Origin of the sequence: Sphingobium aquiterrae (assembly GCF_037154135.1) — a bacterium.
In the GTDB taxonomy this organism is placed as follows: domain Bacteria; phylum Pseudomonadota; class Alphaproteobacteria; order Sphingomonadales; family Sphingomonadaceae; genus Sphingobium; species Sphingobium aquiterrae.
In genome coordinates this window covers 55,821-113,491 of record NZ_JBANFL010000018.1, presented here as the reverse complement: position 1 = coordinate 113,491, position 57,671 = coordinate 55,821, and the positions used below count along the sequence as shown (strand labels likewise).

General features: G+C 64.6%; 38 protein-coding genes and 1 pseudogene (2 of these 39 cut by a window edge). 24 read left to right on the top strand and 15 right to left on the bottom strand.

What is annotated here, in order from left to right; translation table 11 throughout:
* From WFP78_RS18315 to WFP78_RS18300, 4 genes are all read right to left on the bottom strand, one after another.
* Nucleotides 1-861: the 5' portion of an Ldh family oxidoreductase gene (locus WFP78_RS18315; RefSeq protein ID WP_336965626.1), read on the bottom strand. The gene continues 153 nt to the left of window position 1, outside the view; 861 of the gene's 1,014 nt are visible here — the first part of the coding sequence; it begins with the start codon at nucleotides 859-861; the stop codon falls past the left edge of the window.
* A 43-nt stretch (nucleotides 862-904) separates the two neighbouring features.
* Nucleotides 905-3,142, bottom strand: coding sequence for a S9 family peptidase (locus WFP78_RS18310; protein WP_336965623.1), 2,238 nt, complete (start codon nucleotides 3,140-3,142; stop codon nucleotides 905-907).
* A 253-nt stretch (nucleotides 3,143-3,395) separates the two neighbouring features.
* The gene (locus WFP78_RS18305) at nucleotides 3,396-4,049 is read right to left on the bottom strand and encodes a GntR family transcriptional regulator (protein WP_336965621.1); all 654 of its coding nucleotides are present in this window, start codon (nucleotides 4,047-4,049) and stop codon (nucleotides 3,396-3,398) included.
* Nucleotides 4,050-4,134: 85 nt separating this feature from the next.
* The gene (locus WFP78_RS18300; RefSeq protein WP_336965619.1) at nucleotides 4,135-5,919 is read right to left on the bottom strand and encodes a DUF885 domain-containing protein; all 1,785 of its coding nucleotides are present in this window, start codon (nucleotides 5,917-5,919) and stop codon (nucleotides 4,135-4,137) included.
* An 85-nt stretch (nucleotides 5,920-6,004) separates the two neighbouring features.
* On the opposite strand from WFP78_RS18300, the gene WFP78_RS18295 reads away from it, so the two are divergent.
* The 7 genes from WFP78_RS18295 to WFP78_RS18265 all read left to right on the top strand — a co-directional run bounded on the left by WFP78_RS18295 (nucleotide 6,005) and on the right by WFP78_RS18265 (nucleotide 15,344).
* Nucleotides 6,005-8,107, top strand: coding sequence for a S9 family peptidase (locus tag WFP78_RS18295; RefSeq protein ID WP_336965617.1), 2,103 nt, complete (start codon nucleotides 6,005-6,007; stop codon nucleotides 8,105-8,107).
* Nucleotides 8,108-8,126: 19 nt separating this feature from the next.
* Nucleotides 8,127-8,975 carry a pyrroline-5-carboxylate reductase family protein gene (locus WFP78_RS18290; protein WP_336965614.1) on the top strand — a complete coding sequence of 283 codons (849 nt, stop codon included), beginning with the start codon at nucleotides 8,127-8,129 and terminating at the stop codon, nucleotides 8,973-8,975.
* A gap of 44 nt (nucleotides 8,976-9,019) precedes the next feature.
* Nucleotides 9,020-11,374 (top strand): beta-L-arabinofuranosidase domain-containing protein, encoded by a 2,355-nt coding sequence (locus WFP78_RS18285; RefSeq protein ID WP_336965612.1) that lies wholly within the window; start codon nucleotides 9,020-9,022, stop codon nucleotides 11,372-11,374.
* A 60-nt stretch (nucleotides 11,375-11,434) separates the two neighbouring features.
* Entirely contained in the window at nucleotides 11,435-12,082 is a 648-nt protein-coding gene (locus WFP78_RS18280) for a peptidylprolyl isomerase (protein WP_336965610.1), read from the top strand.
* 239 nt (nucleotides 12,083-12,321) lie between these two features.
* The gene (locus WFP78_RS18275; protein WP_336965636.1) at nucleotides 12,322-13,173 is read left to right on the top strand and encodes a sulfurtransferase/chromate resistance protein; all 852 of its coding nucleotides are present in this window, start codon (nucleotides 12,322-12,324) and stop codon (nucleotides 13,171-13,173) included.
* The gene (gene chrA / locus WFP78_RS18270; RefSeq protein ID WP_336965608.1) at nucleotides 13,170-14,579 is read left to right on the top strand and encodes a chromate efflux transporter; all 1,410 of its coding nucleotides are present in this window, start codon (nucleotides 13,170-13,172) and stop codon (nucleotides 14,577-14,579) included. Before WFP78_RS18275 ends, chrA begins: the two co-directional genes overlap by 4 nt.
* A 45-nt stretch (nucleotides 14,580-14,624) precedes the next feature.
* Nucleotides 14,625-15,344, top strand: a complete 720-nt coding sequence (locus WFP78_RS18265) for a superoxide dismutase (RefSeq protein ID WP_336965605.1) — start codon at nucleotides 14,625-14,627, stop codon at nucleotides 15,342-15,344.
* Nucleotides 15,345-15,604: 260 nt separating this feature from the next.
* Here WFP78_RS18265 and WFP78_RS18260 read toward each other — a convergent pair whose 3' ends face one another.
* Genes WFP78_RS18260 through WFP78_RS18245 form a run of 4 tightly spaced genes read right to left on the bottom strand, consistent with a single transcriptional unit; the run spans nucleotide 15,605 to nucleotide 19,387 of the window.
* Nucleotides 15,605-16,747, bottom strand: coding sequence for a DUF2891 family protein (locus WFP78_RS18260; RefSeq protein ID WP_336965602.1), 1,143 nt, complete (start codon nucleotides 16,745-16,747; stop codon nucleotides 15,605-15,607).
* Nucleotides 16,747-17,772, bottom strand: a complete 1,026-nt coding sequence (locus WFP78_RS18255) for a DUF2891 domain-containing protein (RefSeq protein ID WP_336965600.1) — start codon at nucleotides 17,770-17,772, stop codon at nucleotides 16,747-16,749. The genes WFP78_RS18260 and WFP78_RS18255 overlap by 1 nt, the downstream gene beginning before the upstream one ends.
* Complete coding sequence (locus tag WFP78_RS18250) at nucleotides 17,772-18,722, bottom strand: DUF979 domain-containing protein (protein WP_336965598.1); 951 nt, start codon at nucleotides 18,720-18,722, stop codon at nucleotides 17,772-17,774. Before WFP78_RS18250 ends, WFP78_RS18255 begins: the two co-directional genes overlap by 1 nt.
* Nucleotides 18,719-19,387: a 5-oxoproline transporter, DUF969 family subunit gene (locus WFP78_RS18245; protein WP_336965635.1), complete on the bottom strand. Its 669-nt coding sequence runs from the start codon at nucleotides 19,385-19,387 to the stop codon at nucleotides 18,719-18,721. The genes WFP78_RS18250 and WFP78_RS18245 overlap by 4 nt, the downstream gene beginning before the upstream one ends.
* 406 nt (nucleotides 19,388-19,793) lie before the next feature.
* Between WFP78_RS18245 and WFP78_RS18240 the strand changes: the two genes are divergently transcribed.
* On the top strand, nucleotides 19,794-22,496 hold the full coding sequence (locus tag WFP78_RS18240) for a TonB-dependent receptor plug domain-containing protein (RefSeq protein WP_336965595.1): 2,703 nt from the start codon (nucleotides 19,794-19,796) through the stop codon (nucleotides 22,494-22,496).
* A 219-nt stretch (nucleotides 22,497-22,715) separates the two neighbouring features.
* On the opposite strand, the gene WFP78_RS18235 is transcribed toward WFP78_RS18240, so the two are convergent.
* A complete protein-coding gene (locus WFP78_RS18235; protein ID WP_336965592.1) occupies nucleotides 22,716-26,321 on the bottom strand; it encodes a hydantoinase B/oxoprolinase family protein in 3,606 nt (1,201 codons plus the stop codon).
* Between the two features lie 124 nt (nucleotides 26,322-26,445).
* Between WFP78_RS18235 and WFP78_RS18230 the strand changes: the two genes are divergently transcribed.
* Nucleotides 26,446-26,940: a winged helix DNA-binding protein gene (locus tag WFP78_RS18230; protein ID WP_336965590.1), complete on the top strand. Its 495-nt coding sequence runs from the start codon at nucleotides 26,446-26,448 to the stop codon at nucleotides 26,938-26,940.
* Between the two features lie 130 nt (nucleotides 26,941-27,070).
* On the opposite strand, the gene WFP78_RS18225 is transcribed toward WFP78_RS18230, so the two are convergent.
* Nucleotides 27,071-27,526: a VOC family protein gene (locus WFP78_RS18225; protein ID WP_336965587.1), complete on the bottom strand. Its 456-nt coding sequence runs from the start codon at nucleotides 27,524-27,526 to the stop codon at nucleotides 27,071-27,073.
* A 121-nt stretch (nucleotides 27,527-27,647) separates the two neighbouring features.
* On the opposite strand from WFP78_RS18225, the gene WFP78_RS18220 reads away from it, so the two are divergent.
* From WFP78_RS18220 to WFP78_RS18205, 4 genes and pseudogenes are all read left to right on the top strand, one after another.
* Entirely contained in the window at nucleotides 27,648-27,803 is a 156-nt protein-coding gene (locus WFP78_RS18220) for a hypothetical protein (protein ID WP_336965584.1), read from the top strand.
* A gap of 577 nt (nucleotides 27,804-28,380) precedes the next feature.
* Nucleotides 28,381-28,734: a site-specific integrase gene (locus tag WFP78_RS18215; RefSeq protein ID WP_336965581.1), complete on the top strand. Its 354-nt coding sequence runs from the start codon at nucleotides 28,381-28,383 to the stop codon at nucleotides 28,732-28,734.
* A gap of 158 nt (nucleotides 28,735-28,892) precedes the next feature.
* Nucleotides 28,893-29,477 (top strand): annotated as a pseudogene (locus WFP78_RS18210) (DUF1611 domain-containing protein); the annotation flags it as partial.
* A 38-nt stretch (nucleotides 29,478-29,515) separates the two neighbouring features.
* The gene (locus tag WFP78_RS18205) at nucleotides 29,516-31,189 is read left to right on the top strand and encodes an N-acyl-D-amino-acid deacylase family protein (protein ID WP_336965579.1); all 1,674 of its coding nucleotides are present in this window, start codon (nucleotides 29,516-29,518) and stop codon (nucleotides 31,187-31,189) included.
* 92 nt (nucleotides 31,190-31,281) lie between these two features.
* Here the strand turns inward: WFP78_RS18205 and WFP78_RS18200 are convergent, their stop codons facing one another.
* The 5 genes from WFP78_RS18200 to WFP78_RS18180 form a co-directional block, all read right to left on the bottom strand.
* Nucleotides 31,282-32,895: an N-acyl-D-amino-acid deacylase family protein gene (locus WFP78_RS18200; RefSeq protein ID WP_336965576.1), complete on the bottom strand. Its 1,614-nt coding sequence runs from the start codon at nucleotides 32,893-32,895 to the stop codon at nucleotides 31,282-31,284.
* A 95-nt stretch (nucleotides 32,896-32,990) separates the two neighbouring features.
* The gene (locus WFP78_RS18195) at nucleotides 32,991-35,453 is read right to left on the bottom strand and encodes a S9 family peptidase (RefSeq protein ID WP_336965573.1); all 2,463 of its coding nucleotides are present in this window, start codon (nucleotides 35,451-35,453) and stop codon (nucleotides 32,991-32,993) included.
* 153 nt (nucleotides 35,454-35,606) lie between these two features.
* Complete coding sequence (locus WFP78_RS18190) at nucleotides 35,607-38,525, bottom strand: TonB-dependent receptor plug domain-containing protein (protein ID WP_336965571.1); 2,919 nt, start codon at nucleotides 38,523-38,525, stop codon at nucleotides 35,607-35,609.
* Between the two features lie 191 nt (nucleotides 38,526-38,716).
* Entirely contained in the window at nucleotides 38,717-41,164 is a 2,448-nt protein-coding gene (locus WFP78_RS18185) for a S9 family peptidase (RefSeq protein ID WP_336965569.1), read from the bottom strand.
* A 152-nt stretch (nucleotides 41,165-41,316) separates the two neighbouring features.
* Complete coding sequence (locus tag WFP78_RS18180; protein ID WP_336965567.1) at nucleotides 41,317-43,002, bottom strand: N-acyl-D-amino-acid deacylase family protein; 1,686 nt, start codon at nucleotides 43,000-43,002, stop codon at nucleotides 41,317-41,319.
* 270 nt (nucleotides 43,003-43,272) lie between these two features.
* On the opposite strand from WFP78_RS18180, the gene WFP78_RS18175 reads away from it, so the two are divergent.
* The 11 genes from WFP78_RS18175 to WFP78_RS18125 form a co-directional block, all read left to right on the top strand.
* Nucleotides 43,273-43,923, top strand: coding sequence for a helix-turn-helix domain-containing protein (locus WFP78_RS18175; protein ID WP_336965565.1), 651 nt, complete (start codon nucleotides 43,273-43,275; stop codon nucleotides 43,921-43,923).
* A gap of 256 nt (nucleotides 43,924-44,179) precedes the next feature.
* On the top strand, nucleotides 44,180-45,280 hold the full coding sequence (locus tag WFP78_RS18170) for a type III PLP-dependent enzyme domain-containing protein (protein WP_336965563.1): 1,101 nt from the start codon (nucleotides 44,180-44,182) through the stop codon (nucleotides 45,278-45,280).
* 153 nt (nucleotides 45,281-45,433) lie between these two features.
* Nucleotides 45,434-46,975 (top strand): N-acyl-D-amino-acid deacylase family protein, encoded by a 1,542-nt coding sequence (locus tag WFP78_RS18165; RefSeq protein ID WP_336965560.1) that lies wholly within the window; start codon nucleotides 45,434-45,436, stop codon nucleotides 46,973-46,975.
* Between the two features lie 66 nt (nucleotides 46,976-47,041).
* On the top strand, nucleotides 47,042-48,169 hold the full coding sequence (locus WFP78_RS18160; protein ID WP_336965558.1) for an NAD(P)/FAD-dependent oxidoreductase: 1,128 nt from the start codon (nucleotides 47,042-47,044) through the stop codon (nucleotides 48,167-48,169).
* Between the two features lie 41 nt (nucleotides 48,170-48,210).
* Nucleotides 48,211-50,154 (top strand): N-acyl-D-amino-acid deacylase family protein, encoded by a 1,944-nt coding sequence (locus tag WFP78_RS18155; RefSeq protein ID WP_336965556.1) that lies wholly within the window; start codon nucleotides 48,211-48,213, stop codon nucleotides 50,152-50,154.
* A 694-nt stretch (nucleotides 50,155-50,848) separates the two neighbouring features.
* Complete coding sequence (locus tag WFP78_RS18150; protein ID WP_191225135.1) at nucleotides 50,849-53,101, top strand: TonB-dependent receptor; 2,253 nt, start codon at nucleotides 50,849-50,851, stop codon at nucleotides 53,099-53,101.
* Nucleotides 53,102-53,198: 97 nt separating this feature from the next.
* On the top strand, nucleotides 53,199-54,581 hold the full coding sequence (locus WFP78_RS18145) for a nucleobase:cation symporter-2 family protein (protein WP_070932350.1): 1,383 nt from the start codon (nucleotides 53,199-53,201) through the stop codon (nucleotides 54,579-54,581).
* 16 nt (nucleotides 54,582-54,597) lie between these two features.
* A complete protein-coding gene (locus WFP78_RS18140) occupies nucleotides 54,598-55,671 on the top strand; it encodes a nucleoside hydrolase (protein WP_336965553.1) in 1,074 nt (357 codons plus the stop codon).
* Entirely contained in the window at nucleotides 55,652-56,071 is a 420-nt protein-coding gene (locus tag WFP78_RS18135; RefSeq protein WP_139181621.1) for a hypothetical protein, read from the top strand. Before WFP78_RS18140 ends, WFP78_RS18135 begins: the two co-directional genes overlap by 20 nt.
* 71 nt (nucleotides 56,072-56,142) lie before the next feature.
* A complete protein-coding gene (locus WFP78_RS18130) occupies nucleotides 56,143-57,378 on the top strand; it encodes a phosphopentomutase (protein ID WP_070932356.1) in 1,236 nt (411 codons plus the stop codon).
* 153 nt (nucleotides 57,379-57,531) lie between these two features.
* Nucleotides 57,532-57,671: the start of an XdhC family protein gene (locus WFP78_RS18125; RefSeq protein WP_139181622.1), read on the top strand. It continues 838 nt past the right edge of the window; only the first 140 of its 978 coding nucleotides appear in the window; the start codon lies at nucleotides 57,532-57,534; its stop codon lies off the right edge, out of view.

Sequence of the window (57,671 nt, the reverse complement as noted above, 5' to 3'; positions counted from 1 at the left end):
GTGCGCCAGCATGCCCGCCCCCAGAAAGCCCTGCGGGTCGATCGCGATCAGCAGCTCGCCGCCAAGCGGCGATGCCTTCGCGCCATCATCGACAGCAATGGATTCGCGGCTGGTCAGGTCTCCGATCAGCGGCCCCGCGATCAGCTCGACCATCGTCGCCAGCGCCGACCCCTTGTGCCCGCCGAAGGGCAGCATCGCCCCGGCCAGCGCCTCGGCCGCATCGGTGGTGGGGGCACCATGCGCGTCGATACCCCAGCCCGGCGGAATCGGCTTGTCCGCACGCCGATGCAGCTCGATCTCGCCGCGCGCGACGGCGCTGGTCGCGAAATCGAAGACATAAGGGTGTCCATGCGGTCGCGGCCAGCCGAACGCGATGGGGTTGGTCCCAAAAATCGGTGCGGTCCCGCCCGCCGGCGCCACCCAGGCATGGCTGGGCGTGAAGGCGAAGGCGACCAGCCCGGCCGCCGCGATGGCCTCCACTTCGGGCCACAGCGCCGCGAAATGCACGCAATCGGTGATCGCCAGCGCCGCGATCCCATAGCGGCGCGCGCGCTCTTCCAGCAGCGGCCGCCCGAGCGCGAAGGCAAGTTGCGCATAGCCGCCGCCGGCATCGACCCGCACCAGCGCGGGCGGCGCATCGCGCACCACCGGCTCGGCATCGCGCACCACCCTGCCCGCCCGCATCGTATGCGCGCAGACCAGCAGCCGATAGATGCCGTGCGAGGCGCAACCGTCGCGCTCGCCCGCCACCATCGTCTCCGCCACCGCATCCACATGGGCCGGCGCGAGACCGCAATGCGCCAGCACCGCACGCGCGAGCGCACGCACCTCGTCGAGTGACAATCGCACTGTCGCGGACATCAGTTGCGGGCCTCCCCATCCCGGATCGGCGATGGCATGGACATCATTGCCCTTCCTTCGGACCGGCCGGCAGATGCGCGTGCAGATAGTTGGTCAGCATCGTGAACAGGTGGAGCCGGGTATTGGGGCCCTCGGTGATGCCATGGGTGCGATTGGGATAGGCCATCATCGAGAATTGCTTGTTGAGGCCGATCAGCCGGTCGGTGAGCTGTTCGGTGTTCTGGTAATGGACATTGTCGTCGCCGGTGCCGTGGACGATCAGCAGATCGCCCTTCAGGTTCTGCGCAAAGGTGATCGGCGATCCGTCGCGATAGCCGGCGGCATTGTCGCTGGGCAGGCCCATATAGCGCTCCTGATAGATCGAATTATAGAGCAGCTGGTTGGCCGGCCCGGCCACCGCGATACCGGTCTTGTAGAGATCGGGATAGCGGAACATCGCGTTGAGCGTCATCGCGCCGCCGCCGCTCCAGCCCCACACACCGATGCGGCTCCCGTCGATATAGGGCCGAGTGGCGATCATCTTCCCGACCGCCGCCGCCTGATCGGCCGAGGCCTGGATGCCGACCTGGCGATAGATGCTCTTGCGCCAGTCGCGCCCGCGCGGCGCCGCCGCGCCGCGGCTGTCGACGCTCGCCACCAGATAGCCCTGCTGCGCCAGCATCATGTGCCACAGATAGCGGTCGCCGCCCCAATGGTCCGCCACGGTCTGCCCGGCGGGCTCGGAATAGACATAGACGAGCAACGGATATTTCTTCGCCGGGTCGAAATGCGGCGGCTTCATCATCCAGGCGTCGAGCACGGTGCCGCCGCCGATATCGACCTTGAAGAATTCGGTCGGCTGGTGCGGCGTCGCGGCGACGAAGGCGCGCATCCGCGCATTGTCGGCCATCACCCGCGCCACCTTGTGGTCGGGCAGGCTGACCACGTCGGTCACGGGCGGCGTGTCGACCGTGGAAAAGCTGTGGAACGCCCATCTGGCGCCCGGCGCGATGTCATAGCTGTGACTGCCGGGCTGCGTCACCGGGCTCAGCCGCTCGATCTTCGCCGCGCCGGTCAGCCGTGCGCGGTAAAGATAGCGCTGGGTGACATTGTCGGGCGAGGCGATGAAATAGGCATAGCCCGCCGCCTCGTCGATATTCTCGATGCTGACCACGTCGAACTGGCCCGGCGTGCGCAGGTCCAGCCTGCCGTCGCGGCCGACCAGATAGAGGTGGCGCCAGCCGTCGCGCTCGCTCAGCCAGGTGAACGTGCCGGCGCGGGTGAACTGCACATCGGTATTGACGTTGACCCAGGCCTTGTCGCTGTCGGTGAACACCGGCCGCACCGCGCCGTCGGCGATGTCGCCCAGCATCACGCGATTGGCGTTCTGCAGGCGGTTCTCATGCTGGATCAGCACATGGCCGGCATCGGCCCAGCCCATGCGCGACACATAATTGTTGCGCGGGTCGCCTTCGAGCGCGAACCAGGTCGTCGCCGGCGCATCGATCGCGGTCACGCCCACCTTGACTGCCGAGTTGGTGGTGCCCGGCTTGGGATATTGCTGCGGCACCGGCTTTGAATATTGCCCGTCGGTGTTGCGGATCATGTAGAAGGTGCCGACGCCGTCGGTGTCGAACTGCCAATAGGCGATGTGCCGCGAATCCGGGCTCCATTCGAACGCCTTGCCGAGGCCGAACTCCTCCTCATACACCACGTCGCTGCGGCCGTTGAGGATGCGTTCGGAACCGCCGGTGGTGAGCCGCGTCGCCGCGCCGTCGGCCACGCCCTCCACATAGAGGTCGTTGCCGCTGACATAGGCAACATGGCGGCCATCGGGCGCGAAATCGGCATAGATCAGGCTGAGCGCCGGGCAATCCGTGCCGATCTGGCGCAGCGCATGCGTCTTCAGGTCGAACAGCCAGTAGTCGCCCACCGGATTGTTCCGCCGCGCCACCGCACCGCGCACGAACAGCATCAGCTTCTGCCCGTCGGGCGACCAGGAATAATCGGAAACCGCCAGCGACGCGCCGACGCCCGCGGGCTTCAGCATCGCGGCATCGACCAGCACCGACCGCCTGCCGGTCGCGGTCTCGTAGCGGACGATGTCGATCCCGTCGGCCACCGAGCCCGATTTCTCAAGTGTGGTATAGGCATCGCCCCTGCCCAGCCACTTGCTCACCAGCGGACGGTCCAGAGATACCGCATCCGCACCGTAAATCTGCTCGACCGTCAGGTTCTGAGCGATTGCCGGTGCCGCAAGCACCTGCACACAAGCCGCAACGATCACGAAGCCAAACCGCATACCAAACCCTTTTTCGGAATAATAGTATACTTTATCCAACAGCCATGCAGTCGTGTCAACGCACTATCGTCGCGACTGCCGGCGATCGGCACCTCGGGCGCCCGAAATGTTTCCCGGGCAGATGCCCTCATCCGGCGGCTCGGCAAATGCGGACAACATAAGACAGGCCGGACATGATCCGATTCCATCCGATCCGATCATGCTCCAGCCAGAGCTTTTTTTGGGGAACCCGGCACCCGCCGGGATGACGCGGCTATTCCGCCGCCGCCGCCAATTGCTGCCGCAAGTCGTCCAGCGTCTGCTGGATATGCGCGACGACCAGTGCGCGCAGCGTGTCGAGATCCTTCGCCAGCCAGGCGTCGAGTATCCGGCGATGCTCCTCGTTCGCGCGCTCGTCGCGGCCCAGCGGCTCCAGATGCTTGCGCACATAGCGTTCCGACAAGACATGCAGCCGCTCAAGGATGTTGACGGTGATCGCCTGCCCGCTGGGTTTCAGCAGCGCCAGGTGGAAGGCCCGGTTGAAGGCGCCCACGCCCTCCCCGCCTTCGTCGGTCACTTGATAGAGCGTCGCCAGCATGTCGGTCGCCACCTGATGGTCGGCCGGGGTCGCATGCTCGGCGGCCAGCACGACCGCATCGGGCTCCAGCTTCAGGCGCAGGGCATAGACCTCCTCCGCCTCGGCCGTGCTGAGCTGGCGCACGAAGAAGCCCCGATTGGCCTGGCTCTGCACCAGCCCTTCCTCCTCCAGCCGCGCCAGCGCCTCCCGCAGCGGGATCTTGCTGATGCCAAGCTCGTTGGCCAGGGCATCCTGCCGGATCGGGCCGTTAGGCGCCACCTTGCCGGAAAGGATACGGTCGCGGACCAGATTCACCAGCTGGTCGGACAGCGTGCGGATGACAAGGCTCATGGGCGCTTCTGCTCTTTATGATTGTTCGCCGCCTGTCAGTATAAAATCTACCGGACTTATGCAATCTGCGCCGCCCCAAATCGACTCAGGGGGTTTGCCAGGGACTCCTGCCGCCTTCGGCAATAAAGCGGTCGACCCGCGCGGCCAGCACCGGCAACGGCACCGATCCCAGTTCAAGTATCATATCGTGAAAATTGCGGATGTCGAATTTCGATCCCAGCGCCTTTTCTGCCCTGGTCCGCGCATCGACTATCGCCATCTCGCCCAGATAATAGGATAATGCCTGCCCTGGCCCGGCAATGTAGCGATCGACTTCGGTCGTGATCTCCTGGTCGGTCAGCGACGTATTGTCCTTCATATACCCGATCGCCCGGTCGCGGCTCCAGCCCCCGGCGTGGATGCCGGTATCGACCACCAGCCGCACCGCGCGCCACACCTGATAGTTGAGCATGCCGAACAGGTCATAGGGCGTCTGGTATATGCCCATCTCGACACCCAGCTTCTCGCAATAAAGCCCCCAGCCCTCGCCATAGGCGGACATATAGACTTTCCGGCGGAAGTCCGGCTGATCCTCATTCTCCTCGGCCAGCGGCATCTGGAAGCCATGGCCCGGCGCGGATTCATGCAGCGTCAGCGCCGTCAGCACGTACATCGGCCGCTGCGGCAGATTATAGGTGTTGAGCAGGAAATAGCCCGGCCCGCCCAGCGCATAGGTCGAGAAGGGCGCGGTCGCCGCCGGCATCGGGGTGATGCCGAAGCGGCGGCGCGGCATGCGGCCGAACCACAGGTTCGCCTTGGCGTCGAAGCGCTTGGCGATCCACGCCGCCTCGCGCAGCAACTGCTCCTCGCTGGTCGGGTAGAAACGCGGATCGGTGCGCAGGACGTCGAAAAAGGCATGGAGATCGCCCTTGAACCCGGTCTCGCGCATCGTCGCGACCATCTCCGCCTGGATCTTGGCGACTTCCTCAAGGCCGATCCGGTGGATCATGTCCGGGTCCATGTCACGCGTCACGAACTCGCGGATCTTCGAGCGGTAATAGGCCTTGCCGTCGGGCAGCGCCTCGGCCGCCAGCGTCTCGCGCGCGCCGGGGATATAGGTGTCGCGGAAGAAGGCGAGCACCTTCTTATGCGCCGGGATCACCATGTCGCGGATCAGCGCCACCGCCTGCGCCCGCAATTCCGCCTGCCGCGCGGCGGGGATGGTCGCCGGCATGTCCCTGAACGGCGCATAGAAGGGCGTCGCCTGAGGCGAGGCCGCCTCGGCGATTGCCGCCAGCGGCTTGTCCCGGCCGACCAGGGTCGCGCGTGGCGCGGTGAAGCCGCGCGCCAGCCCCGCCTGCATGTTCGCCACCTGCTCGTCGAAATAGCGCGGCACGTCGCGCATCAGCGACAGGATGTTGAGATAATCCTGCTCGGTGCGGAACGGCCGCCGCGCGTCGCGCGCCGCGCCGTTCCAGAAACCGCCCGACGAGCCGACCGGCTTCTCCCAGTCGCGGAACCTCCAGCGCGCGACCAGCGCCTCGATCTGCGCATGATAGACGGCATAATCCACCTGCACCCTGGGCGAGAGGCCGGCGGGCCTGATCGCATCCAGCGCCGCCTGCACCTGTTCGAGATAGGCGCGCCGTTTCTCTTGGGTCGCGGCCGAGACATCGGGCAGCCGCGATCGGATCGGCAGGTTCGAATCATCCTCGTCCTCGATGCCGATCTCGCGCTGCCGCCATGCCCATTCGCGGGTGTAGAGCGCGCGGAACCGGGCATCGGCGGCCGTTTCACCTTCATGCGCCGCCGTCTGGACCGCAGCCTGTGCCAGCGCCGGAACGGGGGCACCGCAGAGCAACACCAGGGCCAGAACCACCTTCGCCTTCATGCGCACTTCCCCTCTAGGTTTCCCATTTCATATACCGTATACGTTCGAATCGAGAAGCAAAATCGATGCAGAATGGGGGTTCGTGATGATGGTAGGAACAGGGCGCAAGGCCCGATATCTCGCCACCTTTGCCATGGCGGCGTTCGCCACCGCCGCGGCAACGCCGGCACTGGCCCAGCAGAAACCCGCGATATCGCGACCGCCCGCGCAGCAAGTGCCGCCGCCCAGCAGCGCCGCCGGGCTCGCCAGCGCCGACCTGTTCCACCTGCGCTCGGTCGCCGATCCCCAGGTCGCGCCGAACGGCAAGCTGGCGCTGTTCACCGTGCAATATGCCGACCGCATCGGCGCGCCCTATACCCGCATCTGGACGCTCGACAGGGCGACCGGCGCGACCCGGCCCTGGGGCAGTGCCCAAGGGGTGGAGGGCGACGGCCCGCGCTTTTCGCCCGACGGGACCAGGGTGGTCTATCGCGGCGGCGACGGGCTGATCCTGGCCGATGCGGATGGCACGAACGCCCGCCCGCTCGCGCCCATGGACGACACCAACCATCCGCTGCCGCGCATGGGCGATCGCTATACCTGGTCGCCCGACGGCACCCGCATCGCCTTCGTCTCGGCGACGCCATCGACCGTGCCGGAGATGGAAGCCGATCCCATCGTCATCACCCGCTACTGGTATCGCCCGGCGCGCGGCTTCCCCGACCGGTTCAACGACAACAAGCATCTGCACCTGTTCGTCGCCGACGTCGCCAGCGGCAAGGTGACGCAGCTTACCGACGGCGATTATTACGAACATTCGCCCGACTGGGCGCCGGACGGCAAAACGCTGCTGTTCGTCTCCAACCATGAGGCCGATCCCGACCTCACCTATAATGCCGACATCTTCACCGTCGATGTCGCGACCAGGGCCGTGCGGCAGATCACCCGGACCAAGGGGATCGAATGGGCGCCAAGCTGGTCGCCCGACGGCAGGACGATCGCCTATTCGGGGCTCAAGCGGCAGCTCACCTCGTCCGAAAGCAACATGGAGGAGCCGCACGTCTGGACGCTGGACGTCGCGACCGGCACCGCCAGGGAGATCGGGCAGGTCGTGGATTCGACCCAGAGCCGCCCGCTCTGGTCGCCCGACGGGAAATGGCTCTATTTCACCGTGCAGGCGCACGGCAGCGTCGGCCTCTATCGCCTGCCCTATCAGGGCGGCACGCCCGAGCGGATCGGCCCTTCCCCGGCCATGCGCGCTTCGGTGAGCGCCTTCGCGGTCGCGCCGGACGGCGACGTGGTGGCGGCGATGGCGACGCCGGGCGACCTTGCCGAACTCTATGCCTTCCACGGCAATGCCGCGCCCAGGGCGCTGACCGGCCTCAACGCCGATCTGCTGGGCAAGAAGAAGATCGCCCAGGTCGAGGCTTTCACCTTCAAGACCTTCGACGATCGCGATGTCGAAGCGTTCCTGACCATGCCGATCGGCTATGATCCGGGGGCCAGGGGCAAATATCCGCTGATCGTGGTGATCCATGGCGGCCCGCACGGCCAGCAGGGCCCGGCCTTCTCGGCCAAGAACCAGGCGCTGGCGGCCAGGGGCTATGCCTCGCTGATGGTCAATTATCGCGGCTCGACCGGCTATGGCCAGAGCTTCGCCAACCTGATCGCGCGCGACCAGGACGGCGGCGAGGGCCGCGACGTGCTCGCCGGGCTCGACGCGGCAATCGCGCGATATCCCTGGATCGATGCCGACCGGCTCGGCGTCGAGGGCGCCAGCTATGGCGGCCAGCTCACCGACTGGCTGATCACCCAGACGACGCGGTTCAAGGCGGCGATCCCCTGGGCGGGCATCTCCAACCTTGTCAGCCACAATTATATGTCGGTCTATCACGACTATCTGCAGCAGGAATATTTCGGCAAGCCGCATGAAGACGGCATCAACGACATGCTGTGGGGCCGCTCGGCGATCCGCTTCGTCGACAAGGTCAAGACGCCGATCATGCTCAGCCATGGCGATGCCGACCTGCTGGTCAACCCGGCCGAGGACGAACAATATTTCACCGCGCTGCACGATGTGGGGGTCGAGGCGATCATGCTGCGCTATCCGCGCGAAGGGCATGGCATGCGCGAGACCCAGCATATCGCCGATTTCCTCGACCGCTCGATCGACTGGTACGCCCGGCATTTCGCCGCGGTGAAACCCTGAACGCGGCGGCAGAGGGACCATGGACATCGCAATGCCGTCCGTCGACAGCGACCGCATCCATGATGCCGGCGGCGACGCCGTGCTGCTGGCCGGCTGTGGCAATATGGGCGGCGCGCTGCTGACCGGCTGGCTGAGCCAGGGGCGCGGGGCGACGTCGATCACCGTTGTCGACCCCCGGCTCCCCGACGTGCCGGCCGGCGTCCGCCTGCTCGCCGCCGCGCCGGGCGGACCGGTGCCGCTCGACGCGCTGGTGCTGGCGATGAAACCGCAGATGCTGGCGCAGGCGGCGCCAGCCTATGCGCCGCTGGTCGGCCCCGGCACGCTGCTGCTGTCGATCCTCGCGGCGGTGGAGATCGACACACTGCGCCGGCATTTCCCGGCGGCCGGCGCCATCGTGCGCGCCGTGCCCAACCTGCCTTCGGCAATCGGCAAGGGCATCACCGCGCTGGCCGGCGAAGGCCCGCCCGCGATGCGCGCGCTGGCCGGGCGGCTCTGCGCCCCGCTCGGCGCCGTCGAATGGCTCGATGGCGAAGCGCAGATCGACGCCGCCACCTCCGTCTCGGGCTGCGGCCCCGCCTTCCTGTTCCGCTTCGCCGATGCCGTCGCCTCGGCCGGCGTTGCCCAGGGCCTGTCGCGCGCGCAGGCCCTGCGGCTGATCGCGCACACCATGGCGGGCGCGGGCGCGATGCTGATCGCCGACGACACCGATCCCGCCGCGCTCGCGCAGCGCGTCGCCAGTCCGGGCGGGGTCACGCTCGCGGGCCTTGAAGTGCTCGACCGCGACGACGCCCTGGCGACGCTGATGGCGGCCACGCTGGCAGCGGCGGCGGCGCGCAATGCCGAGATGGCACGCACCGCGCGCGGCTGAAAAGCCCGCGCACGAACCAGAGCATTGAACCACGGAGAGCCGCAATGACTTCACCCAGACTGCAACGGCGCCAGTTCCTCGCCACCGCGTCCGGCGCGATCGGCGGCCTCGCCCTGGCGGCCAGGGCACAGGCCGGAACGCAGGCCGGGACCGCCACGCCACCCGCAGCAAGCCCCGCCTTCCCCACGGGCCGCGACTTCCCGCTCAGCGCCAAGCCCTTCTGGGAAGTCGCGCTCAAGGACGATTTCTGGGCGCCCAAGGTCGCGCGCAACGCCGAGGTCACGCTCCCCTTCGAGATCGCCAAGCTCGGCGACGTTGCCGAGCGGCTGAACGGCGGCGTGCTGGAGGCGGCGATCTATACCGCGAAGACGCGCGAGGATCTGGACCTCAAGCCCTATGTCGAGCGGTGCATCGCGGCGATGCTCGCCACGCCGGGCGCGGGCGGCGAGAACCGCCAGTTCGAGCTGGGCGCCGCGCTCCATGCCACGCTGGGCGACCGCCGGCTGATCGACAAGACGCTGCCCGCCGCCGACGCACTCGACCGCCAGTTTCGTGAGAGCGACCCGCCCTTTCCCGGCGGCGAGCGGCATGCGCTGAGCTGCCTCCATCTCTATCGGGTGACGCGCGATCCCCGGCATCTGGCGCTCGCGAAACACTATCTCGACCAGCGCGGGCGCGCGGATTCGCCGGGCCGCAGCCGCCATACCCAATCGCACGCGCCCGTGATCGCGCAGCGCGAGGCGGTGGGCCATGCCGTCAACGGCGTCACGCTGATGCTGTCCATGGTCGAATATGGCGTGTTCTCGGGCGACCGGCGCTATTTCGACGCGGCGCAGGCGATGTGGAACGACGCCGCGACCACCAAGCTCTATCTGACCGGCGGCGTCGGCGCGACCGGCAATGAAGGCTTTGGCGCGCCCTGTCAGCTGCCCAACCTCTCCGCCTATTCGGAAACCTGCGCGGTGCTGATGTGGCAGACGCTCAACCACCGCCTGTTCCTGGCGACGGGCGACAGCCGCTATATCGACGTGATGGAGCGCGGCATGTACAACAATGCCGTCTCGGGCGTGTCGCAATCGGGCGACCATTTCTTCTACGTCAACCGCCTTGCCAGCGCCGGCGACGGCCGCGACGCGCGCTGGCAACATGCCGCGCTGGAATGCTGCCCGCCCAATCTGGTGCGCTTCCTCGCCGCGATGCCGGGGCTCCTCTACGCGCAGGACAAGGGCGGCGCGATCCATGTGAACCTCTATGTCTCCAGCCAGGCGGCGTTCGACCTTCCCGACGGCAGGCTCACGCTCAGCGTGGAGAGCGGCCTGCCATGGCACGGCAAGACGCGGATCGCCGTTTCGGGCGCCGCCGGCGGGACGATCCGGCTGCGCATCCCGGGCTGGGCGCGCGGCGAGGTGACGCCCGGCGGGCTCTATGCCTTTGCCGGCCCGGATGCCTCTGCCGGCCCGGCCAGTGCGCCGGTCGCGATCGCGGTGAACGGCGCAGCGGTGCCGGCGGCGCCCGACCGGCTCGGCTATGTCGCGCTGACGCGTGACTGGCGCGACGGCGATATCGTCACGCTCGATTTCCCGATGGAGGCGCGGCGCGTCACCGCCGATGCGCGGGTCGAGGACGACCGCCGCCGCATGGCCGTCACGCGCGGGCCCATCGTCTATTGCGCCGAATGGCCCGATGCGCCGGGCCGCACGGCGCTCGACTTGGTCGTCGCATCCGACGCGCCGCTCACCCCGCGCTTCGACACGCGGCTGTTCGGCGGCGCGACAGTAATCGACACCGCCGCGCGCCATGCCGCCGATCCCTCTGGCAAGACCGCGCCCCTCACCCTCATCCCCTATCATCTCTGGGCCAATCGCGGGGTGGGCGAGATGACGAGCTGGCTGCTGGTGGACGACTATCAGGTCGGCGATGTCGGCCCGGCGGGCGGCCTGATCTTCTATCGCAATCCCAACGCCGCCAAAGACGGCTGGCGCTATCTGGAAGCCGCGCCGTTCGACCAGAGCATGGGCGCGAAATGGGGCTGCTTCCGCCAAGAGATCCCCGGCGCGCGCGGCCTTGCGATCGGCACCGGCCGTCGGAACAGCGCGGACATGCTGGTCGGCTGCACCGAGCCCACGGGCGCGGCGCAGCTCTGCGCGGCCTTCCGCCTGAACGGGGTCGGCGGCTGGTTCCTGCCCTCGCGCGACGAGCTGGCCGAAATGTACAAAGCGCTGTGCGCGACCGGCATCGGCACGTTCCACAAGGACGGGATGGCGGACAATTGCCAATATTGGGCATCGTCGCAGCATGATGCGGACATGGCCGCGCATATCGACTTTGCCGACAATGGCCGGCTGCACGGCGACGACAAGGACTTTCCCCGCCGCGTCCGCGCGATCCGGGCATTCTAGCGCGGGGAGGCTCTCCCGCCCGAGAATCGGTAATCTCCGCTCCATAAAGGCATCCGGCACATGGACATGCGTTCACCCAGGGGACTGATGGCCGGCGTACTGGCCTTCGCCCTGATCGCGCCGGCCAGCGCCGCGCAACCGCAACTCGTGGTGCGGATGGACACAACCGCCGGCACGATCCGCGCGGTGCTGGAGGCGCAGGCGGCGCCTGTCACGGTCTGCAATTTCCTGCGGTACATGCGCGCGGGCCATTTCGATGGCGGCACATTCTTCCGGACGGTGCGCAGCGACCTGGCCGGCCCCAACCCCGTGCCGATCGACGTGATCCAGATGCAGGCGCGCGCGGGGCCGGAATTCGACGGCTTCGGCCCGATCCCGCTCGAACCGACATCGCGCACCGGCCTGGGGCATGTCGCCGGCGCGCTGTCCATGGCGCGCTGGGGCCCCGATACCGCCACGTCGAGCTGGTCGATCGTGGTGCGCCCCTCGCCGGAGATGGATTTTGGCGGCCGGCGCAATCCGGACGGACAGGGCTTTGCGGTCTTCGGCCGCGTGATCGGCGGCATGGACGTGGTCCGCGCGATCCACCGATCGCCCGCGATGGATGAGACGCTGCGGCAACCCGTGATGATCCGTTCGATTACAGCCGAGCGACAATCCCGCCGGCGGCTCGCGGCGGTCTGGTCGCATTGCCCGATGCCCGGCTAGCGCATTTTCCCGTCAGTTGGGCTCACCTGACGGCTCGGAAAATCCGGCACATCAAAAGCATGGGAGCGGGTGATCCGGTGCCATCGGGTCGCAAACCGCCCTTGGAGCCTTGCGCGGCAAAGCAAGTCTTTGTTGACAGCAACGGCCGTATCCGCATTATCAGACGCATGGGGCTTGCGATCACCCCATGAGGCGACATGCTGAAGTATCGCGTCCTGCTTTTTGGCGAGGGGCGCTCCATGTCTGCATTACAGATCATTCCCATTGATAAACTTGCCCGGCTTGTCGGCACCCCCGGCGGGCCGGCGATTGTCGACGTGCGGACGGATGAGGATTTTGCCGCCGATCCGCGGCTGATCCCCGGAGCCGTGCGCCGTCCCTGGACGGAGGTTGCCGATTGGGCGGCCGAGTTCACCGGTTCCGATGTCGTCCTGGTCTGCCGGGAGGGGCATGCGCTGAGCCAGGGCGCGGCCGCATGGCTGCGCCAGGCCGGCGCCGAGGCCGAGGCGCTGGATGGCGGCATCCAGGGCTGGGTGAAGGCCGGCCACCCGGTGGTGCCGCAATCGATATTGCCCGCGCGCGACGGGCACGGGCGGACCCTGTGGGTCACGCGCGCCCGTCCCAAGGTGGACCGCATCGCCTGTCCCTGGCTCATCCGCCGCTTTGTCGATCCCGGGGCCGTGTTCCTCTTCGTCGCCCCCGGCGAGGTGGCGGGCGTTGCCCAGCGGTTCGGCGCGACACCCTTCGATATCGAGGGCGACGGCGTCATCTGGAGCCATGATGGCGAGCGTTGCACATTTGACGTGATGGTGGATGCCTTCGGGCTTTCCGGCCTGCCCGCGCTCACGCATCTGGCCCTGATCGTGCGGGGCGCCGACACCGCGCGCCCCGATATCGTCCCGGAAGCGGCGGGCCTGGTCGCGCTCTCGCTTGGCCTGTCGCGGATGTTCGCGGACGACCTCGAACAGCTTGAGGCCGGCATGCTGGTCTATGACGCGCTCTATCGCTGGTGCCGCGATGCCACGGGCGAGACCCATGACTGGGTATCGCATCAGCCCAGGGGCGCCCGCGCCCGGCCGGTGTCCGCATGAGCAGCGCCGTTTTCGATGCCGCGGCCGCCGACGCGCCGGCGCCCATCGCGCCCGTCTCGCTTGGCGAAGCCTTCTGGGTGTGGCTTCGTATCGCCGCCCTCTCCTTCGGCGGCCCCGCCGGGCAGATCGCGGTGATGCACCGCATCCTGGTCGAGGAGAAGCGATGGATCGGCGAGCACCGTTTCCTGCATGCGCTCAATTACTGCATGCTGTTGCCGGGGCCGGAGGCGCAGCAACTGGCAACCTATATCGGCTGGCTGATGCACAAGACGCGCGGCGGCATCATCGCCGGCGCCTTGTTCGTCCTGCCCGGTGCGGTGTCGATCATGGCGCTGAGCTGGGTCTATGCGCTTTACGGCCGGGTCGGCTTCGTCTCGGCCCTTTTCTTCGGCCTCAAATGCGCGGTGCTCGCGGTCGTGCTGCAGGCGCTCGTCCGGATCGGCAGCCGCGCGCTCAAAAATGCCGTCATGCGGGCACTTGCGGCCACCGCCTTCATTCTGATCTTCTTCATGGGCGTGCCATTCCCCATCATTGTGCTGGGCGCGGGGCTGATCGGCTATCTGGGCGGCCGTGCCGGCGTGCCGGCCTTTCGGATCGGCGGCGGGCATGGCGCGAGCAAGGGCGCGATTGTCGAGGATGCCGACACGCTGCTGGGCGAGGCATTGCCCGCCCATGCCAGCCCGACGATCCATCAGTCGATCCGGCGGGTCATCATCTGGCTGATCCTGTGGCTGGCGCCCGTGGCCGCGCTGGTGCTGTTCGCCGGAGACGACAATGTCTTCACCCAGATCGCGACCTTCTTCTCGAAGATGGCGGTGGTAACATTCGGCGGGGCCTATGCCGTCCTTGCCTATGTCGCGCAGCAGGCCGTCGAGCAATATCACTGGCTTGGGCCACGGGAGATGCTCGACGGGCTCGGCATGGCAGAGACGACGCCCGGCCCGCTGATCATGGTGCTCCAGTTCGTGGGCTTCATGGCGGCCTATCGCCATCCGGGCATGCTTTCGCCGCTGCTGGCCGCAACCCTGGGGGGATTGCTGGCCACCTGGGTCACGTTCATTCCCTGCTTCCTGTGGATCTTCCTGGGCGCGCCGTTCATCGAGCGGATGCGGGGCAACACGGCGCTTTCGGGCGCGCTCTCCGCAATCACCGCCGCCGTGGTGGGCGTGGTTCTGAACCTGGCGATCTGGTTCGCGATCCATACGATCTTTCGCGAGGTCCAGCCCTTCGCGGCCGGGCCGCTGCATTTCGACATGCCGGTCCCTGCCAGCGTGGACATCTGGGCGCTTGCCATATCGGCCGCGGCGATCCTTGCCATGTTCCGGCTGAAGATCGGCATCTTCACGACGCTGGGCGGCGCATCGGTTGCGGGCATCGCCCTCCATGTCGCGGGCATCATCGCATGAGCGCCGCGCCGCGCCATCCTGCTTCCAGCCTTTCGGAGAGTGACCATGACTGACATGATGATGGATCGCCGCAACCTCCTGACCACCGGTGCCGTGCTGTCGGCCGGCGCCGCCATGTCCCAATCCACGATCGCGCACGCCCAGCAGGGCGCATCGGCGCCAGCGCGCAGCTTCACGCCGCAGCCCCTGCCGCTGCCTTTCGACCCCAAGGCCATAGCGGGCCTGTCGGAAAAGCTGCTCATAAGCCACCATGACAATAATTATGTCGGCGCGGTAAAGCGGCTGGGGGCGATCACCGCCCAGTTTTCCGCGCTCGATCCGGGCACCGCGCCGGGGTTCATGCTCAACGGCCTCAAGCGGGAAGAGCTGATCGCCTGGAATTCGATGATCCTCCACGAACTCTATTTTGCCGGCCTGGGGGCGCCCTCGCGTCCGGGCAAGGCACTGGCCGCCGCCATCGAGCGGGACTTTGGCAGCGAGGCACGCTGGCGGGCGGAATTCGCCGGAATGGGCAAGGCCCTGGCGGGCGGTTCGGGCTGGGTGCTCCTCACCTACAGCCATCGCGACAACCGCCTGGTCAATCAATGGGCTGCCGACCATATGACGACGCTCGCCGATGCCACCCCGATCCTGGCGCTCGACATGTACGAACATGCCTATGCCATCGACTATGGGGCCAGGGCCGCCGCCTATGTCGATGCGTTCATGGGGACCGTGAACTGGGGCTCGGCCGACGCCCGGTTCGCGCGATCCAGCCCGGCATAGCCCCCGACCGCTTCACGCCGGGCGGCAGCATCCGCCTGCGCCGTAAAGCGATCGCCGGAGACGCCGACCATGTCAGCCGAACCCACAAGATCGGCGCATCTTCCCGTCAGCCGGGCTCACCCGACGGCTCGGGAAATGCGGCCAATCAAAAAGTCTGGCGCGGGCGATTCGAGGCAATCGGATCGCAAGCCGCTCCGATTGCCGCTCGAACGGGCTGCAGCCCCTCATCCTTAGTGCCGCAACGGCACTGATGTCCTCACTCAGCTTCTCCCCGCTTCCAGCGCCAGCAGGGCGTAGGCAGGCAAGCTCCGCATGCTGAGATAATTCTCACCGACATGCGGCAGGCTGACGGCAAGGTGGCGGGCGGCGGCGGCGGTCATCACCTCGGCGCGGCGATCGCCCTTACAGGCTTTGGCGAGGTTGCGGAGCAGCCAGCCGCGCGTCAGGTTGAGCGAGTCGGTCGCAAGGGTGAGCCGCGGGTCGCCCCGGTCGCCGGCATCGACCGGGGTCAGCAGCACCGCCGGGTCGCCCGTCACCAGCTTCGGCAGGTAACGGCGGAACCACGCGTCGAACTCAGCGGCCGGCAACAGCCGGCGCATCAGCTCGGCGGTGGCGAATTCGGCAGGGATCGAATCCTCGCCGCCAAGCTGCGGCCGATCCTCCACCACATCCTCGCCATACCAGTTGCGCGCGTTGCTGGTGATGAGGTCGAGCAGTTTCCCCTGCCCCGGCTGTCGCGCATAGTCGACCATCTGCAACAGCCCCAGCGGCGTGCCGCCGCCCCGCCCCGGGAACCGCAGCTTGGGCAGGAAATCGATGGTGCGCTCGGTCAGGTCCACCGTCATCGGCGCAAGCAACTTCGCCCAGCGCTGGGCCCGTGCGCTCTTGTCGCGGCCGAGTTCGACCGACAGCATCATTACCCAGGCCCAGCCGCCGAACCGACCCGAGCCCTCGTTCATCGGCGTCTTGAAGAAGGCCATTTCCTTCGCGATCTTCTCCGCGGAAAAGGCGCTGTCGAAATGGGCGGCGATCGACGCCGCTTCGGGCATCCTGGGGAACAGGTTGCGCAGCCGGGCAAGCTGCCAGTGCGTCGCCACCGCGCTGCCCCAACCGAAGCTGCCGTAGAAAACCGGGCGCACGGGCTTCTGTTCCACCGTCTCCGCCGCGCTGCTGCGGGTCATGCCCGTCTCCATCGGATATTCGCGGGTGACGTGCGACAACGCCATCCGGGCAAACTGGCTCGCGGCCGCCGCGTCCAGCGTGGCCGGCACCTGCGCGCCGGCTGCCGTGGGGATCAGCCCCGCGCCCATGGCGCAGGCAGCGCCCGTCATCAGCGTGCGGCGGCCGACCGGCAAGCCCATCGCCGCGCCGACGATGGCGCCATGTTCATTTCCCTTGGACATCACTTTCCCTCCTGACCGGCTTCGAGCGCGAGCAGCGCATAGGTCGCGACCCAATGGGTGCTGACATAATTCCCCTCGACCTTGTCGAGCCCCTCGGCGAGCGTGGCATCGGCCGCCTTGAGCAGCACCTCCGCGCGCGGATCGCCGGCCGGGACCGCGCCGCCAAGGTTGCGCATCGCCCAGGCGCGGCTGAGGTTGAGGCCGTCGAGATGCGCGAGATGGCCGTCGCTGCGATCGGTGACGATCATCGGCTGCAACAGGAAGGCCGGCTCGCCCGTGGCGAGATCGGGCATGAAGCGGCGGAACCAGCCGTTGAAGGCATCCGCCGGCAGCAGCCGCCGCATCGCCTCCGCGGTGGTGATCGCCGGCGACAGGAAGTCCGTGCCGCCGAAATCGTGGCGGGTGGGCGCGACATCCTCGCCGAACCAGCGCACCGCACATCGGCGCATCAGGTCGAGCAGCGCGGTGTCGTTGACCGCCTTGGCGTAATCGACGGTCAGCGCGAGGGAAAAGGCGGAATTGCTGTGGGCGCCGCCGCGCACCGGATTCGACAGGCGCTGGAAATAGAGCCCGAGCCGGCGCGCCAGATCCTGGGCGAGCGGCATCAGCGTCTGCGCCCAGCGCTGACCCTCGGCATCCTTATATTGCAGCAGCTCGGCGCTCAGCTTGAGCAGCCATGCCCAGCCATAGGGCCGTTCGAACTCTCCGCTATACGGCCGCGCGAAGAAGGCGGTCTCGCCGGCCACCTTTTCCGGCACGAATGCCTGGTCGAGCTGGGCGATGATCTGCGCGCGCTGCGGCAGGTCCGGATAGAGGCGGTTGAGCCGCGACAGCAGCCAATAGCCATGCACGCAGCTATGCCAGTCGTAGCTGCCGAAGAAGATCGGGTGGAACTGCGGCCCGGTGATCGCCAGCTCGGCGGGGCTCATCAGCACCTCGCCGGCATAATGGGGATATTCGAGCCCGACATGGCCGAGCGCGATCCTGCAGAATTCGGAGGCAAGCTGAGGCGAGAGTTGCTTCATCAACGATACACCCAATAGGCCATCAACCCTGTGTTGAAGGCGAGGAGGAGGAAGGCCGTCGGCACCTGGGCGCGGATGACGGCATAGCGATCCCGCAGTTCCAGGACCGCGGCGGGAACGAGGTTGTAGTTGGCCGCCATCGGGGTCAGCAGCGTGCCGCAGAACCCCGAGAGCATACCGACCGCGCACATGATGGTCGGATCGCCGCCGAAGCGACCGACGATGAAGGGCATGCCGATGCCGGCCGTCACCACCGGGAAGGCGGCAAAGGCGTTGCCCAGCACGATGGTGAACAGCGCCATGCCGAGCGTGTAGGCAAGCGCTGCGGTCAACGGCGCCGTCATCGGCACATAATGGGTGACGATCTCCCCCACCACGCCGCCGACGCCGGCGATGCCGAACAGCACGCCCAGCGCGGCGAGCGCCTGCGGCAGGACGATCGCCCAGCCGATCGAGTCGGCAAGGCGGCGCCCTTCATAGGCCGGCGCCGCGCGGCCGGGCCGCAGCATCGCCATCGCCACCACCATCGCCAGCAACGCGCCGCAGGCCAGCGCGACCAGCGTCACCTGCTTGGGGTCGACCAGCTTCAGGCCGCCGACGACCCCGGTCGGCACCAGCAGCGTCGCCGCGACGGTGACGGTCGGCACCAGCAGCGCCGGCACGAACAGCCAGTTGCCGAAGCGCCGGGCGTCGGCAACGCGTACCTCGTCCGGAGTCCCCGGTGCCGATGCGGGCCGCAGGCCCATGGCCGCCGATGCCGTCATCACCAGCAGCAGGATGCCGGTCGCGAGCGAAGGGATATGGCCGCCAAGGCCGATCGTCGTGGCGAAGCTCCCCCAGAAGGCGGCGCTTCGCCACCAGTGCGGATGAGAACGGTCGAGGACATGGCCGATCGCGAAGGCGGCAAACATCAGCCCGACGACAGCGTAGAAGAGATCCAGGCCGATCATCGCGCCCGGCTCCATGCCCGATCGAGCCACAGCAGCCTCGATCCGTGGATCACGAATGCCGCGATCGCGGTCGGGACCGCCCATTTCGCGATCGCGAGCGGCGCCAGCATGACACCATATTGCTCCATGAAGGAGATGATCAGCAGGATCGATCCGACCGCAACGAACAGATCCTCTCCGAAGAACAGGCCGACATTGTCGGCGGCGGCGGCATGGGCCCGGATCGCCTCGCGGGTATCGGATTGGGGGTCGGCCGCCCGGCTCCCCTCGCCGGCGGCGGCTTCGGCCATCGGCGCCACGACCGGCCGCACCATCTGCACATGGCCGCCGAGCGCATTGAGCCCCAGCGACGCGCTGATCTGGCGCAGCGCGAGATAGCCGATCAGCACGCGCCCGGGGGTCGCCACCGGCAGCTTCGCCACCAGCATCCGCGCGCGCTCGCGGATGCCGCCGCGCTCCAGCAACCCGATCACCGGCAGGATCAGCCAGGGGATGGCGATGAAGCGGTTGTCGGCGAAAGCCTTGCCGAACGCCGCGATCGCCGCGACCGGCCCCATTCCCGCCGCAAGCGCGGTCGCCAGCGCGGCCAGCGTGACCACCAGCAGCGCATTCAGCCGCAGCACGAAGCCAATGATGACCACCGCGACACCGGAGAGAATCCACATGCTGTTGCCAACGGCCATCAAAATTCCCCCTCGCCCCGCGGCGACCCGTGTTCATGCCTCTCCGCTGCCGTTCGGCGATGCGAGCCGGGCAGCGCCCTGAAGGCATCGACATGCACATAGGAAGGGTCAACTTTCCAATTGTCAATATGACGTTGACAATTTGTAGAGATTGCGTCCACATATTCCTCACTTGAAATTTAATTATCGGTTCGGGGTGCTGGCGGCTTCGATTTGAACGCCCGACACGCAGCCGGCATGCGCCGAATAATAATTATCAAGACACTCAAAAGTAACGGTCACGACTTTGCAGAAGCAAAGCGAAAATAATGATCAATCCGCAGGATGGGCAAGGAGCGCATTACCAAAAAGGGGACACGGAATGATATTATCCAATAAGAAGTCAAAAATGTTGGCGTCTTGCGCGCTGACATCCTTATTCTATGCCTATCCGTCATTCGCACAGACCGCTCCAGCCCTGCCGGAAGCTCAGGCTGACGCCCCCACCCCGTCAGAAGCGCCGCAGGATATCGTCGTTACGGGATCGCGCCTGCCCAGCACCGCCTTGACGTCGCCCGCGCCGGTGACCGTGCTCGACCGCGCCCAGATCGAATCGACCGGCACCGCCAGCGTCGGCGAATTGCTCCAGGAATTGCCGGTGGCCTCGCCGGCGGCATCCGATGCGGCGGGCCGCGGCAACGCCGGGACAGCCAATGTCGCGTTGCGCGGCCTCAGCGCGATCAACACGCTGGTGCTGGTCAACGGCCGGCGTATGCTTGCGAACAGCGCCGACGGCACCGTCGACCTCAACAGCGTGCCGTTCGAGGCGATCGACCGTGTCGAGGTGCTGCAGGACGGCGCCTCGGCGATCTACGGGTCGGACGCGATCGCCGGCGTGGTCAACCTGATCATGCGCCGCTCGTTCGACGGGTTGCAGCTCAAGGCAGGCACCGGCATCTCCAGCCGCGGCGACCTGCCGCGCTATGAGTTGAGTGGGACATTCGGCAAGAAATATGACGGCGGCGGCTTCGTCTTCACCGCCAGCTATCGCCATTCGGCCGGCAACCTGATCATCGACCGCCCGATCAGCCGCGACATCAACTTCATGGACCGGGGCGGCCGCAACTTCCGCGACAATGCGACGCTGAACCCCTCCTTCTCCAACATCGATCCCACCAATCCCGGCAAGACCTACATCCTGAAGGAAGGCGTACAGCGGGCGCAATCGCTGGCCGATTTCCGGCCCTATGTCTTCCCCGACTATGGCTCACCGCTCGGCGGGATCGACGACGGCCTCAACTATTGGCAGACCGAAACCAGCTCATCCGAAATCTCGCAGCTCAACCTGTGGTTCTCCGGCGAACATGAACTGAGCGATTCGCTGACGGCCTATGTCGAGGCGTCGCTCAACAACCGCCAGTCCTATGGCTTCATCGGCCAGCGCCTGTCGATCGGCGACTATACCGTCAGCGCGCTCAATCCCTACAACCCGTTCGGTCGCGACCTGCGCCTCTACAAGACGCTGGCGAACGAACAGGGGATGGGCGGCGGCGCGCGCAACGACGTCGATTCGACCTTCTACCGCCTGGTGGCCGGGCTCGAAGGCAAGCTTGGCGGCGACTGGAAGTGGGACGTTTCGGGCAACTACCAGCGGCTCCATCAATATACCGACGCCGGCAACGGCGTGGTCCAGGCGCGCCTGCGGCTGGCGCTCGGCGATCCTGCGGCCTGCGCCGCGGCGGTCGGGTGCGTGCCGCTCGACGTGTTCGGCGCCGGCGGATCGGGATCGATCACCCCGGCGATGCTCGCCTATATCACCGCGCCGCATTATCGCGATGTCACGTCGGAGATGAAGGCGCTCGACGCCAATATTTCGGGCACGCTGTTCCACCTGCCGGCCGGCCCGGTCGGCATCGCGGTCGGCGGCGAGTATCGCACCGAATCGTTCCAGCAGCTTCAGGACAATGCGCCCGACTATTCGCCGCAGACGCCCAATTTCCTGCCGCCCCAGCGTGAAGTGGCCGAGGTCTATGGCGAAATATCGGTGCCGCTGCTGCGCGACATCCCGCTGATCCACAGCCTCGATCTCGACGGCGCCGTGCGTTATTCGCACTATAATGCCTTCGGATCGACGACCAACCCGAAGGTCGGCATCAAGTGGCGGCCGATCCGCGACCTGATGATCCGCGGATCATGGGGCACCGGCTTCCGCGCGCCCAACTTCACCGAGGCGAACAGCACCCAGAGCCGCAGTGCGCGGCCGGTGGTCGATCCCTGCTCGGGCGCGAATTTCGCCAGCTATCCGGGCTGCGGCGGCCGGCGCGCGCCGGCGATCGTCTCCGCCTATGTCACCAGCGGCGGCAATCCGGACCTGCAGCCGGAGACGGCCAAGACCTGGACGGCGGGCGCGGTGTGGACGCCCAGCTTCGTCCCGCGGCTGTCGCTGACCGTCGATTTCTTCAAGATCACGAAGAAGAACATCATCGGCACGGCCGACTTCAACTATGTCGCCCTGCAGGATGCGCTCGGCCTGCCGGAATTTTCAGGCGCGGTGCTGCGCAACCAGGACAATATGCTGCTGGAAGTGCGGGCGACCCGGGCCAACCTGCTCGAACAGTCGATCGACGGCATCGACGGCGCCATGGACTACACCACCGCCGAGGCCAACTGGGGCAAGCTGCACCTGCGGCTCGATGCGACCTACCTCAACAGCTACAAGCTGTCCCCCGCGGCGGGCCAGCCGGCGGTGGAGCGGGTCGGCACCTATTCGATCGCGCTCGGCACGCTCTCCAGGTTCCGCGGGAATGTCGGGGCGACCTGGTCGCTCGGCGGTCTCTCGGTCAACTACAATATGCGCTATGTCGGGCCGGTGAGGAACGAGGCGTCGCTGCTCGTCAACGGGCATTATCTGCGTGGCGACGACTATATGCAGCATGACGTGTCGGCGAACTATTATCTGGAGGACCAGAAGGCGCGCTTCACGCTCGGCATCGACAATGTCGGCGACGCGATGCCGCCCTTCCTGGAAGGCAATTACTTCAACGGCTTCGACCAGGCGACGTTCAACTCCCGCGGAAGGTTCTTCTACATGCGCATCCAGAAGGACTTCTGACTTGACGGGCGGCGCCCGGCCTGCCGGAGCGTCGCCCGTTTTTTTCCGAATGCATCGGCGATTTCAAGGAAAAGGCCCGCGCGACACGCGGGCCTTTTTTTTCGTCTGGGGCAAGCCCGTCCGTCTTCTCCCTCCCGTCACCCCGGCGGAGACCGGGCGCCTCGCAGGGACCGCCCGCCCGCAGCCCGGATGACGGGGATGACCGGTTCGCGCGCGCGCCTACGCCCCGCCGAAGCCACCGCCGCCGGGAGTCTCTATGGTGATGAGATCGCCCGGCTCCAGCTCGACCTGGTCGGTGCCGGTCAGCATCAGGCGCGAGCCGTCGACCCGCTCGACCCATTGCCGCCCGACGGCGCCATCCTCGCCGCCGGCAAGACCGAATGGCGCAACCTCGCGACGCGACGAGACGATCGTCGCAGTCAGTTGTTCCAGCGCGCGCAACTGCCGCACCACGCCGTCGCCGCCACGGTGCCGCCCGGCACCGCCCGATCCGGGGCGGATGCCGAAATGCTCAAGCCGCACCGGATAGCGCAGCTCCAGGATCTCGGGATCGGTGATCCGCGTATTGGTCATGTGGGTATGGACCGCCGAGGCGCCGTCGAAGTCGGGTCCGGCACCGGCGCCGCCGCAGATCGTCTCATAATATTGGGTGCGGTCGTTGCCGAACAGGAAATTGTTCATCGTCCCCTGGGCGCTGGCGACGACGCCGAGCGCGCCGAGCAGCGCGTTGCACACCGCCTGGCCGATCTCCGTGTTGCCGGCCACCACCGCCGCGCCGGGCAGAGGCGCAAGGAAGCTGCCTTCCGGCACGATGATGTCGAGCGGAGCCAGGCAGCCCTCGTTGAGCGGCAGATCATGGCCAATCAGGCAACGGAAGGCATAGAGCACCACGGCCCGCGTCACCGCCGGCGGCGCGTTGAAGTTGCTCGTGCGCTGCGGGCTTGTGCCGGTGAAGTCGATCACCGCCGAGCGCGCGGCATGATCGACCGACACCGCCACCTTCAGCACCGCGCCATCGTCCATGCGATAGACGAAGCTGCCGTCGCCGACCCGGTCGATGACGCGGCGGAAGCTCTCCTCCCCATTCGCCATCACATGCCGGAGGTAACAGCGCACGCCGTCCCAGCTGTAGCGGTCGACCAGCGCCGTCACTTCGCGGATGCCGGTCTCGTTGGCGGCGATCTGCGCCTTGATGTCGGCGACGTTGACATCGGGGCTGCGCGCCGGCCACGGCCCGGTCGCCAGCAGCGCGCGAAATTCCGCTTCGCGCAGCACGCCGCCGTCGAGCAGCAGGAAATCGTCGATCACCACGCCTTCCTCGGCGAGCGTCGAGGAATTGGCCGGCGTGGACCCCGGCGTGGTGCCGCCGATGTCGGCGTGATGGCCGCGATTGCCGACGAAGAAGCGGATCTCCTTGCCCTGGGCATCGAACACCGGCGCGATCACCGTGATGTCGGGCAGATGAGTGCCGCCCCGGAACGGGTTGTTGAGCACCACCATGTCGCCGGGCTTGAGCGTGGACCCGCGCAGCGCGATCACGGTACGCACGCTGTCGCTCATCGCCCCCAGATGCACCGGCACATGCGGGGCGTTGGCGACAAGATTGCCCTCGGCATCGAACAGCGCGCAGGAGAAGTCGAGCCGCTCCTTGATGTTGACGCTCGTCGAGGTGTGGCGCAGCACTGCGCCCATCTGGTCGGCAACGGCCATGAACAGGTTGTTGAACAGTTCGAGCAGCATCGGATCGGCGACATCGCTCGCGGCGACCTGCTGGCCGGCGCGCTGCCGGCCGGCGCGACGGATCAGCAAGTTGCCCGCGCCATCGACATCGGCGTTCCAGCCGCTCTCGATCACCGTGGTTGCAAGCCCCTCGCGGATCAGGGCGGGGCCTGCGATCCGGTCCCCCGCGAGCAGCGCGTCGCGATCATGCACCGGCGCCTCATGCGCTGCCCCCTGGCTCCACAGCACGATCTGCTCCAGCACCGGCACGGCCTCGCCGGACGGGCGCCGCGCCAGCACCGGCGCCTGCATCGGCGCGCCGGCTAGCACCGCCTCGACCTCCACGCTGTCGATGACGATATCGCGTTCAGGCGTCGAGAAGCCGAACCGGGCGCGATGCGCGACGTCGAACGCCGCGATCATCGCATCGGGCGTATCGAGCGGCACCTCCAGCGTGGTGTCGGTGCCGTCGTAGCGCAGATGCACGTTGCGGATCAGCGCGACCGATCCGCCGCCCAGATCCTGCTCAAGGGCGGCCGCCGCTTCCCCGGCCAGCCTGTCCACCAGGATGGCGAGCGCCTTCACCGATCCATCGCCGAGCGGCTGCTCGACGGCGCTGCGGCGCACCGCGCTCTGGTCGGCAAGGCCCATGCCATAGGCAGAGAGCACCCCGGCGAAGGGATGGACGAACACCGTGCCGATCCCGAGTTCCTCGGCCACCAGGCACGCATGCTGCCCACCGGCACCGCCGAAGCATTGCAGCGCGAAATCGGCGGCATCGTGGCCGCGCTCGGTCGAGACCTCCTTGATCGCGCGCGCCATGTTGGCGACCGCGACGCGGACGAAGCTCTCGGCAATCTCGCGCGGATCGCGGCTGCGGCCCGTCACCGCCGCCACCTCATCCGCCAGCGCGGCAAAGCGCTGCGCGACGATGCCGCGATCGAGCGGCGCATTGCCGTCGGGACCGAAGATCGCCGGGAAATAGCTTGGGCTGATCTTGCCGAGCAGCAGATTGGCGTCGGTAATGGTGAGGGGACCGCCGCGACGGTAGCAGGCGGGCCCGGGATTGGCGCCGGCGCTGTCCGGGCCGACCCGGAAGCGTGCGCCGTCGAAATGCAGGATCGATCCGCCGCCGGCGGCGACGGTGTTGATCGCCATCATCGGCACGCGCACCTGCACACCGGCGATCTCGGCGTCGATCACGCGCTCCGGGGTGCCGGCATAGAGCGCGACGTCGGTGGAAGTGCCACCCATGTCGAAGCTGATGATCCTGTCCAGCCCCGCCGCCGCGGCGGTGCGCGCCGCCCCCACGACACCGCCGGCAGGCCCGGACAGGATCGCATCCTTGCCGCGGAAGCGGGCCTGGTCGGTCAGGCCGCCGTTCGACTGCATGAAATAGAGTTCGGTCTCGTTGAGCTGGCCGGCGATCCGCCCGATATAGTCTCGCAATATCGGCGACAGATAGGCGTCGACCACCGTCGTCCAGCCCCGCGCGACAAGGCCGACCAGCGCGCTGACCTCATGGCTCGCCGACACGGAGATGAAGCCGGCCTCCCGCGCGAGCGCCGCCAGGCGCTGTTCGACAGCCGGGTATTTCCAGCTGTGGGCAAGGGCGATCGCACAGCTATCGAGCCCTTCGGCACGGCGGCGCGCCAGCATCGCGCGCACCCTGTCCTCATCGAGCGGGACGAGCATGTTCCCGTCGACGTCGACACGGCCGCCCACCTCCTCGACCGCTTCGTACAGCGGCGCGGAAAGCGTGATGTCGAGATCGAACAGCCGGGGTCGCGCCTGATTGCCGATTCGCAGCACGTCGGCGAACCCGTGATCGACAAGCAGAAGCACCCGCGATCCGCGCCGTTCGAGCAAGGCGTTGGTGGCAACCGTCGTCCCCATCTTCACGCAGTCGACAATGCCGGGCGGCAGCGGCGCATCGGGCGCCAGATCGAGCAGCGCGCGGATGCCGGCCGTCGCCGCATCCCGGTAGCGCTCGGGGTTCTCGCTCAACAGCTTGGTGGAACGGAAGCTGCCGTCCGGCGCGCGCCCGATCACGTCCGTGAAGGTGCCGCCGCGATCGATCCAGAACTGCCACTTTCCGTTCATCATCCACCTTGAGAGAATTTACATATAAAATGTGAATGACATCCCCTCGGATCGTCGTCAAGTTGACTACCGAAAGGAAAAGCCGTTATGTGGCGCGGTGTCGGAAAAACTCTCGGATTCACTCACAATGCCGGTCGTGTCATCGGCGCATCTCGCGGCAGGCGCTTCGCCCGCATTGTCGGAGCTTGAGTTCAGCCTGACGCTGGTCGCAACCGCCTATCATCGCTGGATCGCGCGCTGCGCGGCGGCGGCCGGGCAGCAGCTTTCACCGATGGAGGTCCTGGTGCTGCACAGCATCCGCCATCGCGACCGGCCGAAGCGGCTCAACGACATCACCTTGGTGCTGGACATCGAGGATACGCACCTCGCCACCTATGCGATCCGCAAGCTGGAAACCGCCGGCCTCGTCCGCGCGAAGCGTGCGGGCAAGGAGAAGCTGCTGGTCGCGACTGAAAAGGGGATCGAGTTTTGCGAACTCTATCGTCAGATTCGCGAGAAGCTGCTCGTCGGCCGCGCACGGGCCGGCGGCCCCTCGGAAGAGGATCTTTCGGAGATGGCGGAACGGCTCCGCGGCCTGTCGGGCAGCTACAACCAGGCGGCGCGGGCAGCCGCCACGCTCTGAAACCAAAACCGGCCCCAAGGCTGTTTGTTTTCCGCATTGCCCAGGTCGTCAGGCGGTGCCACCTGGCTTGAAAATGCCCTGAAGCCTGGATGACGCCCGGTTTTTGTGGCGCGCACGAAGACGCGGCCCGTTATTTCGCGAAAAGCGATCCCAGGTCGGCGAAGGCCTTCAACTCGATGGCGTTGCCGCTCGGGTCCTTGAAGAAGGTGGTCGACTGCTCGCCGGCCTGCCCCTTGAAGCGCGTGGTCGGCTCCATCTCGAACCGGATCTGGTGCTGGCGCAGCCTGGCGACGGTCGCCTCCCAGGCATCGATGCCCAGAACGACGCCGAAATGCGGCACCGGCACATTGTGCCCATCCACGGCACCGGATGCGCCGCGTTCGCTCGCCCCGGCATCCGGATTGAGATGCGCCACGATTTGATGCCCGTAGAAGTCGAAATCGATCCAGGTCGGCGCGCTGCGCCCCTCGCGGCATCCCAGCACATCCCGATAGAATGCGCGCGCCTCCTCGATGTCGCTCACAAGAAAGGCAAGATGGAACGGTGGCCGCTCGGATAATGGCGCGGACGCTTCGGCGTGGGACATGGCTCATTCCTCCCGGGTCGATCATGTCGGCTTCTACATCCTCTGCCTGGATATAAAAAGAGTATAAATTCTACAATTATCATCAGCAACAAACCCTCAGCATCACGCGCTCATGCCGCGCATGGAAATGATCGAAGGGAAGAAAATGCCGGTTCGAACCCGGCGGATCAACGCCTCCCGCCCCCGACCGATGAACGGCGGATGGCGCTATCAGCGCGATCCGGATCGCTTGGGAAACCCGATGGAGCAGACCGATATTCCGGCCTCCTGCAAGTGACACACTTCACGCGCGCGCCCACCCGCACGACTCAGTATTCAGTATGATGCAGGACGCACATGTGCAGGCGAAGCACAGCCAAATCGCCATGCGCCAATTTCTACGCCCCGGGCAGGCCGGTGCGGATGCACTGGGTTGATCTTGTGAAGTACGTCGATGGTGCCCCAAGGCGGACGAAAGCGATGAATATGAATCGCCGCTTCTACTACGCTAGAGCCGCATTTCTCCGCATCGCGCCGCCGATTGCTGCCCTTAGATACCCCAGAGCACTATGACGTATGTTTGGGTCGCATACATATCGCCAGATATGAGATCCCCCGCTTGTCATTCACGGCTTTCCTCGTGATGGGGCGGTTGCCGCCAGCAGAGCCGCCGTTCGAAGCTTAAGCCGGGGCCTTCAAAACTTGCCCTACGTTCATCCATCAACGGGTGGGCCTGAGCGACTTGGTATGGGACATGGACGAACCCGCTCCGCGGGAGGGGCGCTTGGGGCGAGTTCGCGCCGTAATTGCGAGGCTTTGGGCGCGGCGGAGTCGCCATGAGATTGTGAGGTTCCTTAAACGCAAAGGAACTCACGATGGACACTATGATTACTTCCGCCCCGGTCGGTTCGCTGCGCCAGCGGATGCTGCAGGATATGAAGCTTCGGGGTCTTGGGGCGCATACGCAGCAGGACTATATTCGGCACGTTCGATCTTTTGCCGCGTTTCTGGGCCGCCCTCCCGACACAGCCGGCGCAGAAGACCTCCGGCGATTTCAACTCGATCAGCATCGACGCGCCGTCGGCCCGGCAACCATCAACGCCGCAGTATCGGCTCTCCGCTTCCTCTTCACCATGACGCTCAAGCGGCCGGAGATTGCGCTGGGTCTTTCCGTCATCCGGTGTGAACCCAAGCTTCGAGATGTCCTGAGCGTGGCATTGATGATGTAACCGCCCCCCGACATCACCGCTCACCTCCGTGGATCGTTGAAGACCCACCGTCGCACATCAATGACGTCGGGGGGCGGTTACATCATCAATGCCGGACTAAACACATAGGCATCACCGTCGGTACGGGCGAGAAGCGGACAGGTTAGCGCCTCCTCACGGTCAGCACCGACTGCGCGCTCGGGAAGAAATATACCGCGCTGACGTTGGCGCGGGCGATCAAGGAACGCGGCGTTTCGGCCGATTTCCGGGCGACAAGCCAGACGGGGATCCTCATCGCCGGCGGCGGCATTCCGATCGACGCGGTCGTTTCGGACTTTGTCGCGGGCGCCGCGGAACTGTTGAGCCCCAGCGCAGACGCGGATCATTGGGACGTGATCAAGGGACAGGGCTCGCTATTCCACCCCAGCTATGCCGCCGTGACACTGGGCTTGATCCACGGCAGCCAGCCCGACGTGATCCTGCTGTGCCACATGCCCGGTAGATCAGCGATCCTGGGCCGACCAGACTTTCCGCTGCCGCCGCTGGACGTCGCCATAGAGCAGTATCTGGTCGCCGCACGGCTCACCAACCCGGCCGTTCGCTGCGGCGGCATCAGCCTCAACACCTCAGCCCTCGATCCGACCGCGGCAGCGGATGAGATCGCGCGGGTGGAAGATGTTTACGGTCTGCCCGCCGCCGATCCGATCCGTGGCGGCGCGGCGTTGGCGCGCCTGATCGATAACTGCCTCGCCCTTGCCGTCTAGTATGACGAGTCCGGCACTGATTTTCATGTGTTTCTATTTTGACAATAGATGAAAACTCGAGAAAATACCCCAAACCAAACAGCCGGGGTCGAGATATGCAATCTCAATCAGGATCATGCCTTTTCACGCGCTCGATGCAAAAGGCGAAACACCTTCTCGCTTTGACCACCGGGATGGCCCTGCTGGCCCCCGCCCTCGCATCGGGGCAGGAATATGACGTCCTGATACGCGGCGGTACGGTTTATGACGGCAGCGACAGCCCGGCGCATGCCGCCGACGTTGCGATCAAGGGTGACCGCATCGTTCAAGTGGGCAATATCCCCACAGGCGCAAAGGCCGCTTTGACGATCGACGCGAAGGGAAAGATCGTTTCTCCCGGCTTCATCGATCCGCATTCGCATTCGGCCCAGGGGCTCGAGACGGCGGAACTTGCCGCCGCCCTGCCCCAGCTTTATCAGGGCGTGACGACAGTGATGACCAATCCCGACGGCGGCGGGCCCAGCGATCTGACGGAACAGTTGACGAAAACGCGCGGCTTCGTCCCGGGCGTCAATGTAGCGCCCATGATCGGGCATAACGCGGTGCGCAAGGCGGTTCTGGGAGACGCCGACGCGCAGCCCACGCCCCAGCAACAGCAGGCAATGGAAATGCTGGTCAAGAAAGCCATGGACGAAGGCGCCTTCGGCTTTTCGAGCGGCCTTGAATATATTCCCGGCAAATTTTCGCACACGCCGGAGATCATCGGCATGGCGAAGGTCGCGGCACGCTACCCGCACGCCTTCTACACCAGTCACATGCGCGAAGAGGGCGTGGATGTATTGAAGTCGGTGGCAGAACTGGTCGAAATCTCACGCGAGGCGAAGATCACAGCCGTCGCGACGCACTACAAGGCGCTGGGGAAAATCGCCTGGGGCAGTTCGAAGGCGATGATCGCCGCGATCGACAAGGCCAGATCCGAGGGACTGCCTGTCTGGGCGGATCAATATCCTTATGAGGCGAATTCCAGCTCTGCCCAAGGCATGTTCGTTCCCGGCTGGGCGCAGGCCGGCGGATCGGCGGAACTCGTCAAGCGGCTCGGCGACCCTGCTCTGCGCGCGCGCATCCGTACGGAGACGGCGCAGAAGATCATCGACTATGGCGGCCCTGACCGCGTCAAGATCTCGCGCTATGATGCGGACCCGTCGCTCAAGGGCATGATGCTCGATCAGATCGCCAAGGCGAAGGGTGTCGAGTGGATCGACGCACTCCTCTCCATTCTCGAAAATGGCGGCGCGGGCGTAGTCATCTTCAGCCTCAACCCCGACGATGTCGAAGCCATCATGAAACAGCAGTGGACCATGACCGGCAGCGATGGGTCTCTGGTTGCATTCGGTTCCGACGCCGGACATCCCCGCGCCTACGGGACGTTTCCGCGCAAGATCCGCAACTATGTGCTCGACAAGCCGGTTATCTCGATGCAGCAGGCCATCCACGCGGCCACCGGCCTGCCTGCCCAGGTTTTCGGTTTCACAGACCGGGGCCTTTTGAAATCAGGCTATATTGCCGACGTGATCGTGTTCGACCCCACCACAATCCGCGACCGCGCCACCTTCGATAATTCCCACGCCTATTCGGAGGGCATGGTTTATGTGTTCGTGAACGGCGAAGCGGCGGTTGCCGACGGGAAGGCGACGGCTGAGCGTCACGGACGCGTATTGACGCGATATAAATGACGCGAAGAGTATTGCAGCGGCCGGTTCGATTTTAACGCCGCCGACGCCGACAGCTTTCCTCAAAAATCTGTCGGCTCACCCATGCCGCCGATTTACTTCGCACCCTTGACCAGGCCGGCGCACCATTTCTTCCCGCTGTTGTCGATCGGGCGCGAGGGGCCGGTAAGCGCGCGTCCAGGCTTGTCGCCGGTCATCGCGCCGCCCTGAACTATGGGCACGCCATTGACGATCACGTTGCTGATGCCGACCGAATAGCGATGCGGATCGGTGAAGGTTGCTTGGTCAGCGATACGGGCCGGATCGAACACCGAGAGGTCCGCGAAGGCGCCCACGCGAATGCGTCCCCGGTCCTTCTGACCGATCTGGTCTGCCGGCAGCGATGTCATCCGGCGCACGGCCTCTTCCAGCGTCAGGACTTTCTGCTCCCGGACGTAACGGGCGATAACGCGCGGAAAGGCACCATAGGATCGCGGATGCGGAAAGCCTTCATCGAAGCCGATCGGATCGCCGTCCGTTTCTATCATCGCCTGGGGGTGCCTCAGGAAGGCGACGACGTCGCGCTCCTCCATCGCGTGATAGATCGCACTGAAACCGCCTTTGAGCTGAATTTCGATCATCAGCTGGACGGCTTCGTCCGGCGTCCCCTTCAGACCGCGATCGCGCGCCAGATCGGCAAGGGTCTTGCCGTTATATCGGGTATCGGACGGCAGCACCCGGAACTGGAGCCGACTGAGGTCCGCCCCGCCCTGCTGATACAGCAGATTATGCTTGAGGTCCGCTTCGAGCTTCGCGCGCTGCTTGGGATCTTCCGTGCGCGCCTTGAACCCCTCCGGTCCACCGGCGAGCGCCCAACGCGGCATGATGAGTTGCGACCCGCTGCTCGACGCCGTGTAGGGATAGACGTCATGCTTAATGTCCAGCCCCCTCGCGCGGGCGGCGTCGAGCAGGGCAAGAGACTTCGCGCTATAGCCCCATTGTCCCGAACCGCTCGCCTTGTGGTGGTTGATCTGCGCCGGCATCTTGGCCTCGTCGGCGATCCGAATCAGTTCGTTGACGGAATCTAGAAGGCCCTCCCCCTCGTCGCGCATATGGCTGATGTAGATGCCGCCGTAGCAGGACGCGACCTTCGCCAGTTCCACCACTTCCGAGGTCTTGGCGAAATGCCCCGGCACATAGGTGAGACCTGACGACAGACCGAGCGCGCCGTCCTCCATCGACTTGCGCACGATCTCCTTCATCGCCGCCAGTTCTTTCGGCGTCGGGTCGCGGTCGCCCAGCCCCAGGAGGGCGGTGCGTGCGTAGTTGAACCCGGCGAAGAAGCCGACATTCACCGCTACCTTGAGATCGTCCATATAGGGCTTGAGCGGATAGGGCTGCAGGCCGGAATGAAGGCTGGCGTAAATGGTCGTGATGCCCTGCCGCGTGAAGTTTTCGGCCAGCGGATATTCGTGAATGTTGGTCGCGATATGCGCGTGCGTGTCGATGAAACCGGGCGATATCACCTGGCCTTCGGCCTCGATCACCTTCTTGCCGCTTGTCGCCGGAAGCCCTTTAGGCGCGATCACGGCTATGCGGTCACCGCTTATCCCCAGATCGGCGCGATAGGCCGCCGCGCCGGTGCCGTCCACGACCATGCCGTTGCGGATGACCAGGTCATAAGCGGGGGGCGCGGATGGCCATGCCTGCCCCAGCGAGAAGAACGACATGGATGCCAGACAAACGGCTTTGACGGTTTTCGGCACCATCGCTTCTCTTCCATTCCAGTTTGTAGTGGGAATTTCGGGAGGAGGTCCGTCGCCCCCTATTCGGCGGACAAGAGATATTTCAGCATGAAGCTGCTGCCATTCCAGTAGACCTTCACCAGATCGTCCATGGTCAGATACAGGTCGTGCACTTCATTGGGGAATGCTTCGGCCACCACGTCCAAAGCGGGACGGCGCTTCCTGATCTCGTTGTAGAGAAGAATGCTGTGGCTATGGTCGACATTGCGGTCGTCATCGCCCGAGGCGAAGTAGACCGGCGTGTTCCATTTATCAACGAAGGCCAGGGGCGCGTGCTGAAAGCCCTCTCCGGGATAGGTATGAACGCCCGCCATGTCAAAACCGACAGCGAACTTGTCGGGATCGCGCGCCAGCGCCTGCGCCGTCAGCAAACCGCCATAGGACAGGCCATAGATGCCGACCTGCTTCACGTTCAGCTCCGGACGGGACCGAAGATAGGTCAGCCCGGCGAGCACGTCCTGATATTCGCTGGCGCCCATCTCGCCACGGGCAGGCGCATTACGGAAGGCGTGGCCGAGCATGATACCGGTGCGATATTCGACCGAAAGCACAGCGCAGCCCTGCATCGCGAAATATTGATTGAGCTCGTACAGGTTGGCGTAGACGTCGATATAGTGGAACCCGAGCAGCATCTGCCGCCGGCTTCCGCCATGGATGAAGATCACGCCGCAGCCATTGGGTTTGGCCGGCACGAACAATTCCCCCGAGATCGGCATGCCATCGGGCGCGGCGAACGACACCGGCTGCGGGCGCACCATGCGCTTTGCCGGAAATGCGGAAGCCAGTTCGGGGCCACCCAGGGATCGGGTTCGCCCTTTTGCGTCGCGCAACACGACGGCAGGCGGGACCGAGTGGTCGGACTGTACCATCGCAATCGCGCCATCCGCCATCGGCGTGGGGCCCCATTGATTGGCGGTCGCCACGGACGCGGGCTGCGGCACGCCCCCGCCAAAGGGCACCGACCACATGCGACGGGACGCACGGTCGCCGATATTGGTGGAGTAGATGATCGACTTACCGTCGAGCGACACCGCTGCAGCCTCGACCTCACCTTCGCCAGGCGTCAGCAGGCGCGCAGCCCCTCCGGCAGCGGGAACCGCATAGAGGCGGCGCCACCCGCCCTGTTCCCAGGCGAAGGCGATCTCTCCGGAGGCGGACCAGAGAAGTTGCTCCCACTCCACGCCATTCTTCGACTGATCCTGGTCGAGCGGGAAAAAGGCAGATCCGACACCCGGCTCCGCGCGCCACACGGTGCGTGTCGTGCGTGTAGCCGCGTCCGCCGCGACGATTTCCCATGGCCGCTTGGCGATGCCAGTCGCAGGCGTTTCGCCGAACGTCCTGACAACCGCCAAAGCCGTGCCGTCCGGCGACCAGGTTGCGTGGCTGTCGGTCGCGATGCTCGGCTTTTCCAGCACCCACTGCGCGCGCGATTCGAGATCGACGACCTCAACATGCGCCGAGCGCTCGAAGGCGATACGCTTGCTGTCCGGGGAGATGCGAATGCGTTCCGCCCGCCCCGCCGAAACATAATCGACAGCCCCGACGCCGCTGGCCTTGCCGAGAGGGGCCATCGCGACCCCGGTCGCCGTCGTCCACAGGAGGAGCGACCCGTCCGGGGAAAATTGAGGCTGGCTGCCGATCGAGACGGGAACCGCCTTCGCACTCCCGCTGGTCGACACCAACCAAATCTGCTGCTCGACGGGCACAGGGAACGAACGCGCATTGGGGATTTCCCCCTTCGCATTCGGCGCACCGCCGCGCACATAAGCGAGCCAGTTGCCGTCCGGAGAAAGCGCGACCTGAGACAGCTCCAGCCCGTCATCGCCGCCATAGCGCACGATAGAACGCGCCTTGCCTTCCAACCGGGCGAAATAGATCGTCCGACTTCTGCCTTCGCGCGCGACAAAGGCGAGCGAGCGGCCATCGGCTGCGCGCGCAGGTTGATAGGAAAACGGCGCGGACAGCAGGCTTTCGAGCAGGTTCAGCTTCTTCTGCTCCCCAGCCGACGCGCGCGCGACCAGCGGTTCGACCTTGCGTGAAATCCGCGTTCCAGCTTCCTCGCCGATCCGCCGAGTGAAGGAGAGCGTATCGGCCGCTTCCCAACGGGCGTCGCTGTCGAATGCGAGCGAGGGGTCGAGATAGGAAATCTCCCCGCCGCCGATGGTGTAGACGGCGATGTAGGACCAGTTGAACGAGGGACCGCCACGATAGCGCGCCGTCGTGGGATAGCCGCCGCGAATATTCTGGAACGCGACGCTTTTGCCGTCCGGCGAAAACTGGGGGGATCGCACGACACCACGGATAGTGAACTCACCAGCGGAAACCCAACCGCCGGCCGTGTTTGAACGCTTGGCGAGAAGCAGACCGGTACCGTCCACCTTTATCCACGCGGCCTGCAGCCCGTCCGCCGAAAGGGCGGCTGATGCCGGCACGTCGACCGACGACGCAGCAACTGGCGACACCCCGGCCAAAGCGTGTGCCAAGGACGTCGCCGGTACGCCTGCGACCGCCAGTGCGATCAGAGGCGCAAGAAACAAGGATGCCTCGTGTCGACCGTTCAGCATCTATCCACCCCCCAACAACAAAAAAGCCCGGCGAAGGCGCCTGTTGAGAGCACCCTCGCCGGAAAGTCACGACTACATCTTGAACCGGGCGCTGATGCGGAACGTGCGACCGTAAACGTCGTAGAAATTCCGGTTGGTTTGCGGATAGCCCGGCACGTTGACGCTGTCCGGGCCGTTGCCGATCAACACAGGATCGCGGTTGAAGAGGTTGCGCACGGTGAACTGAAGCTCTCCGGTCGTGCCTAACCCTTCGAAGCTGACCCCGACCGAGCTGTCGAAATAGATCGCACCCTTGATGCTGTTGTCATTAATGGTTCGGTTCTGCGGCGTGGAGGTCGGACAGCCACTGGTGCATTCGATGAAGTTGTTGTCATATTTGCCGTCGCTGACACCACGGGCGATCAGGTTGAAGGTGAACGGCTCCGCGTCATAGGTCGCGGCGACCCGGTAGACCCAGGACGCCGGCCCGCTCCCCGCATTCGTACCGGCGGAGTCGTTCGGGAAATCGATGCCGTTGTCGATCAGGTTTTCCAGATAGTGGGTAGCCATGGCACGGATCGAGAACCGGCCGGGCGCACCCGCGATCACGCTGTCGAGATTGAAGCGATAGGACGCCTCGATGTCGATGCCCCGCGCCTTCTGGTTCGCGAAGTTGAAGGGCTGCGTCAGGATGCGGTCGATGTCACCTGCGGGCGTGTAAGTGATGTTGTTGCAATATTGCTGGATATTCTGCTCGTAGCAGAGGTTGACCGTATTCTGGGCCGAGATGTTGCCGATCGCGTCGGAAATCTTGATCTCGTAATAGTCGACCGCCGCCGAGAAGCCGGGAAGGAAAGTCGGCGTGAATACTGCGCCCACGGTCCAGCTGTCCGCGACTTCAGGATCGAGATTGAGGTTGCCCGTGACGGTTTCGATGAAATCGTCGGCGGCATTCGTCGGCGGCACGGTCACTGAATTGGTTCGGGCCGTACCGGCGGCGAACAGTTCGTTGAGGTTGGGCGCACGGATGTCGCGCGAAATGTTGCCGCGGAAGCGAATGTCCGGGATCGGTTCGTAGGTGGCGCCGACCTTCCAGGTCTGGACGGTACCGGAGACGCTGTAGTCGGTGTAGCGCCCTGCCGCGCTTAGCTCGAACCCGCGGAACAGCGGTGCCGAGATTTCGAGGAAGCCTTCCTTGACGTTGTACTTACCGGCGTTGACCAAATAGTTGCCGGCCCACCAGCCAGACGTATATTGAGGCTCGACGAAGCCGTCGACCTGCTCCTTGCGCCACTCGCCGCCAAAGGCGACCGCCAGCGGCCCGCCCGACAGGGTCATTACATTGCCGCTGAAGGTCAGTGCTGCGACATCCTGCTTCAGCGTCTGGTCGCGATAGGGCTGATCCTGCGGCATGACATAGCCCAGCGCTTCGGGACTGGCGGCGTTATAGCCGATGCGGTTTATCGGGACGCAGCCATTGGTCGGCGCCGTCAGCGACGACCGGCAGACGATGGTTCCCGCCGCGACGCCCAGGGCGTTGCCCGACGGGGCAAACACCGCGTCGGAGGCGAGAGCAAGGCGCGACACGTTCCAGATGTTGATCAGCTGCTCGTGCGCTTTGACGATGCCCTTCTGGTAATAGAAGTCCCAGTTCCATGATCCCTCGCCGATATCGAACGCACCCTTCGCGCCTGCGACATAGCGATAGGCCTCGCGAACATTGGCGCTGCCCGACTTCGGAAAACCGACGTTGGTGGTACCAATGGTGATCGACGCCAGGTTGAGATTGGCCATCTGGGTGCGGACGGAATCCGGCAGGTACGCGTTGTCGGAACGGATGACGAGGCCTGTGCTGGGGACCTGGAGATAGAGGCTGGAGCCTTCGAAGCGGTTATAGGAGAACTGACCGAAGACCTCGATACCCGAACCGATTTCGTAGCTCGCGCGCGTGAACACACCGATCCGCTCTTCTTCGGGGATCAGAGAAACGCTGCTGGCATAGCCTTCCTGGGTCTGCTGCCAGTCCCCGCCGATCATCCAGGTGCCGCTGACCTGCCCGAAGGTGAGCTGGCCGGTCGTCGCCCGGCCGGTCGCCGGATCGATCGCGCCGAAATAGGTGCCACGCAGCGGCCCGGCGGTAATGAGACCGCCTGGCATGACGTGGCTGGGACCAAAGCCCGACCCGACAAGACGAAAAGGCTGGCCATTGGTCGCCGTGTAGGCGGGATTGTTGATCTGGAAATAGCCGCTGTCGTTCCATCTGCGGTCGACGGTATCTACGCCCTTTTGCCGCGCATATTCGACGTTGAAGAGAAGCTTGAGGCGATTGTCGGCCAGCGCGGCACCACCGGTAAGGGCGGCGCGATAGCTGGGGCCGTCGCCATATTGCGTGACGCCATATTCGGCCACGCCCTTGAGGCCCGTGAAGTCCTTGTTGAGGATGAAGTTCACCACGCCGCCGACGGCGTCGGAGCCGTAGGCCGCGGAAGCGCCGCCCGTGACGATTTCGACCCGCTGCACCAGTTCCTGCGGAAAGGTGTTGATGTCGACGAGGCCAGTGACGCTCGACGGCACCGAACGCTGGCCGTCCATAAGAACCAGCGTGCGGTTGGTACCCAGCGCGCGCAGGTTGAGCGCATTGATGCCGGCCTGGCCGTTGCTGAGCGAACCGATATTGGTCGCTGGCGAGGTACTGCCGGAGATCGAGGGCAAGGTGTTGACGAAGTCGGCGATATTGCCGGGGGCCTGCGCCTGAATGTCTTCGGTGCTGAGCACGCTGACGGGCGTGGGCGCTTGATAGCCGTCGCGTGCGATGCGCGATCCTGTAACTGTAATCGTGGCTTCCTCGGGAGCTTCGCTTTCTACGCTAGTGCCGACGGCGCTATCCTGCGCCTGCGCCGTGCCATGCCCCATACAGAGGCTGAGCAGGCCACTCGAAGCGAGCAGGGCGGAACGGAGATCGATCCAGGCGGAACGCGCATAGGTGCGACTGTGCATACGGGTTTGTTTCATCGGAGCCCCCTTTTTGAGCCGTTGCCCTCTCCGCTGATTTCGTCGCTGCTGCCTCTTGGGGATCATTGACGCCCCACAGCGTCCGATTCTGTAATGGACGATAGGTCTGGGAAAAATTTTCTACAATAGAAAATTTTTCAGATTTGGTGATTTCGCCAGAATGGCGCGATCACCCATGTCCGCCGTCTCCGTCACGGCCAATCGACAAGGCGGCGCAGCATGAACTCGCTGCCGCGCCAGTATAGGTCGGTAAGGTTGTCGAAGGTCAGGTAGATGTCGTGCACTTCATTGGGGTAGACGCGCATCTCCAGCTCGCTGCGTTTCTCCCGCTTGTTGAGCAGGTCAACCAGCATCATGGTCTGGCCCATGTCGACGTTGCGGTCGTCGTCGCCCGACGCGAGCAACACGGGCGACCGCCAGCCTTCGGCAAATGCGGCGGGCGAATAACGGAAGGAATCGCCCGCGAATTCGTGGACGCCCGCCATGTCGAAGCCGACCGAAAAGACGTCGGAATTGCGCGCGATCGCCTGTGCCGTCAGATAGCCGCCCCAGGAGAGGCCGTAGATCCCCAGCCGCTTCACGCCCAGATCCTTGCGCCCGAGCAAATAGCGCGCACCGCCCAGAACATCCTTATATTCGCTGGCACCGGAGGATCCCCATTCGGGCGGATTGCGGAAGGCATGGCCGCGCATGATGCTGCTGCGATACTCGATCGACAGGACCACGCATCCGCGCAGCGTGAAATATTGGTTGAGCTCGTACAGGTTCGAATAGATGTCGATATAATGATAGCCGAGCAGCATTTGCCGCCGGATGCCGCCGTGAACGAAAATGACGCCGCACCCATTGGATTTCTTCGGCACGAACAGCTGGCCGAATGCGATCTGGCCGTCGGTTCCCGTGAAGGAAACCGCCTGCGGTTTCGCCATCTGCCCGCCCGGATAGTGCGCCGGAGGTGCGACCCCGCCGACATCCGTGCGTCGACCGTCGGCTTCGCGCACTACGATATGCGGCGTGGCCGACCAGCCCCCCTCGACATAGGCAACGCCGCCATCGGCGAGCGCCGTGGGCGACCATTGACTGGCATCGGGGTCCGACGAAAGAGACACCGGCGCCCCACCTGCGAATGGAACCGCGCTGACTTGGCGACGATCGAGATCGCCGATATTATGTGCGTAGACGAGTTGCTTTCCGTCGAGCGAAACCGCGGCGCTTTCGATCTCTCCCTCGCCGGGTGTCAACAGCCGCGCCGCACCGCCGATCGCGGGCACGGCATAAAGATGGCGCCAGCCGTCGCGCTCCCAGATGAACGCGATCTCGTCACTGTCCGACCAGAAGAGCTGGGTCCACTCCAGCCCGGTCTTGCTCGCGTCTTGATCGAGCGGATAGAAATCCGAACCGACGCCTTTGTCGGCCTTCCACACTTCACGCACTTTCATGTCGCTGCCCTCGGCGACATGAATGGACCAGGGGAGAGGCACTTCCGCAGGCCCGGCATAGCCGTAGAAGCGATAGGGCATCTGGCTGGAAATGCGGCGAAAGGCGAGGCGGCTACCGTCGCGTGACCAGCTGGGGTCACGATCGGTCGCGCCCGGCGGACGCTGCGCCAGCCGAAGCGTCCGGGTGCGAAGATCGAGCGTCTCGATGCCGCCGAGCCGCTCATAAGCGATACGGCTGCCGTCGGGTGAGAATCGTATCTGGTCGACCGTACCGGAAAGAAGGAAGGCAGGCGTGCCGACACCAGGCTGCCCGGACGACGGCGCGATCGGCGCCGAAACCACGCCTCGCCCGGTGCGCCAGATCAGCAGCTTGCCGTCTGGCGAAAATTGCGGCGCATGGCCCTCCGTGCGAAAGACGGTCGTTCCGTCCTTCGTCTCCACGACGAATATCTCGCGCTTCGGCGGTTCGGGCAGCGAACGGGGATCGGGCACCTCGCCCTTAGAATTCGGCGCGCCACCGCGGATGAAAGCGACCAGGCCGCCATCCGCCGACACGGCCACCTGGGACATCTCCTGGCCGTCGTCTTCGGCATAGCGCACAAGAGCGCGGGCCTTTCCGCCGGGCGGCACGAAGAAGATCGACCTGGTCCGGCCTTCACGGGCCGGAAAGGCTATCGACCGCCCATCCGCCGACCGCGAAGGCTGATAGACGATCGGCGCGGCCAGCAAGGCTTCGAGTTCCTGCCGCTTCTTCGCCTGCGCGCCCGAAAGAGCTTCCTTCTGCGCGCCGGGCCGATAGGTCATCCGAGCGTCCGGCAGCCCGCTGACGCGGCGGGTAAAGCTGATCGTCCCGGAGTCTACCCATGCGGGGTCACTGTCCAACGCGAAGCTCGGCTCGGCATAGTCGGTCTCGCCGGTCGAAAAGTCGTGAACGGCAATGAAGCTCCAGCTGTAGCTGCTCGCCGATGGCCCCGCGCCAGTGGGATATCCGCCCCTTATGTTTTCGAACGCGACATAGCGGCCGTCCGGCGAAAAGATCGGAGCGCGCACGACGCCGCGCACACGCAGCTTGCGCGGCGCGGACCAGCTGCCGTTCGATAACTTGTCCGCGACCTCGAATCCCGATCCGTCCGCCAACGGCCAAATGGCGCGCTGGCCCAAGGGAGAGACCAGCGCGCCAACCGGCAGCGGCGCAGTCACAGTCTGCGCAGCTGCCGGCAAGGGACCCATGAAAAGGAGCAGGGCGAGAAACGCCGAACGCGTGCGTTTCAGCCGTCGATAGTCCGAACACGCGTTCCGGTCTTCGGGCCGCGCCGGGCGGCGATCGGATCGGACGATGCCGCCCCGGCCGATCACGGCTGTTGCCGCTGATAGCGGAGCACCTTGCCCGCCTTCGCCGTCGTCACTTTTCCGTCTTCGATCGCCAACACTCCGTTGACCCACACGAAGTCCATACCCGTCGAATATTGGGCCGGCTTCTCGAAGGTCGCATTGTCCTTCACCGTCGCGGGATCGAACAGCAGCATGTCCGCCGCCATGCCCACTGCGATGCGGCCACGATCGTAGAGCCCCAGCCGGTTGCACGCGGCCGAAGACATCCGGCGGATGGCGTCCTCCAGCGAAAGCACATTTTCCTCACGCACATATTTGGCGAGGATGCGGGGGAAGGCGCCATAGGCACGGGGGTGGACTGACTCGCCGTCCTTTTCAGGTGAGACCGGGCGGGAGTCAGTGTCGACCGATACGAAGGGCGCCTGCAGCGCGAGGCGCTTCTGCCCTTCATCCTGACTCGCGGGCGCCACCGACACGCCCCCGGCGGCGATCGTGTCGAACACGAACATCCAGGCGTCCTTGCCGCGTTTGGCCGCTGCCTGCGCCACGCTCAGGCCGACCAGATCGGCACCGGCGTCGCCGTTGGTGATGAGGACATTGCCCCAGTCCTGCCCGACATGGTCGAACCAGTTTTCCCATGACGTGACGTCGGTCTCGACGGTCTTGCGCAGTTCCGCACGGACGGCGGGATCTTCCAGCCTCTTGTAGAAAGCCTCCGATCCCTGCGCGAAATTCGACGGGGGCACGAAGGATCGCAGTCCGATGCCGTTGCGGACATAGGGATAGATATCCGCCGTGACATCCATGCCGCCTGCGCGCGCCGCGGCGATGTGGGCGATCGCTTCGGGCATGAGCGGCCAGTTGCGGACGCCGGCCGCCTTCAGGTGATAGATGTGGACGGGTATGTTCGCGCCTCTGCCGATCGCCAGCGCTTCATCGATCGCTTCGATCAGATGATTGCTCTCATTACGCATGTGCGAGGTGTAGATGCCCCCATAGGGCGTCACCATTTTCGCCAGCTCGATCAGTTCCGCCGTGTCCTGATAGTTGCCGGGCGGGTAGATGAGGGCGGTCGTCAGGCCGGCTGCACCGTCCTTCATCGCCTCCCCGACCAGCTTCTTCATCTCGGCCATTTCTTCGGCGGTGGGCTTGCGATCTTCATCGCCCATCACGGCGCGACGCACCTGTGCCGCCCCGACGAGGTGGATGACGTTCACGGGAACGCCGACCGCTTCCATTATCTGGAAATATTCCGCGTAGCTGCGCCATTTATAGGGCTTCCCGCCGATCATCACAGGCTCGGCCTGGGTGCGCTCGCTCTGCGGCGCCATCGACCCGCCCTCCCCGCTCAGATGGGTCGTAATGCCCTGAGTCAGCTTCGACGCGGCCGATGCGGGATCGGTCATGTACGTCGATGAATCCTGCGCCATGAAGTCGACGAAACCCGGCGACAGGACCCTGCCCTTCGCATCGATCACCTGACGCGCCTGCTTGGTGTCGGGCGTGACCACCCCGATCCAGGCTATCTTGCCGCCCGACACCGCGACCGCGCCCCGATACCAGGGGCTCCCTGTGCCATCGACAATTCGCGCGTTGATGATGAGATAGTCCCAGATGGGCTTTTTCTGCGCCATTGCCGCCTGCGGCAGCACCGCATGAAGCACCATGACCATGAGGAGAACGGCCCGAGCCAGTATCCGTATCATCGCTACCCCCTTCGAATCTTTCTCAAGAGTAAGAAATTTTCAGTATCGGTGTCAATTTTCAATTTTGGTGAATCTTATGCCGCTATTATCTTAATCGGAGGCGAGCTATGGAATGGGGCAGTTGCCACGCAAGGGCCATGTCCATACGTTGCACCTATGTATCGATTTATCGCTGCGCGACGTTGGCGCAGTCTGGAATAGGAGGGCGCGATGCCCCGGAATATTGCGATTGAAAAAGCTTCGGTCGATTGGGTTGGGAAGGATAGGTCGATGGATGCAGTCGATTTGGGCGGAAGTAGCAATAATCCCGGCATGGTCTTGCGTCAGATCCGCCTCGAAAATGAGTGGACGCTCGCCGACGTCAGCAAGAAAGTCGGCCTGCCCGTCTCGACGCTTTCAAAAGTCGAAACCGGAAAGATGTCGCTGAGCTACGACAAGCTCCTGCGCATATCCCGCGGTTTGAACGTTGATATATCTAGACTTTTCATGGGGGAAACGCCAAGCCAGGCATCGGCCTTCACTGGACGTCGCAGCATTTCGCGCGTGAACGAAGGCCCCCGGATACGCACGTCGACCTATACTTATGTTTATCCTGCCGCGGAATTGCTGCGTAAGTCGCTCAACCCAATGGTCATCGACGTTCAGGTGCGTTCCATTGAAGAGTTCGGTGAACTGATGCGTCACCCGGGCGAGGAATTCGCACTCGTGCTGGAGGGCGCGTGCGACTTTTACTGCGACCTCTACGCGCCAAGCCGGCTGAATACGGGCGACTCGATCTACTTCGACGGCGCCATGGGGCATGGATATGTCGCGGTCGGGGCGGGCCCGTGCCGCATCCTTTCCATATGTTCCGCCCGTGACGAAGACCTGAAATCCGCGCTTATCCCCATAGAACAGGAGCAAGAGGAGGTCGCGGAATAGAAATTTCGCATAACTTTTCTAATATTGAAAAATTTGCCGGACCGTGCCACATCGAGCGTAAGGCAAGAGTGGGTGGAACGGAATGACAGAGCGGTCGGTGCTGGCCATGGATTGGCGCAGCAAGGGGTTACCGACGGGATTGTGGCCGGTTACGCGTGACGAGATAGCGGCGATGAACTGGAAGCTGACGCGCGAGGACCTGACGCTTCCGGTCGCCGTGCTGAAGCAGACCGCCCTCACGCATAACAGCGACTGGATGCGCCGCTTCATCGCGACGGCCGGCGTGCAGATCGCGCCCCATGGCAAGACGACGATGAGCCGTGAGCTCTTCGCGCTTCAGATGGCCGATGGCGCCTGGGGGATGACGGCGGCGACGGTCGGCCATGTGCGTATCTATCGCGAATTCGGCCTGGACCGGATCCTGCTCGCGAACCAGCTCGTCGGTCGCCAGGGCATCCGCTACATCGTCGCGGAACTGAACCGCGATCCGAAGTTCGACTTCTATTGCCTGATCGACTCATTCGAAAGCCTCGCCCTGCTCGAGGCCGGCCTTGTCGAGAACGGCCTGACCCGTCCCATGAATGTCCTTGTCGAACTCGGCTATGCCGGCGGGCGCGCTGGCGTACGCGACGACGAGCAGGCGATCGCACTTGCGCGCAAGGTTGCCGCCTCCCCCATGTTCTCGCTCCGGGGAATCGAAGCGTTCGAGGGTATAGTGCAGGGAAGTACCGGCGACGAAGCCAAGGTCGTGAGCCTTCTCGACCGCGTCCAGCATCTCGGCAACGTCGTGCATTCGGAAGGGCTGTTCAGCGGCAAGCCGATCCTCTCCGCTGGAGGATCGTCCTTCTTCGACCTGGTGGCGGCCAAGCTCGGCGATGGTGACGACGCCTCGTCATTCGAAGTCATTTTACGCAGCGGCTGCTATCTCGTGCATGACAGTCATTTCTATCAGCACATGATCGATCGCCTGACGGATCGCTCGCCCCTCGCCGCCGGCCTTGGCGAAGGATTGAAACCCGCGCTTGAACTCTGGGCCTATGTGCATTCCCGCCCGGAACCTACGCGATTGATCGTGGGACTTGGAAAACGCGACACGTCCGATGATGTCGCGGCGCCAAATCTTCTCGGCTGGTGCCGTCCCGGAAGCGACGTCGTCCTGCCCCTGACGGACCACCGCACCGTGCGCCTCGACGACCAGCACGCCTATCTCGACATTCCGGCGGACTCTCCGCTGCAGCCGGGAGACATGGTGATCTTCGGTGTCTCTCATCCCTGCACGACATTCGACAAATGGCGGACGATGTTCGTCGTCGACGACGCGTTGAGAGTCGTCGACATTGTCGAGACAAATTTCTGATAAAGAAATAACTTTCTATTTTGACATAGTATGAAAATTCTGGAGAATGCCTCCTGAATCATGGGAGGCATTACAATGCGGGCATTTTCTGGATTGCGAAGCTGTGCATTGGACCGTCGCCTGGCCTCTCCGTCATGGTTGGCCCTCACCGGCATGGCATTGGTCCTTTCGGCGACACAGGTCCACGCCCAGCAATATGATGTCCTGATCCGCGGCGGCACGCTCTACGACGGCAGCGACAGCCCGGGGCGGACAGCCGACATCGCGATAAAGGGCGAGCGGATCGCGGCCGTGGGTGACATTCCAACTGGCGCGACAGCGACACTGGTCGTGAACGCGAAGGGGAAAATCGTCTCGCCCGGCTTCGTTGACCCGCATTCGCACGCGGCGGATGGCCTGCAAACGCCGGAACTCGCTCCCGCACTTCCCCAAATCTACCAGGGCGTCACGACCCTCTTCACCAATCCCGACGGCGGTGGCCCCGGCGACCTCACGGACCAGATCGCCAGGACGCGCGCACTGGTTCCCGGCGTCAACATCGCGCCGATGATCGGCCATAACGGCGTCCGCAAGGCGGTGATGGGCGAAGGCGACCGCAAGCCGACGGCAAGCGAGCAGCAGCAGATGGAGACGTTGGTCGCGAAGGCGATGGACGCCGGCGCCTTCGGCTTTTCCACGGGTCTTCAATATATTCCGGGGAAGTTCTCAGAAACCGGGGAAGTCATCGGCCTTGCGAAGGTCGCCGCACGCTATCCCAACAGTTTCTACATCAGCCACATGCGTGACGAAAGCGCAGGGGTCCTTCAGTCGCTCACCGAATTGACCGAAATCTCACGGCAGACGAAGCTCACGTCGGTCGCAACCCATTTGAAGCCGTTGGGCAAGGTCGTCTGGGGCCGCTCGACCGATATGATCGCGCTGATCGAGAAAGCCCGCGCGGAAGGGCTGCCGGTATGGGCCGATCAATATCCCTATGACGCCAATGGCGGCGGCATTCAGTCGATGTTCGTTCCCGGCTGGGCGCAGGCCGGCGGTTCGGAGGCGCTGATCAAGCGGCTGGCTGACCCCGCACAGCGCGCGCGCATCCGCACGGCGATGATCCAGAGCATCGAGGAATTCGGCGGCGCCGACCGCGTCCAGATCCGCAGCTACAAGGCGGATCCGTCGCTCAACGGAAAACGGCTGGCCGCCATCGCGCAGGCGAACGGGTTGGAGTCCGTCGACATGGCGATCGCCATGATCGAAAAGGGCGGCGCCTCGACAGTAATCTTCAGCCTCGACCCCAATGACGTCGAAGCGATCATGAAACAGCCCTGGACCATGACCGGAAGCGACGGCGCGCTGGTGCCGTTCGGCGGCAGTGCGGAGCATCCCCGCGCTTACGGCACCTATCCGCGCAAGATCAGAAACTACGTCCTCGACAAGCCGGTCATCACCATGCAGCAGGCGATCCACGCCGGCACCGGTCTTCCCGCGCAGGTGCTGAAGCTTGCCGATCGCGGCTTTCTGCGCACCGGCTACTTCGCCGACGTCATCGTGTTCGATCCCGCGAAGATTCGCGACCTCGCGACCTATGAGCAGCCGCACGCCTATTCGGTCGGAATGGAATATGTCTTCGTGAACGGTCAGCCGGCACTAGCCGATGGAAAGGCCACGCCGAAGCGCCACGGCCGAGTGCTGACCCGCAGCAACTGATCGCGCGCCGAACCATCGAGCCCGCTCTCCGGGCACAATCCCACTCATCCCAACTCACGAGCGATCATGCCGGATAGTACGACCGAATTTCTGATAGTGGGCGCCGGCATAGCGGGCACGTCGCTCGCCTATGCGCTTACGCGCGCGGGCGTATCCAACATCATCGTGGTCGATGGCGAAGCGTCGGGCAGCTATCACGCCAGCGGACGCTCCGCCGCGATGTATATGGCGGGCTACGGCAACGCGCCCGTCCGGGCACTTACGCGGCAAAGTTTCGGCTTTCTTGACACGCCACCACCGGATTTCGCCGACGGCCCCTTGCTCCGTCGGCGGGGCCATCTCACGATCGCAGGGGAAGCCGACACGTCCTTGCTGCGCGAGATGGCCAGGAATGCGAATGCCGACATTCTCGATGCGGACGCCGCTCGCGCCATCGTCTCTCCCCTACGTCCGGACGCCACGGCTGCGGCCTTTTTCGACCCGGACGCGAGCGACATCGACACCGATCTGCTGCACCAATCCTATATCCGGCACGCACGCAGGGCTGGCGCCCGCTTCCTGACCGATACCCCGTTTCATGGCGCGCAACGGGCGGCAGGAGGATGGACGGCGCGGGTCGGCGCTCAGGAAATTCGCGCCCGGACGATCATCTGTGCTGCCGGCGCCTGGGCGGACCAGGTGGCCCAGTCCTGCGGGGTTGCCGCTGTGGGACTGGTGCCGATGCGCCGCACGGCACTGCTTGTCGCGCCGCCCGAGGAATGGGAAATCGAGAGTTGGCCGATGGTCATGACAGCGGCGGAATCGCTCTATTTCAAGCCTGACGCCGGCAAGCTGCTGGTCTCTCCGGCCGACGAGACCCCTGACGCACCCAGCGATGTTCAGCCCGACGAGTGGGACGTGGCCGTCGCGGCGCATCGGCTCCGGGAACTGCTAGACATCGACGTGCGGCGGATCGACGCCCAGTGGGCTGGCCTGCGCACCTTCGCACCGGATCGGACGCCGGTGGTCGGTTTCGACGCCGACAGCCCGGATTTCTTCTGGTTCGCCGGACAGGGCGGCTATGGCTTCCAGCTCGCTCCGGCGCTCGCTGCGGCCGGCGCGGCGATGCTCGCCGGGCAGCCTCCGGAGGGCGACGCCGATATCGACTGGCGATTGCTCGCCGCGAACCGCTTCTGCGGCGCCACGCAGGCATGAGCCGCACGACCTTCTCCTCACACGCATCGAAAGGATCATGGATGCTTCGTCAGCTGATCTACCCCGGCTTCGCTGCCGCAGGCCTCCTCATCGCCGGCGAGGCCATGGCGCAGACCGCCACTCCCGCCTTCGACGTGATCATCAAGGGCGGGAGCATAGTCGACGGGTCCGGGGGAACGCCCTATAGCGCGGATATCGGCGTTGTCGGTGGCCATATCGCACAGATCGGAACGCTCGATCCGTCGAGTGGAAAGACGGTCATCAACGCGACCGGACAGTTGGTGTCACCCGGCTTCATCAACATTCACAGCCATGCGCAGACGAACGCCGTCGCCACAGCCGCCAGCGCGCTGCTGCAGGGTGTGACCACGGAACTCGTCAATTCCGACGGCGGCATGACCGGCCCGGCCGACGATGTCACCGCAGGCCTGCAAATGTTCTCCAATGACGGCTTGGCCGTGAACGTCGCGCCCTTTGTGGGCTTCAACGCCGTATGGGCCTCCGTCGTCGGCGCCGAGGACCGCCGCCCGACGTCCGAAGAAATCGGCCGCATGCAGACCATCGTCTCGTCGGGAATGAAGGCCGGCGCATGGGGCGTTTCGTCGGGCCTCGACTACAAGCCCGGCTATTACGCCAAGACCAGCGAAGTCATCGACATCGTCAAGCCGTCCGCACCCTATCGCGCGATCTTCACCAACCATGACAGGTTCGCGCCGCCTAACTTCAGCTCGCTGGAAGGGATCGCCGAGACCCTGGAGGTCGGACAGAAGGCGGGCCTTATTCCCGTCGTCACCCATATGAAGCTGTGGGCAAAGGAGCAGGGCCGCGCAGGCGAAGCCATCGACATGCTTCGGCGCTCGACGGCGTCAGGCCACTATGCGGTCGGCGACGTCTATCCCTATGTCTTCGCGCAGTCGGGGCCGGCAGGTCTGCTGCTGCCCGGCTGGTCGGTCGACGGGGGCCGGGAAAAGATGCTAGAGCGGTTCAAGGATCCCGCGATGCGCGCGCGCATCGCGAAGGAGACCGAGGAACAGCTGGTGGCGCGCGTCGGCGGTCCCGAGGGACTCTATCTGACTCAGGAAAAGCGTTATCTGCCCGCAGCCATGCAGGAAATGAACGCCCCTGCGGGCGAGACGATCATCCGCCTTCTGGAAAAGGGTGACGTCCGCACGCTCTTCACCTTCGGCAGCGAGGACGACGTCAACGCCTTCTATCGCTACCCCGACACCGTGATGGCATGCGATTGCGGCGCGACCACGACCACGCGCACCCATCCGCGCAACTATGGCGCCTTCGCGCGCTTCCTGGGCGAATATACCCGCAACCGGAAGCTCTTCCCGTGGCAGGAGGCCATCCGCCGCATGACGGCCCTCCCCGCCTCGACCATCGGCATGGTCGATCGCGGCCTGCTCGCGCCGGGCATGGTCGCCGACATCGTCGTCTTCGATCCCGACACCATCACCGACCGGTCCACGATCGAAAAGCCTTCGCTGCTCGCGACCGGCATTTCGACGGTACTGGTCAGCGGCACATTGGCGGTGAGCGATGGCCGCGTGACCGGCGAACAGGGGGGCCGGGCTCTCCTGCGCGGTCAGGACATGCCCTCTCGCCCGATGGCCGTCGGAAAGGCGGGACGCTGGTCGCTGGGCGCCATCTCGCTGAATTCGGGCGGACGCGAAGGCGCGATAAAAGTCGATGCCGACCTTCGTCAGAATGCCGGCAATGCGGGGGCTGACGGGAAGCTCTCCATAACCGGCAGCGGATGGTCAATCACCGCCAACAGCTTCGGCCCTGTCCAGAGCGCGGACGGATGGGTCAGTTTCTCGGCATGGGGCGTGGCCAGCAACGGCAGGGCGATGCCGCTCATCATTACATTGGATCGCAAGATGGCCGGTATCGCCAAGAACAAGGTTGCGGTCACGATCCGATCGGATGAGGCAAGCTGGACCACGACCGTTCCTACGCGCCAGATTCGAGGATTTTGAGCGCACGCGACAGGCTGTTTCGAGCGCACCACGTCTGTGGGCAACGGAATTCACTACCGTGGGCAGGAACGACCTACGTAAGTCCCGTCATGACTGACATGACATCAGTCTTGAACTGACCATTTGGGCGCCATGAGCTGGAATTGCTCTGCGAATTGTAGCTCAAAGCGGTAATGCATCGCCGGGAGCACTACGCTAATTCCGCATTATACCGTCGATTACCGCCGGGCCTACGCTTTTTTGGAAATGGTGCCCCAAGCAGGACGAAAGCGACGAATATGAAGCGCCGCTTCTACTACGCTAGAACTGCCGAATATCGCTGGGAATAGCAGGTCACCGCCTTCGCGCGGCCTGTGACGCCATGCACGGACCTAGTCTGCGAATCCGCCCGCTTCAAAGCAGCGCTCCGGCAGGAGACGTGGCACCTTTTTACCCATGTGACCGCAAATGATTTGACGGAACCTTATGGGACCGCAGATGCGCACGTACGGAGCAGCGCGCTAATAATTCGCGCAATCCGCGCCCAATATGCTGCTTCTCTGGCCGCTACCGTTGCGATACCCAAATTACAGCGAGAGAAGCGGTCCCGACGGCTGAACGTCGTTGCACGAGCCGCGCGAATTTCCGGGCAGGATCAAAGACTTCGCTGGGCGCGCTGGCGCCGTTGCTGATACATATAATGGGGGCTAACGGTATGAAAAATTTCAGAGGGTTTCTCGGTGCGGGCGTTGCCTCGCTGTGCATTCTTCCGGCCGCTGCGGGCGCGCAGGAGGCTGCGGGGACGGCCGAGGGGGGCAACGAGATCATAGTCACAGCCCAGCGCCGCGAGGCCCGACTGCTCGACGTGCCCATTGCAGTGGCCGCCATTTCGGCCAATACGTTGCAGAAGTCAGGTTTCACCAATGCGCAGGACATCCAGTATCTAACGCCCAGCCTGCAGGTGAACCGCGCCGGTTCGGAAGTCTTCCAGGTACGTGGCGTCGGCACGCCGATCACCGGTTATTATCTGGAGCAATCAGTCGGTGTCGTCGTCGACGGCGTGCCCATCGCGTTGCCGAGCGACATCGGTCTTGGCGCCTTGCCCGACGTGGCGCAGATCGAGGTGCTGCGTGGGCCACAAGGGACGCTGTTCGGCAAGAATGCGTCCGCTGGCCTCGTCAATATCACCACCCGGCAACCAACCTTCGACGCTGTCTCCACCGACGGGCGCATCTCCTATGGTTCGCGGAGCGACATGCGGGTGGCCACGAACCTCAACATGCCGCTGGGCGAGACGGTCGCGGCGCTCGTTTCGGGCGCGTACCAGCACCAGGACGGGTTCATCGACAATCTCTACACCGGCAAGCGCCTAGGCGACTACACCGACCGCGCCGTGCGCGCCAAGCTGCTGTGGAAGCCCAGCGCGACCTTCGAGGCACGCCTGAGCGGCGACTACCAAGAGCGCAGCGGCAGCGATCCGGCCTATGTCTACACCTTCCGCAGCTATGGTCCCAGCGCCCCGGCCAACGGCTACGGATCGGGTGCCGACCCGTACAACATCACCCCCGGCGCGGACAACACGACCGTCGCGCAGGATTCAGACACGTACTTCTCGTCGCGTCGCGGCGGCGGCGCACTGACGCTCACCTACAAGCCGGGCGACTTCACCATCACGTCCATCACCGCCTATCGCAAGGTGAAGACAAGATACCAGACCGATAATGACGGCGGCCCGTTGGAGGTCAGCCTCAGCCCGAACTGGTCGAACGCACACCAGTTTAGCCAGGAACTGCGCGTCGAGGCGCCGAAGAACGATGTGATCGACGTCCAGGGGGGCGTGTTCTACTACCATCGCAAGGGCGAGCAGTTCTTCCAGACTCACGGCACGTTCTACCGCACCCTGCCTGCAGGCACAGAGTATTACTCCTACTCGGGCGGCCTCCAGCACGACCAGGCTATGAACGAGAACTACGCCGTGTTCGGCGATGCGACCTGGCACATCCTGCCGGGCCTCAACCTGGAGGCGGGCGGTCGCTATACGCATGATACCGTCTCGGCGGACTACTCGGTAGCCCCGATTGCGGGTTATACTGTGCTGGGCGCCGCAATCCCGGCGAACGGCTATCACGACCGCTACGGCAACGACGACTTCTCGTATCGCGGCTCGCTGCAGTACAAGCTCACGCCGGACCTCATGACGTACATAAGCTATGCGCGCGGATATAAAGGGCCAGGCTTCGCGGGCACCAATGCCGCGCTGGTGCGCATCAAGCCAGAGATCGTGAAGTCGGTCGAAGGCGGGATCAAGGCGAGTCTGTTCGACCGCATGCTGACCACCAACCTCTCGGTGTTCTACTCGAAGTTCCTCAACTTCCAGACCCAGGCGCTCGACCCGGTCACCAAGATCGTGTCGCTGACCAACGCGGGCGCGCAACGCACACAGGGTGTGGAACTGGAAGTCACCGCGCGCCCGATCGAGGGGCTGAATCTTTCGGGCAACCTGTCCTACACCGATGCCAAGTTCACCGACTATCGCGCCGCCTGCTATGTCGGCCAGACGGCGGCTCAGGGTTGCGTGCCCGCCTCGGGCGGTTCGGCAGCCTACTACCAGGCGGACGGGGTTTCACTGCCCCTGACTGGCAAGTGGAGCTACACGCTGGCGGGCGGCTACAACCGTCCGGTCGGCGGCGGCAAGATGATCGAGGTAAACGCCAACCTCTTCTACAAGAGTTCGGCCCTGTCCTCGCTCGATCCTGGCACGCTTATTCCTGCCTACACCATCGTCAATGGCAACATCGGCTTCGGCGCGGAGGACGGCACCTGGAAGCTCAGCCTGTTCGCCCGCAACCTGTTCGACAAATATTTCGTCGCCAAAATCACCCATGCTTTCACCGACGGCTATCTGAACACCCCCACCGCCGAGGCGCGGCGCACGATCGGCGTGCAGTTCTCCTGGGCGGTGCATTGACATGACGGCGGCATGGGGTCGGCGCATTGTCTCTCTGTGCCGTACCCCTGATTTTTCCGACGAGGAGGCTCCGCCCCGGCGGCGAGAGGACGGCATAATGAGCGATGCCGCTGCCGTTCCCCGCCCCGGCGGCATCGCTTCGGCTTTCATCCATCCCGTCAATCAAATACCGCCGCTGCGACGGCTGGCCGTGCTCGCCTTCCAGCACGTGCTGGTGATGTACGCAGGCGCGATCACGGTGCCGCTGATCATCGGGCGCGCGCTCAATCTCGATGCCCAGGCGATGACGCTGCTAGTTAATGCCGACCTCGTTTCCTGCGGCATCGCCACCCTCGTCCAGACGCTGGGGCTTGGCCGCGTGGTGGGCATCCGCCTGCCGATCATGATGGGAGTCACTTTCGCCTCGGTCAGCCCGATGCTGGCGCTGATCGCCAGCGGCAACGCGATGGGGCAGGCGCCGGCGATCACGCTATCGACGATCTACGGATCGGTGATCGTCGCCGGACTGTTCGGGCTGCTGGCCGCGCCCGTGGTCGGACGCATGGCACGGCTGTTCCCCTCGGTGGTGACCGGGACCGTGATCCTGATGATGGGTCTCTCGCTAATGCGCGTGGGGGTCGATTGGGCCGCAGGCGGGCAGTCGAACGATCCCGGCTACGGCATGCCCGGCAACCTGCTGCTGGCGCTGACCACGCTGGTCGTCGTGCTGCTGCTGATGCGCTTCGGCAAGGGCTTGGTGCGCAGCGGCGCAGTGCTGCTGGGGGCGGTGATCGGCACGGTGATCGCGATGATCTTCGGCCAGACCGACTTTTCCGACGTCGCGCAATCCCACTGGTTCGCCGTCGTCCAGCCGTTCCAGTTCGGCATGCCGCGTTTCGATCTGTCCATGTCGCTGGCAATGTGTCTGGTGATGACGACCGTACTGGTCGAATCGTTCGGCATGTTCCTGGCTGCGGGCGAACTTGTCGATTGCCCCGCCGACCGCCCCGCGCTGGTGCGCGGCCTGCGCGCCGATGCGTTGGGCACGCTAATCGGCGGCGTGTTCAACACCTTTCCCTATACCTCCTACGCCCAGAACATCGGCCTCCTGAGCGTCACCGGTATCCGTTCGCGCTTCGTGTGCGCGGCGGGCGGGGTGATCCTGCTCGCCTTCGGACTGTGTCCCAAGCTGGCGGCAGTGGTCGCCGCCGTACCGGTCTCGGTGCTGGGCGGTGCGGGGCTGATCATGTTCGGGATGATTGCGGCATCGGGCGTGCGCATACTCGGCTCGGTCGAGATAACCTCCGCGCGGCTGCTGACGATCGCGGTGTCGATCGCGGTCGGGCTGATCCCGGTGCTTTCGGAGCGCTTCTTCCAGCACGTCCCCGCCGCCCTCGCGCCGATCACCCATTCGGGCATCGTGCTGACGACGATCTCGGCGGTACTGCTCAACCTCTTCTTCGGCAAGGATGCTTCTGACGCCGAACACGTAATTCCCTGAACGCAGAGACCACGCGATGAAAGTTGCCTCCATCCTTTTCGCCACGCTGCTGCTCTCGACGGTCGCAACGCCTGCCCCAGCCGCAACCAAGCCTGCCACACCCAAGCAGTTGGTGATCGTCGACAACGACTTCGGTGTACCCGTAAGCGGCATCCAGGCGGTCCCCGCGATCACGGATCCCTCGGTCGAGGTGCTGGGCATCACGACGCTGTTCGGCGACAGCTACGTCCCCGACGACACCACCCACCTGCTGCGCTTCCTTGAGATCATCGGCCGCGCCGACATTCCCGTTCACGCCGGGGCCGACCGCCCGCTGGTGCGCAGCAAGTCCGAACTCCTCGCGTGGGAGCGGCTGCACGGCATCTTCCCGTGGAAGGGCGCGTGGAACGAGCCGCAGCCCGGCCATGCCGCCGTCGGGCCGAACGACATCCAGCCGATGGTCGCGGGCGAGACCAAGCTCAAGGCCGCGCCCGGCCATGCCGTCGCGTTCCTGATTGATCAGGTCCGCAAACATCCAGGGCAGGTGTCGATCGTCGCCGCCGGGCCTCTCACCAATCTCGCGCTGGCGCAGCGCCTCGATCCCACGTTCGCTGCCAACGTGAAGCGGCTGGTGATCATGGGCGGGCTGGTCGACAACAACCTCAAGCAGGTGACCGACGACGCCAATTTCTACAACGACTTTAACTTCAAGGCCGACCCGGAAGCGGCGGACATCGTGATGACCTCGGACTTCCCTAGCATCACCATCGTCGGCAACGTCACCAACAAGACCCGCCTGACGCCCGAACTGCTCGCCCGGATCACGGCGGTGAAGACGCCTCTGTCCGACTATTACGCGAAGTATTCGCTCAAGGGCCTGCCCCTGTGGGACGAACTGGCGGCGGCGATCTTCGTCGACCCGACGTTAATCACCCGCTCGACCAAGGCTTACATGCGCGTCGATACCGACCACGGCATGAACTATGGCACCGCCCACGTCTGGCCCGAGGCGACCCGCCCCCATCAGGGCGAGCATCTGGTCGAGATCGTCGAGGATATCGATCCAGTTCGATTCAAGGACATGATGATCAATGCTCTCCAATCGCGGTGATGAAGAGATGATATGCTCATCTCCTTCGGCCAGTGTCGCTAACAAATTAGGCGCACCTTGCCGGCCGGGATTTGGGTGCATCCACAGCCAATTCCAAGCCGCTGGTACGCCGCCTGTTGTCGATGCCTACTGCGCTGACCTGAATGGAAAACTGTTTTGGAAGGGGCATGCGCTGTCGTCAGTCGATCCCTACTTGCCGATTCCAGGCTATTCGGTGGCCAATCTCAATATCAGCGTTTGCACTGACAACAGCACGTGGCGTGTGGGAATTTTCGCTCGGAATGTCTTCGACAAATACCGCATCGCAAAGATCGACAGAATTTTCGACGGCTATTTGAACACTCCGGCAACGGACGCAAGACGCAGCGATGGCGGGCATCTGAGCTTCTGGTTCCGGTAAAGATTTCGAATCTTTCATGGGGTGGTGTCGCAGAAGGATGCCCCCCTCCTCACTTTGGATTGGGATATTTCATGCGCGCCATTCTCTGTGTCCTGGACTCGCTGGGTGTAGGAGAAGCTCCGGATGCCGCCTCGTTTGGCGACACTGGTGCCAACACTTTCGGGCACATTGTTCGCGCCTGCTCTTCGGGGCAGGGCGACCGAGAGGGGTTCCGTGAAGGACCGATCATGATCCCCAATCTGATCGAATTGGGTCTTGGCCTTGCGGCTGAAGCGGCTGGAGGTCCATTGCCTCTACAACGACCCAAAAAAGCTACGGGACTTTTCGGATTTGCCGCGGAGCTGAGCCGCGGCAAGGATACCCCGAGCGGCCACTGGGAAATGCTCGGCCTTCCAGTGGAATTCGATTGGGGCTTCTTTCCTAAGACTGTGCCAGCGATGCCAAATGATTTCACCGATGCCCTAATCATGGAAGCAGACCTTCCTGGCATTCTCGGCAATTGCCATGCGTCGGGCACGGAGATTGTCGCCGAACTGGGCGAAACGCACGTGCGCTCTGGCTGTCCGATCGTATACACCTCTGCTGACTCCGTGGTGCAGATCGCCGCTCATGAAGAGCATTTCGGGTTGGAGCGTCTCTACGAGGTGTGCGGAATAGCTCGCTCGATTGCCGACCGATGGAACATCGGGAGGGTGATCGCTCGCCCCTTCATCGGAAGCAGCGCACAGGGCTTCCAACGCACAATAAATCGCCGGGATCTCGTCACACCCCCACACGGTCCGACGCTATTGGACATGGCACAGGCCGCCGGTCACGAAACGATCTCGATCGGCAAGGTGGGTGATATCTTCGGCCATCGCGGGATTAGCACATCTCTCAAGGCGGGAAGGAACGCCTCCGTTCTGGACGTCCTAATGAAGGAAATGCAGCGCGCGCCCGACGGCGCCTTGATTATCGCCAACTTCAACGACTTCGACACCCTATTTGGACATCGTCGGGACGTCCCAGGATACGCTCGCGCCCTGGAGCGATTCGATCAAGATTTGCCTACCCTCTTGGCTTGTATGAGAGACGACGACATTCTGATTCTTTCGGCGGACCATGGCTGCGACCCCACATACCCCGGAAGCGATCACACCCGAGAGTTTGTGCCGATCATAGCAACCGGGCCAAAAATCAAGCCTGGAGATATCGGCCAGCGTGAAACCTTCGCCGACATAGGCCAATCCCTAGCCTCCCATCTCGGGCTCTCTCCCCTCTCGGTTGGAGTCAACTTCCTCCCCAAGGGAGATCACGGAGAGCTGTGACCTTTCTTCAGGCAGCGCAATCATGACATCTCCTTCTTCTAATATCGACAGGATCATTGGCGCAGCGCTCGCGTGGGCGGTCTTTATCTCCGGCCTCAGCTATTCCGTCTATAGGGCTTGGACGTCTTCGCGACGCGCCGAACGAGGCATGGCGTGAACGAACATGTCCACGCCATGAAGAATAATTCCGCCAAGGGTCGAACTGAAGGTCATGAGGCTACTGGATTGTCTCGCATACTCGATGACAGGCATCGCATCGAACTGGACGAACAGGAGAACCTAGCCGGCGATGA

What these genes read in the sequence shown, in the direction of transcription:
- WFP78_RS18310 (WP_336965623.1), bottom strand. Translation starts at nt 3,142, where the DNA reads ATGCGGTTTGGCTTCGTGATCGTTGCGGCTTGTGTGCAGGTGCTTGCG.
- WFP78_RS18305 (WP_336965621.1), bottom strand. Translation starts at nt 4,049, where the DNA reads ATGAGCCTTGTCATCCGCACGCTGTCCGACCAGCTGGTGAATCTGGTC.
- WFP78_RS18300 (WP_336965619.1), bottom strand. Translation starts at nt 5,919, where the DNA reads ATGAAGGCGAAGGTGGTTCTGGCCCTGGTGTTGCTCTGCGGTGCCCCC.
- WFP78_RS18295 (WP_336965617.1), top strand. Translation starts at nt 6,005, where the DNA reads ATGATGGTAGGAACAGGGCGCAAGGCCCGATATCTCGCCACCTTTGCC.
- WFP78_RS18290 (WP_336965614.1), top strand. Translation starts at nt 8,127, where the DNA reads ATGGACATCGCAATGCCGTCCGTCGACAGCGACCGCATCCATGATGCC.
- WFP78_RS18285 (WP_336965612.1), top strand. Translation starts at nt 9,020, where the DNA reads ATGACTTCACCCAGACTGCAACGGCGCCAGTTCCTCGCCACCGCGTCC.
- WFP78_RS18280 (WP_336965610.1), top strand. Translation starts at nt 11,435, where the DNA reads ATGGACATGCGTTCACCCAGGGGACTGATGGCCGGCGTACTGGCCTTC.
- WFP78_RS18275 (WP_336965636.1), top strand. Translation starts at nt 12,322, where the DNA reads ATGTCTGCATTACAGATCATTCCCATTGATAAACTTGCCCGGCTTGTC.
- chrA (WP_336965608.1), top strand. Translation starts at nt 13,170, where the DNA reads ATGAGCAGCGCCGTTTTCGATGCCGCGGCCGCCGACGCGCCGGCGCCC.
- WFP78_RS18265 (WP_336965605.1), top strand. Translation starts at nt 14,625, where the DNA reads ATGACTGACATGATGATGGATCGCCGCAACCTCCTGACCACCGGTGCC.
- WFP78_RS18260 (WP_336965602.1), bottom strand. Translation starts at nt 16,747, where the DNA reads ATGTCCAAGGGAAATGAACATGGCGCCATCGTCGGCGCGGCGATGGGC.
- WFP78_RS18255 (WP_336965600.1), bottom strand. Translation starts at nt 17,772, where the DNA reads ATGAAGCAACTCTCGCCTCAGCTTGCCTCCGAATTCTGCAGGATCGCG.
- WFP78_RS18250 (WP_336965598.1), bottom strand. Translation starts at nt 18,722, where the DNA reads ATGATCGGCCTGGATCTCTTCTACGCTGTCGTCGGGCTGATGTTTGCC.
- WFP78_RS18245 (WP_336965635.1), bottom strand. Translation starts at nt 19,387, where the DNA reads ATGTGGATTCTCTCCGGTGTCGCGGTGGTCATCATTGGCTTCGTGCTG.
- WFP78_RS18240 (WP_336965595.1), top strand. Translation starts at nt 19,794, where the DNA reads ATGTTGGCGTCTTGCGCGCTGACATCCTTATTCTATGCCTATCCGTCA.
- WFP78_RS18235 (WP_336965592.1), bottom strand. Translation starts at nt 26,321, where the DNA reads ATGATGAACGGAAAGTGGCAGTTCTGGATCGATCGCGGCGGCACCTTC.
- WFP78_RS18230 (WP_336965590.1), top strand. Translation starts at nt 26,446, where the DNA reads ATGCCGGTCGTGTCATCGGCGCATCTCGCGGCAGGCGCTTCGCCCGCA.
- WFP78_RS18225 (WP_336965587.1), bottom strand. Translation starts at nt 27,526, where the DNA reads ATGTCCCACGCCGAAGCGTCCGCGCCATTATCCGAGCGGCCACCGTTC.
- WFP78_RS18220 (WP_336965584.1), top strand. Translation starts at nt 27,648, where the DNA reads ATGGAAATGATCGAAGGGAAGAAAATGCCGGTTCGAACCCGGCGGATC.
- WFP78_RS18215 (WP_336965581.1), top strand. Translation starts at nt 28,381, where the DNA reads ATGGACACTATGATTACTTCCGCCCCGGTCGGTTCGCTGCGCCAGCGG.
- WFP78_RS18200 (WP_336965576.1), bottom strand. Translation starts at nt 32,895, where the DNA reads ATGTCGTTCTTCTCGCTGGGGCAGGCATGGCCATCCGCGCCCCCCGCT.
- WFP78_RS18190 (WP_336965571.1), bottom strand. Translation starts at nt 38,525, where the DNA reads ATGAAACAAACCCGTATGCACAGTCGCACCTATGCGCGTTCCGCCTGG.
- WFP78_RS18180 (WP_336965567.1), bottom strand. Translation starts at nt 43,002, where the DNA reads ATGATACGGATACTGGCTCGGGCCGTTCTCCTCATGGTCATGGTGCTT.
- WFP78_RS18175 (WP_336965565.1), top strand. Translation starts at nt 43,273, where the DNA reads ATGGATGCAGTCGATTTGGGCGGAAGTAGCAATAATCCCGGCATGGTC.
- WFP78_RS18170 (WP_336965563.1), top strand. Translation starts at nt 44,180, where the DNA reads ATGCGCCGCTTCATCGCGACGGCCGGCGTGCAGATCGCGCCCCATGGC.
- WFP78_RS18165 (WP_336965560.1), top strand. Translation starts at nt 45,434, where the DNA reads ATGGCATTGGTCCTTTCGGCGACACAGGTCCACGCCCAGCAATATGAT.
- WFP78_RS18160 (WP_336965558.1), top strand. Translation starts at nt 47,042, where the DNA reads ATGCCGGATAGTACGACCGAATTTCTGATAGTGGGCGCCGGCATAGCG.
- WFP78_RS18155 (WP_336965556.1), top strand. Translation starts at nt 48,211, where the DNA reads ATGCTTCGTCAGCTGATCTACCCCGGCTTCGCTGCCGCAGGCCTCCTC.
- WFP78_RS18150 (WP_191225135.1), top strand. Translation starts at nt 50,849, where the DNA reads ATGAAAAATTTCAGAGGGTTTCTCGGTGCGGGCGTTGCCTCGCTGTGC.
- WFP78_RS18145 (WP_070932350.1), top strand. Translation starts at nt 53,199, where the DNA reads ATGAGCGATGCCGCTGCCGTTCCCCGCCCCGGCGGCATCGCTTCGGCT.
- WFP78_RS18140 (WP_336965553.1), top strand. Translation starts at nt 54,598, where the DNA reads ATGAAAGTTGCCTCCATCCTTTTCGCCACGCTGCTGCTCTCGACGGTC.
- WFP78_RS18135 (WP_139181621.1), top strand. Translation starts at nt 55,652, where the DNA reads ATGCTCTCCAATCGCGGTGATGAAGAGATGATATGCTCATCTCCTTCG.
- WFP78_RS18130 (WP_070932356.1), top strand. Translation starts at nt 56,143, where the DNA reads ATGCGCGCCATTCTCTGTGTCCTGGACTCGCTGGGTGTAGGAGAAGCT.